The organism is Flavobacterium sp. GW823-FHT06G12 (assembly GCF_058794775.1).
The window spans coordinates 576,716-634,386 of the sequence record NZ_JBXAHE010000004.1 but is presented as its reverse complement, the minus strand read 5'-3'; the positions used below and the strand labels follow the sequence as shown (position 1 = coordinate 634,386).

Sequence of the window (57,671 nt, the reverse complement as noted above, 5' to 3'; positions counted from 1 at the left end):
TATCTTTTTTTTCTACTTTCCATTTTTTAAATCTATCTCTAATATTTAAAAAATTTGTAGTTATTGCTAAAATCGCTGCAACTCCTGTAATAATAGTTGTACCAAAAAAAATCTTTAATATCTCTGTATCCATCGTAAAGTATTTTAATATCAAATATATAAGATTTATTCAAAATGATATCACTGAAATCCAAATCCTAAAACATTTCCAAAAAATTCTATAACACATTTTCTTGATTCGTGAAGTAATTTTAAGTATCAATTTAAAATATCAGAATCATGCAAAATAAAATACTAAGATTGTTAATGGTATTTGTAATACTGTTTTCATTTACAAGCTGTGAAGTTATTGGAGACATTTTTAAAGCCGGAATGGGATTCGGGATTTTTATCGTAATTTTTATTGTTGCGATTATTATCTGGATTTTCGCAAAAATGTTCGGAAGCAAATAGTTATCAATAAACAATAAAAAAATCCCAAATTCCAATTTAAAACTTGGCGTTTGGGATTTTTTTATGGATGTGAAACTTTGTCAAAGTTTAAAACTTTGACAAAGTTGTAAAGTCAAAGATTGGAATTTGGAATTTCAATTATTGGGATTTACAAATTATTGGAATTTCAAAAATTAAAGATTGTACATCTTTTTTCTTTGTTCTTGAATTTTTTCATCATCAAGATATTCGTCAAATGTCATGTAACGGTCGATAACTCCGTTTGGTGTCAATTCTACGATTCTGTTACCAACAGTTTGCGCGAACTCGTGGTCATGCGTTGTGAAGATTACAGAACCTTTAAAGTTTTTCAATGAGTTATTGAAAGCGGTGATAGACTCCAAATCTAAGTGGTTTGTTGGCTCATCTAGCATTAAAACGTTAGCACGCTCCATCATCATTCTAGACAACATACAACGTACTTTTTCTCCTCCAGATAAAACTCTAGACGTTTTAAGAGCTTCTTCTCCAGAGAAAATCATTTTTCCTAAGAAACCTCTAATAAATACCTCATCACGCTCTTCTTCTGTTTTTGCGTACTGACGTAACCAGTCAACTAAAGTTAAATCATTTTCGAAATATTTATGGTTTTCAGCTGGTAAATACGCTTGGTTTGTTGTAATTCCCCAGTCAAAACTTCCAGCATCTGCTTTTTGTTCGTTGTTTAAGATTTCGTAGAAAGCAGTTGTTGCACGTGAATCTTTAGAGAAAAGAACGATTTTATCGCCTTTTGCCATATTCAGATTAATATCTTTGAATAAAACTTCTCCGTCTACAGAAGCCGCTAAGTTTTCTACATTTAAAATCTGATCTCCTGCTTCACGATCCTGATCGAAGATAATCGCAGGGTAACGACGGCTAGATGGTTTAATTTCTGAAATATTTAATTTCGAAATCATTTTTTTACGAGAAGTTGCTTGTTTCGATTTCGCAACGTTTGCACTAAAACGACGAATAAATTCTTCCAACTCTTGTTTCTTCTCTTCTGCTTTTTTGTTTTGCTGTGCACGTTGTTTTGCCGCTAATTGGCTAGACTCGTACCAGAACGTATAGTTTCCTGAGTAGTGATTGATTTTTCCGAAATCAATATCAGAAATATGTGTACAAACCGCATCTAAAAAGTGACGGTCGTGAGATACAACAATTACAGTGTTTTCATAGTTTGCCAAGAAGTTTTCTAACCAAGCGATTGTTTCGAAATCCAAATCGTTGGTAGGCTCATCCATAATAAGCAAGTCAGGATTTCCGAAAAGTGCTTGCGCCAAAAGCACACGAACTTTCATTTTTCCTTCCATATCAGCCATTAAAGTATAATGATCTGCTTCTGTGATTCCTAAGTTAGACAACATCGCTGCAGCATCTGAATCGGCATTCCATCCGTTCATTTCTTCAAACTGAACTTGTAACTCCCCTATTCTGTCTGCATTAGCATCATTATAATCCAAATAAAGTTCATCCATTTCTTTTTTAACAGCGTACAGAACTTTATTTCCCATTAAAACGGTTTCCAAAACAGTATGCTCGTCGAACATGTTGTGGTTCTGGTTTAAAACCGACATACGTTTTCCTGGCTCTAAATGAATGTGCCCTGAAGTTGGATCAATGTCGCCCGAAATCACTTTTAAGAAAGTAGATTTTCCTGCACCATTTGCTCCAATAACGCCGTAAATATTTCCGTGAGTAAAAGTAGTATTTACTTCGTCGAATAAAATCCTTTTACCAAACTGAACTGATAAATTATTGACTGTTAACATGAATGTCTTTTTAATTAATTTGGTGCAAAAGTAGTGAAAAAGGTTCTAAGTTGCAAAGATGCTAAGGTCCTAAGGTTTTTTATGCTGATGTGGGTTTCTCGCAGAGGCGCAAAGGCGTAGAGTTTTTTTTACCAAATTGATTACTACGTAATCTTGTCATTTCGAGGGACGAGAAATCTTCGCAAGAAACTCCACTTCTATAATCGCCAATCTTTGTCGAGTTACTTGTGGAGATTTCTCCTTCGTCGAAATGACAAAAATGGGGTTACTTTATCGATTAACTAGTGTGATTTCTCCTTTCAGTCGAAATGACAAAAAAAGGGGGACTTCGCGAGATTAATTTAGCTAAAGCTTACTTTCTTTCGCCAAAGCCACTTCAAGACTCTCAAAATTAGGAAGCACTTTAGAAATCATTCCTTCTTTGTTTAGAATAAAATGTGTTGGAAATGAATTCAATTGCAACGATTCATTCATATAGACTTTCATGTCTGGAATAACGGAATAAGACAATGGTTTTCTGGCTAAAAATGTTTTTAATTGTTCTGCTGAATCTTCGGCTAAACTCATAAAAACTATGTCCTTTCGGTCTTTGTATTCTTCAACTAATTTATTGACTTGCGGAAATTCTCTAATGCATGGCGTGCAGTGAATGTACCAGCATTTAATCACAATGATTTTTCCTTTCATGGATTCGTTGGTTACCAGATTTCCGTCTAAATCTTTGAATGAGAATTGCGGAAAAGCGGTTCCTTCCATTTTGTAGTTTTTAAAAGCATCAAAACCAATCTGGTTAATTGTCGCTTTTATACTTGTATCGGTTTTGGGCTGAATTTTGAAAAGCTTATAGACATATATATTCGCTTCAGATTTTAATCTAATTGGAATGTAGTTTTCGTTTGCTAATTTATCTAGAAAAGCCTCTTTTGAGATTTCTTTTGATGTTACATCCAAAGCTGTAAAATCTCTAGAAAGCATGATGTTTTTACTTTGATAAGCAGACCAATCTGTATATGCTTTTTGAATTTGAAGTGGATCAACTTCTGGATTTCCGAATTTAGTTTGAGCTGTACTTATTGTAAAAATAAAAAGTAGTGTAATTAAGCTAATGAATTTCTGCATGGATTCTGAAACAATTGTATTTGATTTCAAAAATAGTGAAAGTTTTTTAACCGCAATCCCGATAGCTATCGGGAGCGAAGGTTTACGCAAGGTTCGCAGAAGGTTTCTCGCAGATTTTGCAGATTTATTCTCATTTTTTTTCATTCTGAGACAAATTTGTGTCATCCTAAAGATAATTGTTCTTTAAATTTACCCAAATTATAAGATTATGATTCCAGATAAATTCTCAGCCGAAGTTGAAACAAGATTAAATGATTTCTTTACAGATAAAATTGATTGTAAGGAAATGGCAAAAATGATACGAGAAGTAAATAATGCACTTTCACTTTGTGTTATGAAAGATTGCGAAACCATCAAATTTGGAGTAAAGAATATTGATGATAGTTTTTATTGGCTTAACAAACTCGCAGAAGTTTTAGATCCTTATTTGGAGTCTTAAAAAACAAATAGAAATTGCTTTAAACAAAAAAACTGGCAGTAAGCACTGTCAGTTTTTTATATTTATTAAAAGAGATTTTCAAAAATTTAATTGTTTAAGACTGGTAAAAACGAAATATCCATAAGATACTTTTTCGGATCGTTTGGATTAATCAAAACCATAATTTCATCTGTTTTTATAAATTCAGTTGGGTCAAACCAAATATTTTCGCTTTCAAAAACATACATTTTACTTGTTTGCGTATCGAACCATTGACTTGATATTTGATAAGGACATCTTCCGTTTATTTCGAAACTGTAATTTATATGTACTTCAGTAAATTTTGTAACAATGCGTTTTCCATTATCAAGGAGATATAGTTTATTGTTTTGTTTTTTTATTCCATATAAAATAATAAAAAAGCCAACTAAAAAGAATGCAGTTCCTAAAATCCCCATTATCAATACCCCAAGCCAAAGAGATTCAAAACTATTAATATCTGCTTTATTTGGTTTTGAAGGATCGTATATTACTTCGACATTTTCGCCTACACTATAACTTGGTGGGTTACTGCTTACTGTTGAAGTTATTTCTATTTTACTTCCTTCTCTAGTAATAAAAGACACAAGAGGGGTATACATTATTGAATTATCTGATCTACTTCTAACCAATTCAGTAACGGTTCCTTGAGCAGTTTCGGCTCTTTCTAAAAAAGCCTTTTTATCAAAATAAAGATAGATCGCTCCAACCAATAAAGCTAAACCAATAGCTGTAAAAACATATTTAATGATTGATATAACTTTCATTCTTCTTCTCTTTAAAATTTGTGCGAAATTAATTTCACTTCATGCAATTATTAACCTCAATAAGTTTTTTTTCTACTCGAATAAGCCATTTTTAAGTTGTTTTTTTTACATAAAAAAACCTGGCAACAAAAATTGCCAGGTTCATAATGCGCTACATGAGGCAAAAACCAAATAACAAATTACCTCACTTTGCAGCATTTAAGAAATAAAAATTAGGTTAAAAAATAAATAACCAAACTCAATTTTAACCGTCCCAATTTTCTTATTTCTAAATTTTCAATTCTTTTATTTTAGTTTAAAAAGTTCATTACTTTCAATGACTTTTTGTGTCCAGATTTGTCTGTTACGATCACAACAAAAATTTGTTTACTAGCAAAACTTGGGCTGTTAAGCAGTACTTCTTTGTTGTTTTGAATATTTCTATGACTTGTAACATTCTGTCCTATTGTGTTGAATACATCGACCTGAGCAATATCTCCTGTGTCATTAGCAACAGACAAAGTATTGTTTCTGAAATAGGCCACAGTCGTATTGCTTTCAGCAGTTATATCTTCTACAGCCAATGTTTTTGCTGTGGCTTGTGATGCAAAATAAGCTGCGTACGCTTTAGACAATTCAGATGAATTACCGCAAGAAGAGGCATCCCAGTTTACAGACCAAGTCATTAATCCTCTTAAAGAAGGATATGGTCCGCCTGGCTGCATAGTGTATGTTCTTCCAGAAAAATTGGTTCCATTTCTTAAATAATCCATAGCATTGATTCCTTCTGTCGGAGTTAGATATCCGCTACCTGCTGCACTTGGACAAGCTGGCAATGCAATAAGAACTTTTGAGGCTGGCAAGCCATCAAAGTGCATTCCTGTTGAAGCAATGTTGTACCCTTTTATGATCATATCAGTCAACGCAGTAACCATGTTTGCTTTTTTGGCTGTACCATAATATTGACCGTCTAATCCATTTTCTCCTCCTGTATTATACAATTGTACCGCTAACAAATCCAATTCGTTACGCAAGTTTTGAATAATTGGCAAGAACGAACCAAAAGTATCTGTATAAGTAGTATATCCTCCTTGTACATATTGTGTTTCTGGAGCTGCAGTCAATAAGAATCCAGGACCGTAGTATGCTTTTAATTCTTTGAAAGCATCTACTACGTTTTTCAATCTCGGATAAGCAGAAATACCCGCGTAAGAAATATCTCTTAAACCTCCTGCGCTAAAATTCATAGATCCGCCTTCAAAATCAATATCAACTCCATCAAATTGATATTCGTCGATAATTGCTTTTAAACCATTAACAAAAATATTTTTCTGCGTTACATTTTCTAAAACAACATGACCATTTTGACCTCCAATAGAAACAATAACAGGAACTCCGCTATCTCTTAAAGTTTTGATATCATTTTTCAATAATTGCTTATCGAAAACACCATTGGTCAAATATCGAGCGTCATTTGTAGTTAGTATTGGCGTGTAACCATCACGATTAACTGTTTCTACGAAAGAATAATCAACTACGTTAAATTTACTTCCCTTTATTTGAGAGAAATACAAAAATGGAGCTGAAGTATTTTCCCAAGAATGCGCGTATCCTAAAATAATTTTAGATGGAAGCGGAATAAATCTATTACCACTTACTGTAGCAATTTTAATAGTATTATTTAATGTAGTTACGGCAGCTTTATTATCGGTTGCTTTAACTACAATTGGATAATCCTGATAAGCAGTTGGCGTAAAATTATACGTATAAGTATTATTTGTACCTGCTGTCATGTTAAATGTCCCGCCGTTTATGGTAATAGTAACACCAGAAATTGTTCCGTCACTATCAACAGCCGTAACTGAAATTGGCACAGCTTGGAAAGAACTTTGGTATACCGTAGTATTTGATGGTGAATTCCAAGTGATTACAGGCAATGCATTTGGACAATTTGCGCCTGAACAAGTTAATGTAAAACTATATGTTTTTGAATCTGTTGTTCCGTTTGACGCCGTAGCCGTCACAGTTAAGGTATGAGAAGCTCCAAACTGATTTGCTACTGGTGTCCAACTCGCTGTATAAGTTCCAGAAGAATTTGTAGCACTTATGCTTTGTCCGTCCAAACTAAATACCACAGAAGAAATTGTAGTAGCATCTGCAGCGCTTAATCCAACAGTCGCAACAAAATTAATTGCTGATCCTAAATTTATAGCAATTGCCGAAGCTGTTGGTGCTGTAATAGCAACAACTGGCTTAGTTACAACTGTTGTTTGGGTATTGAAATTGTAAATTGTTGGCGTTGTTGGAACAGCAAAATTTGCCAAGTTATTTGGGTAATACGCTACTTCCCCATTTTGCCATGAATTTAATTTCAAGCTTAAAATTTGTGTATAACCTGCTACAACTGAATTATCGAAAGCATAATTTCCTGATGCATCTGTTGTTGCCAGAACGCTTTTCCAGTTGTGTGTGTTATCTGTCCAAGGTAAAACGATTTCAACTTGTGCGTTCGCAACTGGAGTTGAACCATTTTTCACAGTTCCGCTAATTAAGTTCGTCGCTGCTGCTAATGCTGCTTTTGCCGTTGAACTTGTATTAAAGTTGTATGTTGTTGGGCTTGCAGGAACTGCAAAGTTTGCTAAATTATTTGGGTAATAATTAACCTCTCCGTTTGACCAAGTATTTAGTTTTAAACTTGTAATGGTTGTATAACCGTCTACAACAGCATTATCAAAACTGTATTTTCCTTGTGCATCTGTTGTTGCCAGAACACTTTTCCACGGATGTGCATTATCTGTCCATGGCAAAACAATCTCTACTTTTGCACCCGCAACAGGAGTTGTTCCATTTTTAACAGTTCCGCTAATTTTACTGGTGCTTGTTGCGGCATCTTGAGTAAAATTCAACGTTTTATTAGCATTCAAATTAGAATAAACTGTAGATGCTGGCGTAAATGTCTGTCCAGTCAAAGCTGCTGTTACCGTATAATTTCCACCAGAAGCCAAAGTCAATGAATACGCTCCGCTAGAATTAGTTGTTGCAGAAACATTTCCTGCTGTAGAAGCTGCTGTAATTGTTACGCCAGAAACTGGAGCTGATCCGTTAAGAACTGTTCCGCTTACAGTATAAGTTACCACTGCTGCACCTTGTGTAAAATTCAACGTTTTATTAGCGTCAATTGCATTATAAACTGTTGAAGCTGGCGCATAAGAGAAACCTGTTTTTGTAGCTGTAACTGTAAAATTTAATCCTGCTGTTAAACCTGCAACACTGTAAGCTCCACTTGCATTTGAAACTGCTGTTAAAGTTGTGCTTCCAGAAACTGCAGAAACGGTTACGCCCGAAACTGGATTTGTTCCATCTAGAACTGTTCCGCTTACGGTGTAAGTTGGCTGACTTCCGTTAATCACAACTCCTGTCTGATTTACCGTTACATTGTTTAATGATACTGGAACAAATGTATAACTCGCTTTTACCGCTGTAAGAGAATAGTTTTGTCCTGAAGTTAAATTATTGAATGCAAAATTTCCATTGGCAGAAACTACTGTCTGAATAACTGCATTGCTTGCATTTCGTAATTCTACTGTAACATTAGTAACCAAAGTCGATCCGTTTTTTACAGAACCAGAAATACTAACTGTTCCTGGCACAACACTTCCAAAAGAAGTATCAACTTGGTTTAATAATGCGTTTGGAATTGAACCTCTTGTATCTTGAGATAATTCCCAGATCATACCTCCAGCTAAGTTTTTCGATTTTATATACTGCACTTTTAAGTCCATTGACTGTTTATCTTCATAAGAAATAAACTCTTTTCTAGTAGCATTATATAAATAAGGAACTTTAGTAGTATTATCAAAATAACGAACCCATCCTGCCGAAGCTGCAGATGGCGTTACCATCATCGTGTTTGGATCTAAATAGGCATGCGAATTGGTAACTGGATTCCCAACTAAATCGCAAATTTCGATACTTCCAGATTTTTCACAAGCTCCAGAACCATCCCATGTTCCTGTTGGGTTTTGCGGATTTGTACATCCAGGAACTACGTATCTTGGTGCTGAAACAAACAATCCGTTTGTTGAATTTGCAGCAACGTTATCGAATTTTTTTCCGTAGAAAGGCAATCCCATGATTAATTTATTCGCAGGAAAACCAATTACATTTAAATATTGATTCGTTAATTCGTCTAATGATTCCGATTGCGTTGCACCATACAACGGATCATTTGGATTTCCGCTTGCATATAAAGGCGCATTGTAACAGGTTTTATCATACCAGTTTCCACCAAAATCGTATCCGAAATAGGTGATATAATCGCAATAAGTCGAAATGTCTTCTGTCATTCCGTATTGTGCTCTGTTATTTGGTCCTAAATACTGTTTAGAAACATTTCTAACGTTGTTTCCAGCAGCAATAGTAATTAGTTTATTTGGCATTGCCTGACGCATAGCTTTTAATAAAAGCACTAAATTTTTATTATCATCAGGACTATATTTTTGAGGAGGAACAGGCGAACCGTTTACTATTTCTGTACCATCAGTTCCGCCCGAAAGAGGATATTCCCAGTCGATGTCGAAACCGTCAATAAATGGATATGTAGTAATGAAGTTTGCCATATCTGCTGCTAAAGCCGCTCTTGCTACAGGACTTGCAGCAATTGGAGAAAGATCTTGTCCTTTTGTCCAGCCTCCAACAGAAATTAAAACTTTTAAATGCGGATACTTTTCTTTCAATTTCATTAAATCGTAAAAGTTTCCTTTAACTGGCGCATCCCAAGGAATTCCGCCTTCCATATGCTCAAAATCCGCATAGGTGTCTAAACATTTTAATTTTGTATTCTCCGGATGGGCAGGATCGTAAGTTGTCCCATAAAAAGAATAATTTAAGTGCGTCAATTTACTTCCATCAATTTTCGGAACATTAAAATCCCGAGCATAAATAGACCATTGCGCATAATACCCCACTACTTTTTTTCCGTGAGCCGGTTGGGCCAACACTAGTAAGGGAAACAGTAACAAAAAGAGCAATCTGTAATAATGTTTCATAGTTAATAAATATTAGTTAATAGAAAATAAATAATTGGGCCACAGAAGCTTAAATTCTTCTGGGTTTCGCTCAACAGCAGATTGGAACCCCGCGGTCGATTGGAAATAAACTCAAATTACATTCTATAGATAAATATTACTATTTCTGATTCATTCATAATCATTAGTAAATAGCAGTGATTGATATTTATTTATAATTTTAAAAATTAATATTAAATACAAATGATAAATTTGGGACTAATCATCAATCTATACTTTTTTGTCATGTTTTATTGTATTCTTATTCTTCTATTTGGTTTTAAAGGTTAATAATTAATTTCACGGCTTATATTTTGTTATTTAATTAAGTTAAGTGTTGATTATTTCTGAAATCTTGGCTATAACTATCTCTACCGAGGAACTTCAGCAGAGATAATTAAAAGCCTAATTAATGTAACTCTAATAACACTAACTCAACCAAAATTCATATTAGTTTTTTCAAACTTTCATAAACTGACAATTCCACGTCAGCATGATCTTTTGTATTACATTGATCTATTAAACTTTTTAAATCTGCTGATTTTAAAGTCGATTTGTTGTCTAATACAAGTAATAATTCCTGCGATGCATCACTTAATTTTTTAGACAATGGTAAAATTGGCTGTACTAATGGAGCATTTGCACTTAATGCTGTAAGGTCATTATGCACTGCAATCCATTTAGTAAAAAATGCAGTAACTTTTGCTTTATTATCTGCCGATTTATTTGCTAAATATTGATTTACCGCTACATCAAATGCAAGAGCATCTTTTGCATCTGGTCCGCAAGCATCTGCAAACAAAGTAAAAGGAGAATACATCTGGTACTCTGTTCCTCCTTTGTTACGAGTATATCCTTTTAAAGGTTCGCTTACTTTAGAAAACTCTTCAAGCGGTTGAATACTTTGATTGTTGGCAATATTTCTTAAAATAACATCTTTGTTACGGATATGAGTAATTCCTAATTCTTCTAATCTGAAAGAAACCGTTTCTAAACGTTTACGCATATTTTCTACATCTACTACGTCTTCTGCAGACCAAAGTCTTTCTGCAATAGCCGCAGTTCTTGGCCATAATCTAGAATCTATAGTTGTTGGTGTAGCCAATTCTGTCCACATTGTCGCTTCTCCACCAAGAATTCTTGCTTTTTCGTCACTCGTTAAATTCGCTCCTTTTGGCATCGGATCATTTAAATAATGGCTTGCAATTGGGTACATCAAATCGATATAATATCCGTTAGACAAAACGGTTTTGTATCCTTTTTTAACAGCTTCTACCAAAGATTTACCTGCTGGCATTCCTTCGTTTGGCCCTCTCCATGAGTGAACGATCGCTTCTTTAGATAAATCTTTTGTCAAAATTTCTTCCCAACCCATCAATTGCTTTCCATGCTTCTTTAACATCGGAGCCAATTGCATCGTAAAATAAGTTTGTAATTCGTGATTGTTCTTTAAATTATGTTTTTTCATGAATTCTTGAATTTTCGGGTTTTCATCCCAATCTTTTCCTTCGTTTTCATCTCCTCCAATATGGAAATAGGCACCTGGAAACAATGGGCAAACCTCATCAAAAACTTCACTTAATAGTTGATACGTTTTAGGATTTGAAGGATCTAATGTTGGTGAAAAAATACCAGCATTTCTTTCAATTCCATAGGTAGCGATTGCTGTACCTTGAATATTTTTTTCGGATGTTCCTCCTGTCAACTTGATTACTTTACTGCCAATTTCTGGATAAGCCGTTAAAATTGCAGATCCGTGACCTGGAACATCTATTTCGGGAACAATTAAAATACCGCGCTCATCGGCATATTTTACGATATTTTTAATTTCCTCTTGTGTATAATACATTCCATCCGAAGCTAATTGAGTAAACTTTGGATGTTTTTTCATTTCAATTCTCCATCCTTGATCATCAACCAAATGCCAATGAAAAACATTCATTTTCATTGCTGCCAATGCGTCAATATTTCTTTTAATAACATCAACAGGCTGAAAATGTCTTGAAGCATCAATCATTAAACCTCTCCAGGTAAATCTTGGAAAATCTGAAATTTTTGAAACTGGAAAATAAAACGATTTTGAATTGTTTTGAAGAAGTTGCAACAATGTCTCCAAGCCATGCAAAGCTCCCAAATCACTGGTTGCATTAATTATAATTTTGTTTGAAGTAATATCTAAATGATAACTCTCATCTTCATACAAACCAATTTTTCCGCTTTTACTACAATTAATTTGTAATTCTGCATTTGGAACTTCATTTAATTTGGTAATAAAACCTTGTTCAAAAAATATACCTGTTCTACCATCTAAACGGCGCAAAAAACGAGTTACTCCTCCAAAAATTCTAGCATTTGGATTACCAGTAATATTTACTTTAAAATTCTTACTTAAATTAAAATTACCTTCATTAATTACAACATTCTGAGGCCAAGGCATAAGATTCAGTTGCTCTTTCTGGACTTGAGCACCTGCCGATATACCTGCAAATAATAGTACAAATAAATATTTCATTTTTCTTTTTTTTGGTCGGATAGTTTCTTAGTCCATATCCTAATTTATATAAAAAGACAAAATCCAGAATGACTTCTGCATACCTCACTTTTACAAGTAATCATCTGAATTTTGTCATTTGATTCATTTTATAGAATCATAAAAACTTTAATAATCAAAACGCTTAAAGGCTTCTATTGCTTCATATTCAGCTAAACCTAGTTCGTCGTATAAAATTGCTGTGTTTTTGTTTCGATCTTCTGCCCTAACCCAGAATTCACGAGAATCATTTCCTTGAAACATTACTCTGTCTTTTTGAGACTGGTGATGTAAAATGGCATGACGTTTTAACAATACTTCTGAAGGACTTAACGGAACGGCCATATCAATTTCATGAATGTCCCATTCGTGCCAAGCTCCTCTGTAAAGCCACAACCAGCAATCATTCATGTACGGTTCTGGTTTAAGCTCTTTTAATGCAGCAAAAATGGCATTTAAACAAACCTCATGAGTTCCGTGCGGATCTGCAAGATCTCCAGCAGCAAAAACCTGATGTGGTTTTATTCTAGCAATAATGTCTTTTACGATAGCAATATCTTCTGGTCCTAACGGATTCTTTTTAACCTGTCCTGTTTCGTAAAAAGGAAGATCCAAAAAGTGCGTATTCTCATCTTTCAATCCGATATATCTTGTTGCTCCGTAAGATTCTCTTCTTCTTATAAGTCCTTTTAATTTTCGAACTTCCAAAGAATCGATTTGATTTTCAGATTTGTTATTTAAAAACTCGATAACCGATTTGAAATTGATATCAGCTTGACCTTCTCCGATAAAATCACTGGCAACTTCTGCAAATTTTAAAGCTTCATCATCTGAAACTGCAATATTTCCTGAAGTTTGGTAGACCACATGAACATCGTGTCCTTGCTTGATTAATTTTGAAAATGTTCCTCCCATAGAAATCACATCATCGTCTGGGTGCGGGCTAAAAAGAATAATCCTCTTTTTTGCCGGATTTGCCCTTTCTGGACGAAATGAATCATCTGTGTTTGGTTTTCCACCTGGCCATCCGGTAATAGTGTGCTGTAAAATATTAAACATATTAATGTTCATATCATAAGCAGAACCTTCTTGAGCCAATAGGTCAGACATTCCGTTATTGTTGTAATCACGGTCTGTCAGTTTTAAAATAGATTGTTTTGTTTTCTGACAAAGCCAGACAATTGCTTTACTTTTTAATTCGGGAGTCCAAAGACATTCACCAACTAACCACGGTGTTTTGAAACGGGTTAATTCTGATGCTGCCGACTGATCTAAAACAAAAGTTGCATTTGGATGGTTTTGTAAAAACGTAGCTGGAACCTCTGAACTGATATCTCCTTGAATAGTTCTTTTGATAATATCTGCTTTGTTTTGTCCCCAAGCCATCAAAACAATACGTTTTGATCTCATAATGGTCGAAACTCCCATTGTTATGGCGCGTTTCGGCACATTATCTATACCATTAAAAGCAGATGAAGCATCGACTCTTGTGATATGATCTAAGGTAATAATTCTTGTTCCTGAATTGATGTGCGAACCAGGCTCGTTAAATCCAACATGACCCGTTCTACCAATTCCAAGCAATTGAAAATCAAGACCACCCGCATTTTTAATATTCATTTCATAATCAATACAGTATTGATTGATTTCCTCAATTGCTACTGTACCATCAGGAATATTAATGTTTTCAGGTTTGATATCAATATGTTTAAAAAGATGCTCGTGCATGAAATAATGATAGCTCTGATTATTTTCTTTCGTCATTGGATAATATTCATCCAAATTAAAAGTGATTACATTGCTAAAACTTAGTCCTTCTTCTTTGTGCATTCTCACTAGTTCCTCATAAACTTTAATAGGAGAAGAACCTGTTGCCAGACCTAAAACACAAGATTTATTTTTTTCCTGCTTAGATCTAATTAGCTGCGCAATTTCCTGCGCTACAATTACAGAAGCTTCAATAGAACTTTTGAAAATTTCGTTATGAATTTTCTCAAAACGAGTTTCTTCAAATTTTCCCGCGCTTTTATAACTGATATCAGGTTTTATTTCTAAAGCACTTTTCATTTCTTTTCTTTTTTGTAGTAATTACCATCATGGTTTTAAGATATGGTATAGACAGCTTTCGCCATCTATACCACACTACTAACCAAACTTAATATCCCATTTTTTTTAGAAGTTCACTCCAGTATCCCACCAAAGTCTTGTTGCACCGTTATCTGGTCCACCTAACTTAGCAATACCAGTTGCAACTCCATCTTTGTTTCCAGCAATTTCAGATGCCACAAAATTTACTCTTCTAACACCTAACTGAGAGCTAATAACTCCGTTACTTGTGTTATTTGTGATTGGGAATAATTTTGGATATCCAGTTCTTCTCCACTCAGTCCAAGCTTCTTGTCCGTCAGGGAAACCAGCAATCCATTTTTGAGTAATAATTTTTTGAAGTTTAACTTCATTAGAAGCACCAGCTTCCCAAGCTACAGTCACATTATTAACAGCAGCCGCATTATTTGTTGCATCAAGCGGGTCAACATAAGCTTTTGGCAATGCTGTACTAGTTTTGTATGTTGATGAAGAAACTCCAAACTGCTCGAAAGAAGCTGTGATTCCCGCCTCATATAAAGATTGAACATCACTTCCCATATTCCATCCTCTCAAAGCTCCTTCTGCTCTTAAGAAGAAAACCTCAGCAGTAGATAAGAAAACAGTTTCTTTTACATTTATAGCTTCTCCAACTTTAGAAAAATCTTTACGAGCTGCTTTTGTAGCTCCATCTGGAGCAACTGGTAAAACAATTCCTGTTCTAATTCCTTTATATTCTCCTGGATATTTAACTGAAACAGCGAAATATTTTGATAGTCTTGGATCATTATATCCTACTAAGATAGATTCCATATCTGCAGACATATTGATATCTTCATAACTATTACTATTTCCATATACAGGATTTGTAAAGTCACTTAAGAAAATAAAACTATCGTCTTTAGTAAGCATTACACCATATTTCTGAGAAATAGATTTTTCAGCTTGTTCTTTGGCTACTGCTGGAGCTTTAACCGCCAATCGCATTGCTAATCTTAAACGAAGAGAATTCGCAAATTTTACCCATTTAGAATAGCTTCCTCCATATTTAGAAAAATCAGCTTTAGTAATAATTGAACTTTCACCAGAATCTGCTGCTTTACTTAAAGTTACAATCGCCTCATCAAGATCTGCAAACATCTGCGTGTACACTTGCTCTTGTGAATCGTATTCTTTAACTGAAGATTCAGAACTATATTTTGAATACACAATTGGTCCATAAATATCAGTTATTCTATGCATCGCCTCAACTTTTAGTATTTGAGACATTGCATATATTTCTGGATATAATCCTTTTGTTTTGGTCTCATGCTCTATTTTTAGAGCATTTGCCATTACGTTTGTGTAGGCATCATCCCATGCTCTACCGTTCCAACCATTTACAAGATTGTAAGTCATGTTGTTATTATTACTTCCAAATGGGTTTGGAGTAGCCATATAACCTGACCATACATCACCTTGCAAGTTTTGCTGGATTTGGTATCCCCACAATGGATCTTGTTCAAAAATAAAATTGAACATTACTTTTGAATAACCCGTGATATTATTAAAATCCTGTGCTAATTGTTCAGCAGTAGAACCTTGAGGATCAGAGTTAATCTCGTCAAAGTTATCAGTACAGCTCATAGCAGCTAATAAGCCTAAGCAGAGAATCGACTTTTGTATATATTTTCTTTTCATGATGTTTTTTTATTAAAATGTAACGTTTAAATTAAGACCGATACTTCTAGTTGTTGGCAATCCGAAAATGTCAACACCTTGTAAACCTTGACCTGTACTTAAAGCAACATTTGGATCAAACGGTGCGTCTTTGTAGAAAAAGAATAAGTTTCTAGCAATTAAAGAAATACTTGCATTTTGAATGAATGGAACTGCTTTAGGGTTAAATGTATATCCTACAGAAAGTTCTCTTAAACTAACGTTTGTTGCTTTGTAAACATATTCAGCTAAAGCTCCACTTCTACCACCAACTGTTCCGTAGTAATCTTCTGCAGAAATTTTATTAACTGGAGTAACTCCATCTGCTGCAATTGCATTAACTGTAACACCACCAGCATTTTTAGCATCTCCAAAAGCTTTAGAAACTCCATAAGAATCATTTAAAGCTTGAGTCATACTCATTACACTTCCTCCAAATCTTCCATCAACTAAAACATTTGCAAAGAAAGATCCGAATTTGAAAGTGTTAGACCAACCTAACATGAAATCAGGATTAGCATTACCTACTTCTTTAAAGTTCTGATCAACTTGTGGTTTACCTTGATCGTCTAGAAGAAGTCTTCCTTGAGCATCTCTAACTAAAGTGTAAGCTTCAATAACTCCAAATGGTCTTCCTTCTACTAATGAGAATCTATATGCATTAGATCCTGGATCTGTCAATATTACACGTCCTCCTAATTCTTCTGGAAGTTCTTTAACTGTATTTTTATTATGAGAATAGTTTACTGTAGTATCCCAAGAAAATTTATCTCCTTGAATAATTTTACCATTTAACACAATCTCGATACCTTGGTTAGCAATACTTGCAGCATTAAATGCATAGTTAGTATATCCGTAAGGGTTTGTAGAAGGCGCTGGAACTTCAACATATTGGTTTTTAGTTTCTGAATTATAGTAAGAGAATTCAAAACCTAATCTATTGTTAAACAGTCTCCATTCAGTACCAATTTCGTACTCTGATTTTAATTCTGGTTTTAATGTTTCTCCTGGTCTTGGTCCAACTCTTGGCGCAATAAACTGCCCTCCAAGGATTGTATATCTAGGAGAAGTTACGAAAGCGTTAATGTCGTTACCAACTTGTGCATAAGATCCTCTCACTTTACCAAAATTAATCCACTCTGGCATTGTAGCCATTTCACTAATGATTCCTGTTAAACCAACAGATGGATAGAAGTAAGAACCATTTCCTGTGTTAACTAATGTAGACGACCAGTCATTTCTACCTGTTAAATCTAAATACAACATACCTTTATATCCAAGTGATGCAGATGCAAATACAGATTGTACTTCTCTGTTAGAACCTGAAACTTGTTGATTTGCTTTATTGTTAACGAAGTTTCCTAAAGTAAACCAGTTTGTGTTAACTAATCCACCATTATTTGTTCCTGAGTTTAAGATTGTTTGTTGGTTAGCCATAGTATTGTTTATACTTGTACCAAGAACAGCATTAAAAGAGAAATCTTCACTAAAATCTGTATTTACTCTTGCAATTAAATCTCCATAACGCTGAGTACTTAATGTACCAATGTTGATATAAGTTCCTGTTGGAGCCGCAATAATTTCAGAAGTAGTTGCGTAGATTTTTTTATCAAAAATGCTTTCGATTCTATTATAGCTATATCTTGCTGTAATATTTAACCAGTTATTCGCTTTATAATCTAAGGCTAAAGATCCGTTAAAGAAGTTGTTTTTATCTTCAGATTTAGCTCTGTTGATTAACCAATACGGGTTTTGAATATATTCATTAATTACTGGGAAGTTTTGAACATTTAAGTTTCTAACTGGATCAAAAACTTCAAAATTGTTTTTATAGTAATTAAAGTCATTTCCATTTCCTCTTGGCATTAAATAAACACCTGTTAATGGGTTGAAGTTAAGTCCACTTAGCGGTCTGTTGTCAATAGTTTGAGTAGTATATTTTCCATCTGCAGAAACAGTTAATTTATCATTAAAGAATTTTCCTGTTTGACGGATACCAAAGTTATTTTTCTTCAAACCGTTTCCTGGCATAATTCCAGAAGAAGAAGTGTTAGCATAAGTAATGCTAGTTGTAGCAGTTGGTGAACCAGTTGTAAATCCGAAAGAAGTAATTTGAGTTACACCTGTGTCAAAAAAATCTTTTACGTGATCTTTTGTGTTTTCTTTTGCTCCAGTACTATTGTACTCTGTTTGGAATTTTGGCAAGTAAGCTGCATTTTCGAATGTAGTTACAGATGAAGCTGTAAAATTACCTTTTCCTTCTTTTACTTTTTTAGAAGAAAGCAAAATTACACCATTTGCTCCTTGAGAACCATATAATACAGAAGCTGCAGCACCTTTTAATACTGTCATACTTTCATAATCATCAGGATTTACAAGAGAGATTACATCACCACCATCACGGTTACCACCATTTGTATCTCCAAAAGTACCATTTGGTTGGCTTGAAGATCCATTATACATCGGAATACCATCAATTACATATAATGGCTGGCTATTCATAATAGATGAGTTACCACGAATTACTACTTTTGTAGAACCACCAGTACCACCAGCACTTTTAGTAACAGCAACACCAGCAACTTTACCTGCAATAGTATTGATAACGTTTGCATCTTTTACTCGAACTAATTCTTCTCCTTTTAATTCTTGAGTAGCATAAGTCAATGATTTTTTAGACTTCTTAAGACCTAAAGAAGTTACAACAACTTCATTCAAAGCATTTGATGCAGCTGCAACCATCTTCACATTAATTGTAGAAGCATCTCCTACAGCTATTGTCTGAGTTTCTAGCCCTACATAAGTAAAAACTAAACTTTGACCTTTTTGAACTTCGATAGTGTACAATCCGTCAAAATCGGTAGTTGTTCCCTTTTGACCTCCTTGTACAGCAACAGAAGCCCCTGGTAATGGCATCCCATCAGAATCTGTAATCACACCCTTGACACTTTTTACTTGAGCAAGCGAAACTTGCGCCGTAAAAACAATCATAAAGATTAAGAAAATTTTTTTCATGTTTATTTTATTTTGTTAGTTATGATGTAAAATTATTCTTAAGGCATTGTTAAAAAAAATAAATTAAACCAACAGCAACAAAATTTAAACGAACGACATAAATTATTCAATAATACGCTTTACGAAAACGTTCTAATACAAAAAATAAGCACCAATATCCTTTTTTTTGGAAATTTTTTGCAAAAAAATTGCCATTTACCAGTTAATTGTTTAAAGTTGCACATTATTTAAATACTGTTAAGAAAAACTAAAATTCTCAACTTAGAATCAATTGAAAGAAATACGAAAAGTTAAATTTGATATCAAACTGCAAAATCATGTCTGGTTTTGGGGAGTTTATTTTACTTTAAACTTTTTAAGATGGGGCGCTTACTTTAATGATTACCCTTATGCATTCAAATCAAACTTAATTGAATTCTCTTTGGTTATTCCTTTAGTTTATTTGAATTTATTTGTTTTGGTTCCAAGATATGTACTCAAACAAAAGTATATTATGTATACTTTTTTACTTCTGTTGAGTCTATTTGTGATATATCTTCTAAAAACAGCTCTAACCTACTATATCATATCAGAAAATATATGGCCTGAAGCTAATAGAGAATATCACCCTTTTGAGATCAATCACATTGTTGCTGTTTGTATCGGAGAATTGTATGTTTTAGCAATGGCATCATCAATTTATCTTACCTTGACTTGGCTAAGAGAGCGAGAAAGAAACAGATCTTTACGAGAAAACCAATTTAAGATTAAACTTAAATATCTTGAAAACCAGATTCAGCCCCATTTTTTCTTCAACACGCTAAACAATTTGTATGCTTTATCGTTAGAATCATCAAAGAAAGTTCCTGATGTAATTATAAAGCTTTCTAATTTGATGGAGTATGTTTTATATGATGTTAAAGGAACCAAATTTGTTCCATTAATAAAAGAAATCGACTATATCCAGAACTATATTGAAATAGAAAAACTTCGTTTTGAAAATGTAGAAGTCACTATAAATCTAGAATCTAATATTGACGATGTTGTTGTACCGCCATTAATTTTCATTTCTTTGGTCGAAAATGCTTTTAAACATGGAGGTCTAAACAACAAAAATTTAAAAATAAAGATCAATTGTAAAGTTACAGACAATAAAATACTCGATTTTGAAATCTTAAATAATTTTGTAATTTCACAAAATCATAATCCGAAAAGAGGAATTGGTTTGGTTAATACGAAAAAAAGACTGAAACTAATTTACAGAAGCAATTTCCGCCTTAAACAACAAACCAAACTAAATTTCTACATAATCCGATTACAAATACCTACATATAATGAAGATTAAATGCGTGTTAATTGATGATGAGCCTTTAGCTATCAAGGTCCTGCAAAATTATTTTACCAATTTTACAGATTTTGAAGTTATAGCAACATTCAATAACTCTTTAGAGGCACTCGATTTTATTAACAGTACACCTGTTGATGCTGTCTTTTTAGATATTAACATGCCTATGATGACCGGTTTTGAGCTTATTAGTCTTATCGAAAACAAAACCAAAGTCATCATTACAACCGCTTTTAGAGAATTTGCTGCTGAAAGTTATGATTTGGATGTATTAGATTATTTGGTAAAACCTATTCCGTTACCAAGATTCATAAAATGCATCAATAAAATTACCACCGAATACAATCTCAAAAACAATATTAAAGTCGAAACTTCAAAAGGAGATTCTCATATTTTTATTAAAGTCGATAAAAAAATGATGAAAATTAATATTGAGGAAATTTTGTTTGTTGAAGGAATGAAGGAATATATAAAAGTAGTCACGCCAGATAAGACATATATTACCCATAAATCTCTTACATCATTATCAGAAGAATTACCCGCAGATCGCTTCCTTAGAATTCATAAATCTTATGTAATTGCACTAAATAAGGTAAAATCTATAGAAGGAAACCGCGTTCAAATACAATCTTACAACATTCCAATAGGCAGAAACTACAGTAAAGAAGTTAAAAATAAGATATTGGAATAAATATAATTACGAATTACATTTTCTAAGTAGGTTAAAATTAACACTTTGTTGAAAAAACATAGCCGTTGGTTTAAATTTAACATTATTTATACCTTTTTATTTTTTTTTGATAATCCTAACAAATATATTTACGGTCTTCAAAAAACAATAAAATAAAAAATTAACCTTATTATTATGAGTTCAGAAAATGTTCAAACCAAATGGGGGCAATTTATCTCTTTGATAATCGTCTTCTTCTTTTGGGGTTTTGTTGGTTCTGCTAACGACATCCTGATTCCAGTATTCAAAAAAGTATTTACGCTATCGCAAGTACAATCTCAATTAGTAGCTTGGGCTTTCTATGCTGCTTATTTTGTTGGATCAATTATATTCTTTATCGTTTCTTTAAAAGTAGATATTTTACAAAAATATGGCTACAAAAGAACATTATCTGCAGGATTAATTTTATCAGCTGTAGGTTCATTCTTATTCATTCCAGCTGCTACAATCGAGAGCTTCCCTTTCTTTTTAACAGCTTTATTTACAGTAGGTTTAGGCTTTTCTATTCAACAAATTGTTGCCAATCCTTTGGCGATTAAAATGGGAAGTCCGGAAACTGGAGCACACCGTTTAACTCTTGCAGGTGGAATCAACTCTTTTGGAACAACAATTGGAGCAATCTTATTAGGTATCGCTTTATTCGGAATGGGAGATAACAAAAAAACGGCTCTTTCACTAGAAGATATTAAATTGCCTTTCATCATCTTAGGTCTTGCATTTATTGCTGTTGCAGTATTTATGAATTTCTCAAAAATTGAAGATCCTGTAAAAGAAGAAGAAGCTATAATTAAAGACAAACACAGTAAATTTAACATTCTTGACTATCCGCAATTATACTTGGGTATGTTAGGAATTTTTATTTATGTAGGAACTGAAGTAACAATCATCAGTAATTTACCTGCGTTATTACACACTCACGAATTCGGAAACATCTTAGAAGACGCTGTTGCACCGTTTATTGCGCTTTACTGGGGTAGTTTAATGATCGGTCGTTGGAATGGTGGAGCAAACGTGTTCAATACTTCAAACTTGGTAAATACTGCACTTAAATTTATCGTTCCTGCTGCTGCATTTGGAGTAATTATTGGCGCAAACATCTTTGCTGCTCACGACGTTTCTTCATTTTACATCTACCCATTTTGGATTTTGCTGTTTATCGCTGTAAGTTTTGTTGGTGGTAAAAATGCAGGAAAAACATTAATGCTTTTCGGAATTTCAGGATTAACTATGATGGTATTAGGTTTAGTTTGGCCAAACCCAGAAATTGCTAAATTCTTCTTTATCTCTGGCGGATTATTCTTATCAATTATGTGGCCTTCAATCTTCGATTTAGCTATTGCAGGATTAGGAAAAAATACAGGAAAAGCATCTTCTTTCTTAATCATGATGATTCTTGGTGGTGGAGTAATTCCATTAGTGCAAGGAAGTATCTGTGATTTAGACGCAACAAATCCAGGTGGAATTTTCGGCATCACTTACACTCACTTCTCTTACATTGTACCTCTTATCGGTTTTGCATATTTAGGATTCTACGGTTTCTACTGTCCTAAAATCTTAAAAAGACAAGGTATCAGTCACATAGAAAGTGCTGGCGGCGGACACTAAAAATTAAAAAACTCCAATATAAAAATCCAAATTCCAATTTTAAAACTGGAATTTGGATTTTTTTTATTCAAAGAAGAAATAACTTAAAGCCTTAGCATCTCAGAATCTTAGCAACTTTTATTTAGCATTGATAATATTGCTCAAGTTTTTCTTAAAAACAGCCTTATTTTGCGCTGTTAAAGAATAAACGACATCTTTATCCGCGTGAACTATTACTTTGTCTATATCGGCATTTAAAAGCGCTTGAGGATCTTTTATTTTTAAAGTGCAAGCTCCATCAAAAAAGCCATCATCTTCTATCGTTTTTCTGGCCTCTATTTTGGTGCCATCACTTAAAACTGCAGAAATCGTCATTTCACTATTTAATGTTTTCGAGTAAAATCCATCCATTACAAGCAAAAGACGATAGCTGTTTTTTAGTTCTGGCCCTTTAAATTCATGCCTCGTAATATTATAACGAAGACCTTTAGCTAGAGTTTGAAATTTTACAGAACAATCCAGCTCATAAGTAGCAACATCTCCCGCTTCATTTACTGAAGTAATAACTTTAGCGGCCTGTGCGTTTACAGAAAAACTCGCCACAAAAAACGACAACATAAATAAGACAACTTTCATATTTAACTATTTAAGATTCAATATAAAAGTAAAAAAAATCGCCTTTTATCATTAGAAAAAAGGCGATTTTAATTTTGTAAATATCTAAGGATTATTTATTTCCTTTTTCAAAGTCAGCTACAAACTGAGCTAAACCAATATCTGTCAATGGGTGTTTCAACAAACCGTAAATTGCAGAAAGTGGTCCAGTCATAACATCAGCACCAATTTTAGCACAGTTTACGATGTGCATTGTGTGACGTACAGAAGCCGCTAAAATTTGAGTTTCGTAACCGTAGTTATCATAAACTTCTCTAATTTCTTGAATCAAATTCAATCCATCCGTAGAAATATCATCTAAACGCCCAACGAATGGAGAAACAAAAGTTGCTCCAGCTTTTGCAGCCAAAAGTGCTTGTCCTACAGAGAAAACAAGAGTAACGTTAGTTTTAATTCCTTTATCAGAAAAATATTTTGCTGCCATAACACCTTCCTTAGTCATAGGAAGTTTTACAACAATCTGCTCATGTAATTCAGCTAACTCCTCACCTTCTTTAACCATACCTTCAAAGTCAAGAGCGTTAACTTCTGCACTTACATCACCATCAACAAGATTGCAAATGTCAACATAATGCTTAAGGATGTTGTTTTTTCCAGTAATTCCTTCTTTTGCCATTAATGACGGATTAGTTGTTACACCATCCAAAACACCTAAAGCTTGTGCTTCTTTAATTTGAGCTAAATTAGCTGTGTCTATAAAAAATTTCATAATTTGTTTAATTAAAAATGGTTTGTTCGTATTTATAAATTTCTTTTCAAATAAATTCTTTTAAAGAAATCTAGCTGCAAAATTACAAAATCAATACCAATAAAGATTTTAAAATTAAAACCATTTTAAAATTATATGTTAAAAATAAGTGTATATTTTACATTTTTCTATAGCTTATAATGATTCATAAGCATTTTCTCATACATTTTATCTGGAAGCGCACGTTTTAAAACAATCGAAAACTTCTGCATAAAAGCGCCTACTTTGTAATGAACGTTAGGTTTTTTAGTTTGAATGATTTTATAAACCGCTTCTGCCATTTCATTTGGATTGCTTCCTGCATCAACATGATCATTCATTGTCGCCAAAACATCTCCATATACTTTTTCGTAAGCCGAATCTTTAATTACTGGCGCGTGATAACGTCCTGCTGCAATATTGGTTGCAAAATCTCCTGGTGCAACATTTGTAATTTCGATACCAAAAGCTTTCACTTCCATTCTTAAAGCCTCTGTAATTAACTCTAAAGCTCCTTTCGACGCAGAATACACACTTCTGTACGGAAGCCCCATATAACCGGCTATCGACGTAATATTAATAATAAGTCCAGAGTTTTGTTTGCGCATTTGTGGCAATGCCACTTTCATAACTTCAATTGGCCCAAAAAAGTTAGTTTCAAAATTATTTCTAATTTCTTCTGTCGGAATTTCTTCTAAAGGTCCTGTAATTCCAACTCCAGCATTATTAATTACAATATCTAATCTCCCAGAAGTTGCAATAATTTTAGCTACCGCAGTTTTAATAGAGTCCGAATTTCGAACATCTAAAGCAACCAAAGGAAAAACTGAATTTAAAACTTTCTCAGGGTTTCTGCTTGTTCCGTACACAACAAAACCTTTCTGATGTAAAAATTCACCAATAGATTTTCCAATTCCTGATGATCCTCCGGTAATTAAAACGACTTTGCTCATTTTTTTTAGTTATAAGTTATAAATTATGAGTTATGAGTTTTGGAAAATGGTTTTATTTGAACAGTATACTTAATGCTCAAAATTTAACTTTCAACCAATGACATCTAACTTCAGATAAGGTCAAAAATAAAAAAATCCTCCTGAAAGGAAGATTGCAAACTAATTAAATTCTAAAAAAATGGCAAGCGACCTACATCGCACCGCTCAACCACGTACCCTTGCTATGTTCCCATCCTGGGGGAGTCTGCAGGAGCTGGTCGTGTAGGACTTGCCGGTGCAAATATACAACCTTTTTATATTTTTGCAAGACCTTTGCAGCAATAAAAATATCGTCGTATATTGCCTTATTCAAATTTTAAACTATGAAAAAATATAACTTCCTAGCTGTCATTTTATTAGGAATCACATTAATTGGATGTGGAGAAAAAAATAAAGGTGAAAATTCTTTATTTACCATCGATGATTCTGCTTTTCCAGCTCATCTTACCCAAAAAGAAGCGCTTAATATTGGAATTTTAAACCCAAAATCGAAAGAAATTGACAGCATTGCCTACTTCGTAAACGACAAAAGAGTTGGAGGTACAAAAGGTACTGAAAATTTTAGATTTGAATTAATAGATCAAAAATTAGGTTATCAATACCTAAAAGCTAAGGTCTATTTTGGTGGAGATTCTTCTGATGCCACTAAAAGAATTGAAGTAGTTTCAGACATTGAGCCTAAATTATTAAAATATAAAATTGTAAATACTTTTCCTCATGACACTACAGCTTTCACAGAAGGTTTAGAGTTTCATGATGGAAGGCTTTTTGAGAGTACAGGACAAAAAGGTGATTCTTACTTTAGAGAGGTAGATTACAAAACAGGAAAAGTAATCAAACAAGTTGATCTTCCGAAAGAATATTTTGGAGAAGGAATTACTTTCTTTGGCGGCAAAATATACCAGCTGACTTGGCAGGAAAAAACAGGTTACATCTATGACGCTAAGACTTTTAAATTAGAAAAAACATTTAAATACGATAAAGATATAGAAGGTTGGGGAATGACGCACGATGACAAATACATCTATCATTCTGACGGAACCGAGAAAATCTGGAAAATGGATCCTGCAACTCAAAAATTAATTGATTATATCAATGTATATTCTGGAAGTTCAAAAATTAAAGCGATTAACGAACTTGAATTAATTGACGGTAAATTTTACGCAAATGTTTGGCAGAAAGATGCAATTGCAGTTGTAAATCCAGAATCTGGAGCAGTTGAAAAAATCCTAAATCTTTCAGATTTGCGTAAATCATTAAAAGCTAAAAATGCCGAAGTTTTAAATGGTATTGCATACAATCCTGCAACTAAAACTATTTTCGTTACTGGTAAATATTGGGATAAAATGTTCGAAATAACAGTTTCTGAATAATCTTTAGAGAAAAACAATTTTACGAATTTCACAAGTTTTCACATATTAATCCGTGAAAATTTGTGAAATTTGTGTTTTATAACAATTCTTACTAATGATCACTTTAATCAAAAATATACAAGAGTTACTACAAGTTCGCGAAACTTCTATTGCTAAAGTTTCGGGTTCTCAAATGGCAGAACTACCAACAATTAAAAATGCTTTTTTAGTTTTAAAAGACAATTTAATTGAAGACTTCGGTTCAATGGATAATCTCCCAAAAATAAATGCTGACAAAACAATTGATGCAACAGGAAAAGTTGTTCTTCCGTCTTGGTGCGACAGCCACACTCATATTGTTTATGCAGGAAACCGCGAACAGGAATTTGTAGATCGCATCAACGGGCTTTCTTATGAAGAAATCGCCAATCGCGGCGGCGGAATTCTTAATTCGGCTAAGAAACTAAATGATTCTTCTGAAGAAGAAATTTATGAACAATCTAAAATCCGTTTAGAAGAAGTAATGCATTTAGGAACTGGTGCCGTAGAAATAAAATCTGGCTACGGATTGACAGTTGATGGAGAATTAAAAATGCTTCGTGTAATTCAAAAACTAGCAGAAAATTATCCCATTGCAATTAAAGCGACATTTCTAGGTGCACATGCTTTTCCTTTACATTACAAAGATGATAAAGCGGGTTATCTGGACGAGATTATTAACGAAATGCTACCAGAAATTTCCAAAAATAAACTTGCAGATTATGTCGATGTTTTCTGCGAAAGCGGCTATTTTTCTGTTGAAGAAACCGAAAAAATAATGGAAGCAGGTTTAGCTTTTGGTTTAAAACCAAAAATACATGTCAACCAATTTAATTCTATTGGCGGAATCCAAGCTGGAGTTAAATTTAACGCCCTTTCTGTGGATCATCTTGAAGTGATGAATCCAGAAGATATTCAAGCACTAAAAGATACAGAAACAATGCCTGTAGCTTTACCTTCTTGCTCTTATTTTTTAAGCATTCCGTACACACCAGCGCGCGAAATGATAAAAGCTGGACTTCCTTTAGCATTGGCAACAGATTTTAATCCTGGTTCTACTCCATCAGGAAATATGAATTTTGTTGTTGCAACAGCTTGCATCAAAATGAAAATGACACCAGAAGAAGCTATTAATGCAGCTACAATAAACGGCGCTTACGCAATGGGACTTTCAGAAACTCACGGAAGCATTACAAAAGGCAAGAAAGCCAATTTGATCGTAACAAAACCAATTTCTTCTTATTATCAGATTCCTTATGCATTTGGAAGCAATCTTATTGAATCTGTTTTTGTTGAGGGTCAAATTATATAACCCTTCTCTTTTAATTAAAATCTCAAGTTTTATTCCATAAAAAAAGGTCTGTGAAAATCACAGACCTTTAATATCTAAGTGGTATTTTTCCCTTCGGCAGAATTATCTTAAACTGAAACTAGTTTTAGAAACTAACTCATCATTATCAAAAACATTGATAAAATAAGTTCCTTTAGCAAAATCTTTTCCTGGTAAATCTTCACTAACTTGAACAGTTTTATTTTCATATTTTACTGTAGTTTTGAAGCTATAAGTTAATGTATTGTCTCCAAAGTTTTCTGTTTTCTTTTCGCCTAAAACATTGTTTTTAGCATCGATAACTTGAACATAATACGTTTTATCTCCAGATTTTGCAATTTGATTTTCAGCAATTGTAAAACTAACTTTCAACATATCAGCACGGCTTGCTTTATCTGTTTCGATTTGTTTCCCAGAGCTTTTCAATTTGTAAGCTGAAGTTTTTGTATTTAATACAGATAATTTAGAACCTTTTTCTACAGTTTTAGCTAATTCTTCGTTTTGACCAACTAATACTTCGTTATATTTTTTAGATTCTCCTAAAACTACAATAGTACTATCTCTTTGAGTAGTTAAAACACCATTTTGTTTTTTCAACTCATCATTTTCAGCAACTAAAGTTTTCATTTTGCTTTGCATTGCTTGAACTTGAGATCTGTATTTAGAAACATCTCCTTTAGATTTGTTCAAATCATCCATTAAAGCAACCACTTTGTCTCTCTCTTGAATTAATTCGTCAGACATAGAAGTGTTTTCAGCAATAGCAGCATCATAAGTCGCTTTTAACTCCTGTAAATCTTTCATTACAGATTCTTTTTCAGTCAAGGTTGTTGTAAGTTCAGTTTTAACCACCTCTGTATCAGAAGATAATTTAAAAATATACACTAAGCTACCGATCAGTAGGACTGCTAAAACCGCGATTACCGCCTTTAGACTTGAATTGTTGTTCTTTGGGTTTTCCATATTTAAATAATTTTCTTTAATAACAAATTTAAGAATTAATATAAGGTAATAACGTAAGTTTCTACAATTATATTATTTTTGGAAAATAAATTTTTTTCATGGAAAAATTAATCCCATTCACTATAAATGATTTAGCAAAAATCACAAATCACAGAAGTGGTGAAATAAAGTTCGGAGAAAAAATGATTGTCATTCCGCCAGGAATTGATAAGATTAATTTTATTAAAGAAAGTGAAGCTAAATATGTGCTTTTAGGAATTCCTGAAGATATTGGTGTTCGTGCCAATTACGGAAGACCTGGAGCTGCATCTGCATGGCAATGCGCTATAAAAAGCATTGCAAACATTCAGCACAATCGTTTTGCTAAAGGAAGCAATATTATTATTCTAGGACATATCAATGTTGCTGACGAAATGCGTGAGGTTGAAAACTTAGATTTTAACGACATTGACGACCGTTCCAAATTAAGCCAGCTAGTTGAAAAAATAGACAAAGAAGTTTCTCATATTATTTTTACTATAATTAAAGCCGGAAAAACACCAATCATTATTGGCGGAGGCCATAATAATGCTTACGGAAATATTAAAGGCGCTGCACTTGCAAAAGGAAAACCTGTAAATGCCATTAATTTTGATGCGCATTCTGATTTTAGAATTTTAGAAGGCCGTCACAGCGGAAATGGATTTTCATACGCTTACGAAGAAGGTTTTTTAAAGAAATATTTCATTTTTGGTCTGCACGAGAATTACACGTCAAAAAGTGTTTTAGATATTATTAAAAAATTGGAAGACCGCGTTCGTTACAATACTTACGACAGTGTCAACATTAGAAAAGAAAAAGACTTTAATCGTGAAATGATTACAGCTTTGGATTTTATTAAAAATGATGCTTTCGGAATTGAAATTGACTTAGATGCCATTCCGAATATCGCCAGTAGCGCCATGACAATCAGCGGATTTTCTGTTGAAGAATTAAGGCAATTTGTTTCTTTCTTTGGAGAACATAAAAATGCCACATATTTGCATATCTGTGAGGGTGCGCCAGATTTAGACAATTCTCCAAACAATAATTTAATTGGCAAATTAATTGGTTATTTGGTAACCGATTTTATCAAAGCTAACATAGAACCTGCTTGATTTTAAATATTCTATTTGATTATGCTATAAGGCCTCTTTGCCAAATAAAAGCAAATTCAAACAAACGATTGAACGAATAAACATATCTTTGCACAGCATTTTAGTAATTAAAACTAAAATACTAAATACCAAAGATATGTTATTCGAAGATCTATCACTTTCAAAAAGTATACAAAAAGCCGTATTTGAAGAAGGCTATTTAAATCCGACTCCTATTCAGGAAAAATCAATTCCTATTGTTTTAGAAGGTCGTGATTTAATTGGCTGTGCGCAGACAGGAACAGGAAAAACGGCAGCTTTTGCTATTCCAATTATACATCAACTACACCGAATTGTCGGTTCATCAAAAAAAGCAAAAGTAATTCGCGCCCTTGTAGTTACACCTACTCGCGAACTTGCTGTGCAAATTGGACAAAGTTTTGATACTTACGCAAAATATACCAACTTAACGCAACTGACTATTTTTGGAGGAGTTTCTCAGAATCCACAAGTTGATGCTTTAAAAAACGGAGTTGATATATTAATTGCTACTCCAGGACGTTTGCTTGACCTTCATAAACAAGGTTTTCTTGATTTAAATCATTTGCACACTTTAGTGTTAGACGAAGCCGATCAGATGTTAGATATGGGGTTTGTTAACGATGTCAAAAAAATCGTAAAACTAACTCCAAAAAACAGACAAACTTTACTTTTCTCTGCAACTATGCCAATTGCAATTCGCGAATTGGCAGAAATGTTTCTTCAAGATCCAGCACAAGTAGAAGTTTCTCCCGTTTCATCTACTGCAGAAAATGTAGAACAGCGTGTTTATTTTGTAGATAAAACAGAAAAAAGAAACTTGCTTTATACTTTAATCAAAGAAGAGAATTTATCTAATGTTCTTGTGTTTTCACGTACAAAACACGGTGCAGATAATGTTGTAAAAGCGCTTCGCAAAAAAGATATTCCCGCAGAAGCGATTCACGGAGACAAATCTCAAAATGCAAGACAAAGAGTTCTAGACGCTTTTAAAAATAAAGAAGTTGGAGTTCTAGTTGCAACAGATATTGCTGCAAGAGGAATTGATATCGAACAGCTTCCTTATGTAATCAATTTTGATTTGCCTAATATTCCTGAAACTTATGTTCACCGTATTGGCCGTACTGGTCGCGCTGGAAACGGCGGAATTGCGATTTCTTTTTGTGGAAAAGATGAACTTCCGTACTGGAAAGACATTCAGAAATTAATTAAGGTTGATGTAAAAACAATTGCAGATCATCCGTATCAATGGCATTCTGGAAGTCCAGAAGCTGGAGAAAAGCCTAAAAGCTCCAACAGAAGCGGTGGCGCTCATAAATCGAGAAAATCAAATAATGCTAAGAAAAATAAAAAACGCTGGTACTAAACAGCGTTTTTTTCGTTTATCAAGAAATTGATTATTTTGAATAATTTAACTGGCTCAAAAGGTTTAATTATAATATCGTTCATTCCAGACGAAATTGCTTCATCTGTAATTTCATCTTTATCAAAAGCTGTTAAAGCTACAATTGGGGTTTCTATTCCTTGAAGACGTATTCTTTTCGTAGTTTCAAATCCGTTCATTAAAGGCATATTGATATCCATTAAAATCAAATCAAAAGTTTCGTCTTCTAAAATTTTAAGCGCAGCAAAACCATCGTCAACAACTTTACAAGCATAATTATTTTTTTCAATAATCTTTTTGGTAACAAGCTGATTAATCAAATTGTCTTCAACGACTAAAATTTTATAAACTTCGCTCGAAGTTAAATCCACTTCAATCTCATCAATGATACTTTTTGTTTTAGCCAAATCGTGCTCAAAAGCAATTGTAAACGAAAATGAAGTTCCTTTTCCTAAATCACTATCCAAAGTAATACTGCTTCCAAAAAGACCTAAAAGCCTTTTAACAATACTAAGTCCTAAACCTGTACCTTGATAATCTTCATCTTTTCGGCCAACTTGAACAAACTTTTCAAAAATCTTGTTCTGATCTACAACCGCGATTCCAATTCCGTTGTCTTTTATCAAGAAATCCAAATAATGGAGCTTCCCTTCTACCTTATTTAGTTTTATGATAATTTCAACTTGCCCGTCTTTAGTAAATTTCAACGCATTGCTAACCAAGTTCATTAAAATCTGAGCCAGACGCAATTTATCTCCAATTAAATATTCTGGAATATGTGGATCAATATCGATAGAAATGCTATTATTATTTTTCTGCGAAAGAAAAGAAAGTGAATTCTTGATTACCGTAATTTCGTCAGAAATATTAAAGGTCAGGTTTTCCAGAACGATTTTGTTTTCTTCAATTTTATTGATCTGCAAAATATCATTTACAAGCGACAGCAAATATCTAGCAGAAAACTTTAGAGAACTTAAATGCTGACTTCTCGAAATTTCTTTATGCTCTTCTAGCAGCATATTTGTAATTCCGACAACTCCATAAAGCGGCGTTCTTAATTCGTGGCTTATCGTCGATATAAATTGAGTTTTAAGCAAAGAGGCTTCTTCTGCAATTTCTTTAGCTTTAAGAAGCTCTAAATTGTGTTTTTTCTTATATCTGATGTTCTTTACTAGAGTAACAATTAAAATTAGAAGAATTAGCGAAATCAAAATAAAAAGAATTACAATGATTTTTGATTTTCTTAAACTCTGAGATTGCTCTACTTTTTCTCCTTCAACTTTATCAATCTGCCTTTTATATTCATCCAACTCAAGACTTAAACCGGCTTGAGATGCTCTTTTAAGCTTTTTAACATCATACAAGTTATCCGAAAGATTATAATGATTAACCAGAGCGCCGTAAGCTTCTTTGTGTTTATTGATTTTATTTAAAAAATGAGAATATTCTAAATAAGCATGCGCCAGATCTGATTTTTCTTGACATTTTTTTCCTGCTTCAATAGCACTTAAAAAATAGGCATTGGCAGCCTTATCATCCTTTATATGACTAGAATAAATACCGTTCAGCATATCAACAATAACTTCTGTCGATCCGTCGTTGTACTTTAATTTAGTGCTGTTAACATATTTTAAAAAAAGATGTCCTTGATTGAAATTTCCAATATCAAAATAAGCCCAAGCAATATTGACATTAGTAAAATAAACTTCCTTTAAATCATTAATTTTCAAAGCAAAAGCGACCGCTTTCTTATAATTTCGAATCCCTTCATCGAATTGCTTCTTTTCAAAACAATACATATTCCCTAAATTATTATAGAGAAGGCATTTTATAGAATCATTATTGGTTTTGTTAGCGTAGTACAGACCTTTCTTATAGAAAAAAATAGCTTTATCAAACTCTGTTAATTCGTTATAATTGGCCGCAATAATATTATAGGAACGAGCAATAAGACAATAATCTTTTATTGCTGTTGCGGCGTTTAAGGCTGCTCTGGAATAAATGAGTGATTTTTCGAAATTAGCTTCCCTAAAATTCAAAAGCGCTTCTTTTACAGTCTTATCAATTTTAGGATCGAGATTACAATGAGATTGCGCAATTGCCGAATTGGCAAAGCAATTCAGAACCAAGAATAATAGTAAAAAAATCCGTTTTTGGGGCATTAATCGGCTAATTTGATCAAATATACACTTTAAAATAAAAAAAAGCTGCATTTCATAAAAAAATACAGCTTTTCAAATATTATTTCAATAACTAAGATAAAAAAATTAAAATCTCAGTTGTTTTTATTATTCTTTATTGTCTTCCCATTGTCCTACAACAGAAGTTGCCAATGCATTTCCTAATACATTTGTTGCGCTTCTAAACATATCGCAGAAGTGATCAATTGGAAGAATTAATGCAATTCCTTCAATCGGAATATCAAACATACCACATGTTGCAGCAACTACAACCAAACTTGCACGTGGCACACCTGCAATACCTTTACTAGTAAGCATTAAAACTAAAAGCATCGCCATTTGTGTTCCTAAATCTAAATGTACATTATAGAACTGAGCAATAAAGATACTTGCAAAAGTCATGTACATCATACTTCCGTCAAGGTTAAATGAATATCCAAGCGGCAACATAAAAGAAACAATTTTATCTTTTACCCCAAAAGCTTCTAACTCTTCTGTTAATTTAGGAAATACAGCTTCACTACTTGTTGTACCAAAAGCGATTGCCAAAGGTCCTGTAATACGTCTTAACAATTCTGTCATTCTACCTTTAAGGAAAATATATCCTATTAAGATTAAAATTATCCAAAGCGTACTGATACCAATTAAAAATGAACCGAAAAACTTAAAGTAAGTAATAACCAATTCTTCAGCATCTCGAATCGCGAACACGCCTGCAATGGCTCCAAAAACTCCAATTGGAGCAAACTTCATTACATAGTTTACCATTTTCAAAACGATATGCGACAGTTTATCAAAAGCACCAATGATTGGTTTTACAGTTTCTCCTAAAGAAGCTGCTGCCAATCCGAAGAAAATAGAAAAAACTACAATCTGAAGGATTTCATTAGTTGCCATTGCTTCAACAATACTTTTTGGCACAATATGCTCAACAAAATTGTCAAAAGATAGATTTTGTGTTTTACCAGTAACTTCAGAAGCTGCTGCCATATCAACGTGTTCTAGTTTTAAACCAACACCTGGCTGCAAAACATTTACGTAAAACAATCCGATCAAAAGAGAAATAAATGAAGCTGTAAAAAACCACCCAATAGCTTTTCCTCCAATTCTTCCAACGGTTTTAATATCTCCTAATTTTGCAATTCCTACTACCAAAGTGGTAAAAACTAATGGAGAAATAATCATTTGCACCAAACGAATAAAGATCGTTGCTAGCATTTTGATTTTGCCACTAAATAACTGTGCCGCTTCTGGCGAAATAGTGTTGTGCAATATAATGCCTAAAACGGCTCCTAGAACCATCGCAATTATAATTTGCCCTGTTAATCCCGAAAGAAATGATTGTTTTTTAGTTTCTGTAACTTCTTGCATTAAATTATTTTTTAATTATTAAAATATAAGACCCTCACTGTCTTACCTTTTATTAATATGTTTTGTTGATTAAATAAAAATCTGCCAAAACAATTGCTGCCATCGCTTCTACGATTGGCACTGCGCGAGGCACTACACACGGATCATGACGTCCTTTTCCTGTCATTGGTGTAATGTTACCTTTATTATCTAAAGAATCTTGAGTCTGCATAATAGTTGCAACTGGCTTGAATGCTACTCTGAAATAAATATCCATTCCGTTGCTTATACCGCCTTGAATTCCGCCTGATAGATTTGTTTTTGTAGTTCCGTCAGGATTGTATAAATCGTTATGTTCACTTCCTTTCATTTCAGAACCAGAGAAACCGCTTCCGTATTCAAAACCTTTTACTGCATTAATAGAAAGCATTGCTTTTCCTAATTCTGCATGAAGCTTATCAAATACAGGTTCTCCTAAACCAACAGGAACATTTTGAATTACACAAGTTACAACACCTCCGACAGTGTCTCCTTGTTTACGGATATCACGAATATATTCTTCCATAATCGCTGCAGATTTTTCATCTGGACAACGAACAGGGTTGCTTTCAATTTTAGAAAAATCCAATTCCTGATAAGGTGTATCTAAATGAATTGGCCCAACAGAAGAAACATAAGCATTGATTTTAATTTCAGGCAACATTTGTTTTGCAATTGCACCTGCCACTACTCTACTTGCTGTTTCTCTTGCAGAACTTCTTCCGCCACCACGATAATCACGTAAACCGTATTTCTGATCATAAACATAATCAGCATGGCTTGGTCTATAATTATCTTTTATATGAGAGTAATCGTCTGATTTTTGATTGGTATTTGGAATAATGAAACCAATTGGAGTTCCAGTTGTTTTTCCTTCAAATATTCCTGATAAGAATTGAACGCTGTCTGGTTCTTTTCTTTGTGTAACAATTGCTGACTGACCTGGTTTTCTTCTAGCCATATCTACTTCAATTGCTTCAAAATCTAATTGTATTCCTGGAGGGCATCCATCAATAATTCCGCCTAAAGCTTCACCATGAGATTCCCCAAATGTAGTTACTTTATATAGTGTGCCGAAGCTGTTTCCTGCCATTGTGTTTTGTTTTGAGCAAATGTAAGTTTTATGAATTAAATTAAAAAATTTAAAACTGGTATTATTAACGAAACATTAAATGGGATAAAAATCACAATTTGGTAAAATTACCCACTTTTTGATAACCTTTTAATAAAATCAATCTTCACAAATTTTTATTCATTTGTAAAACTTCAAATCAAGAAAAATTGAAAAAAAGAAATGTCGAATTGGTCATCCTTTCTGATGTCCATTTAGGAACTTACGGAAGTCACGCCAAAGAATTAAACAACTATCTTTCAAGCATTAAACCCAAAACTTTAGTCTTAAATGGCGATATAATTGATGCTTGGCAGTTTCGTAAATCGTATTTTCCAAAAGCGCATTTACGAGTTATTCAGCGCATAATCGGAATGGCTTCTAAAGGAACAAAAGTTTACTATATTACTGGAAATCACGATGAGATACTTAGAAAATTCAGTGATATGAATATGGGAAATTTTGCTCTTGTTGATAAATTAGTTTTAGAATTAGATGATAAAAAAGCTTGGATTTTCCACGGAGATGTCTTTGACGCTTCTGTTCAGCATTCAAAATGGATTGCAAAGTTGGGCGGATTAGGTTATGATTATTTAATTTTAATGAATCGATTTGCTAACTGGTGTCTGGCAAAACTAGGACGCGAGCCTTATTCTTTTTCGAAAAAAATAAAAGCAAGCGTTAAAAAAGCAGTGAAATTTATTTCTGATTTTGAAACCACTGCAACAGATCTAGCCATTGAAAAAAACTACGATTATGTAATTTGCGGACATATTCATGAACCAAAAATCATAACCAAAGAAAACAAACATGGTTCTACTTTATACCTGAATTCTGGCGACTGGGTAGAAAATTTAACTGCGTTGGAATACCATAAAAAACGCTGGAAACTGTTTTCTTATAAAGCTAGTAATTTTGCTGAAGAAGAAAATCTTTTAGAAATGGAAGATCTTCTCACTTCTCAGCTAATTTCTTCGATAATACTAAAATAGGGCTCTCAGAAACAGTTTTTTAAGAATTTTAACGCTTCAAATTTCTAAAAATGTAAATTATATAACAATTTTCAAAAATATTATACGTTCTCTATCTGACTGTAATAATACATTTGAAAAAAATTAATTAACCATTTTTATGAAAAAGATACTTTTATCTGCCATTATGCTTCTTGGTTTAGCATTTACGGCTCAATCACAAGAAATTTCGAAAAACGCATTAGGATTACGTCTTGGGGACAATAACGGATTTGGAGGAGAAATATCGTACCAATTAGGATTAAACCAAAAGAACAGACTTGAGTTCGATTTAGGTTGGAGAAATAGTAGAGACGTCGACGCTGTAAAAGGAGTGGCACTTTACCAATGGGTTTGGAACATTGACGGAGGCTTTAACTGGTACGCTGGTGTCGGTGGAGGTTTAGCTTCTTGGAATTACGATTACTACAATAACAACTACAAATATAAAGATAGCGGAACTTACGTTTTTGCTGCTGGAGATATCGGTATCGAATATAGATTTAAAGAAGTGCCGATTACTTTGTCTTTAGACGCAAGACCTGAAATTGGTTCTGGATATTATGATGATGATAATTTTGGATTTGACGTTGGTTTAGGCGTTAAATTCAGATTCTAATTAAAATAAAAAATAATTGTAAGAAGAAACCTGTCGCTTTTAAACGACAGGTTTTTTTTATGTTTTTAAAAGAATTTTTTAAAAAAAAAGCTTCGACTCCGCTCAGCCTTACAAACTTTGAAATCGCTTTCTAAAAACAATCAATGTCAGGCTGAGCGGAGTCGAAGCTAAGTTTAATTTAATTTTATTTAATAATAATTTCTTTCTTAGAATGAATTTTCACCACTGTATAAGGATATGAAATAACCTGCATCGTCATTGCATCTTTTGCTGGACTATTTTCTTTTACCGTAATAATGATATTCTTATCTGTTTCTTCTACTTTCTCAACATCAATAGAATAACCGCTTGTATTTTTTTCACCCATATTCAAAATTACATAGTTGTAATCTTGAACATCTGGATCTTTCATCTTATGAGCCAAATTTGGATCATTTTCAAGCATTTTGATTTCATTGGGCTCAGTCAAAATTTCGAAGAATTTAATATTTCCACCGCCGTCCGATTGTTTTGTCAAAACTTCATACAATGCTGCATTTGAACTTTCCACTTTTTTTACTCCACACGAAATCAAAACAAAAATCGCTAAAACAGAAATTACTTTTTTCATTTTATCCTTTTAAATTAGTGCTTTTCATACTTGTAATCATCAATTGCTTTCTGATATAAAGCCTCATATTTAGGCAGAATATTTTTGATGTCAAATTTTCTTGCTACTTCAAGAGCATTTGCTTTAAATTGACTCAAGACCGCATCGTCTTTTAAAATTTTTAACGCGTTTTCGGCCATTTCTTCAACATTTCCAACATTGCTTAAATACCCCGAAAAACCATCAAAATTAACCTCAGGCAAACCTCCAGAATTACTAGAAATCACAGGAACACCGCATGCCATCGCTTCCAATGCTGCCAAACCAAAACTTTCAGTTTCTGAAGGCAGTAAAAACAAATCAGTCATGCATAAGATTTTATCAATTTCGTGGCTATTTCCAAAGAAAATCACTTTATCTAAAATCCCCAATTCTTGACATAGAATTTCAGCTTTTTCTTTTTCAGGTCCATCACCAACCATCATTAATTTAGCCGGAATTTCTTTCTGAATATTATAGAAAATCTTAATAATATCTGGAATTCGTTTAACCTTTCTAAAATTACTAATGTGGGTAATAATACGTTCATTCTCATTTGCCATTACATAACGATGACAAGGTGCACTTGGGTCTTTTTTAACTTTATCTAATTCGATAAAATTCGGAATCACTTTGATTTTATTCTTGATTTTAAATAATTTCAGAGTATCATCTTTCAAACTCTGAGAAACCGAAGTCACATAATCTGATTTATTGATGCTAAACGTTACCGCTGGTTTATAAAATGGATGATTTCCAACAAGTGTAATATCTGTTCCGTGAAGCGTTGTAATCATCGGAAGATTAATTCCTTCGTTTTTCAGCATTTGTTTTGCCATATACCCCGCATAAGCATGAGGAATAGCATAATGCACATGCAAAAGTTCTATTTTGTACAACTTAACCATATCGACCAATTTGCTCGATAACGCTAATTCATAAGGCTGATAATGAAACAATGGATATTCCGGAACATTTACTTCGTGGTAATGAACATTCGGATTTAAAAGTGCCAATCTAACTGGCTGACTGTATGTGATAAAATGTATTTCGTGTCCTCTTCTGGCTAACTCGAGACCTAACTCGGTGGCTACTACACCACTACCTCCAAAAGTAGGATAACAAACTATTGCTATTTTCATGGATAAAATTTAATTCTACGAAAATACTCAAAAATAGCGTTTAATTAACCGTTTAAATTGTTAGATTTTTGACAAAATTAGATTAACTCTGGTTGATAAATATTTTTTAGAAGCAGAACAATATCGGTCAAAACAACATTAGTCCCGCTGTCCGCTAAATTCCCGATCAACAAAAACTACGGCTGAAAAAGCCTTGTTTTTCTAAATCGGGAGATACCGCTCCCATCGGGGCTAGATTAGACGTTTTTGCTTTCATAAGAACCTTTCTTGCCTACTTGCCAAAGTTTAAAACCAAGATTGTAAGAAACATTAGTATTACACAAAATAACCACAATCATTGTCATTTCGACTAAGGAGAAATCTCAACAAGTAGCTCCGCAACGAAAAACCAATCTTTGTCGAGCTTCTAACGGAGATTTCTCCTTCGTCGAAATGACAAAAATGCGCAAACCGACTTTATAATTCATCCCTTACAAAAGTTCTTTAAGCAACGAAACCCGACAGGTTTTAAAAACCTGTCGGGTCTAATTCACAAACAGCATTACCCAACTTTGACAAAGTTCGTTACACAACTAAAGCTAACAGGTTTTAAACTTGAAACCATAAAAAAAAGGCACAAAATCTAAATTTCATGCCTTTTAAATATATTTTAAACACTCTTAAAAAAACCTGCTGTGCCAACTATCAGCTGCAGGAACTTCCCAAGACTCATTGAATTCCTCTATATTGTTTACCAAGTTATTGAAAACAATTGTATTCTCAGAAACTGATTTATCTTTTACCATTTTCTTGAAATCAATTAATGGTTTATGTGCAATATGTTCGCCTAGTTTAAAAGTAACATTCATTTTGTCCAATAAATCAACATTGTACTTTTTCTCTAAACTTTGAATAAATTCAACAGAACTATCTATAGAACAACCTGTAGCAGCTTGTACATCTTGATTTACTGCCAATATTATAAATCGGTTATATTTCAATAAAAACGAAGCTTCTAGACTTGTGCCGTGTGCAGCCCATTGTTCTACAAAAGCTTTTAAATCTGTTTCGATTTCAGAAAACTCTTCCTCAGAAAATTTTCTGTTCGATTGGTAAATCCAGACTCTAGATTCACCTGGTAAATTTTCAAAAGGTATATACATTTTAATTTTTGTTTTATTTTGTTTCAGGTTTCAAGTTAAAAACTTAGAATCTTAGAACCTTAACCTCTTTTTTTTATAAATCCTGTGCATTCGCTATTAATTCAGCGATATCCAAAACTTTAACCTGCCCTTCCTTTTCTTGATGTTTAATTCCGTCCGTCAACATCGTATTGCAGAATGGACAACCCGCTGCAATGATATCTGGTTTTACTTCTAATGCATCTTCCGTACGAAGAACGTTTACTTCTTTGTTTCCAGGTTCTGCATCTTTAAACATTTGTGCTCCTCCTGCTCCACAGCATAAACCGTTTGCTTTAGAACGTTTCATTTCGACTAATTCAACGTCTAATTTCTGAATTAAATCTCTAGGCGCCTCATACACTTTATTGGCTCTTCCTAAATAACAAGGGTCATGGAAAGTGATTTTCTTCCCTTTAAACTGTCCACCTTCAACAGTCAACCGTCCATCATCAATTAATGATTTCAAAAATTCTGTATGATGAATAACTTCGTAGTTTCCTCCTAATTCAGGATATTCATTTTTTAACGTATTAAAACAGTGCGGACAAGCCGTAACAATCTTTTTAGCTTCATAAGCATTCAAAACCTCGATATTCATCATGGCCTGCATTTGAAACAAAAATTCATTTCCAGCTCTTTTTGCAGGATCTCCAGTACAACTCTCTTCTGTACCTAAAACTGCAAAAGAAACATTAGTACGGTTTAAAATACGTACAAACGCTTTAGTAATTTTTTTTGCTCTATCATCAAAACTTCCTGCGCAACCTACCCAAAACAAAACCTCTGGTTGTTTTCCTTCGGCAAGCATTTCTGCCATTGTTGGTACTACTAAATTTTCTGACATTTCTCTCACTTTTGTTTAATCGGTTAATCGTGAAATTGTTTAATTGCTAAAAGCAGCATGACAATTCTATAAAAACCGAAATATTATTTTAAAATCGATCAAACGGTTAAACAACTAACCGATTAAACAATAAATCTTAATTCTCGTTTTTCCAATTTAAACGGTCTTGCTGGCTATATTGCCATGGTGCACCGTTATTTTCAATGTTAGTCATCATTGCGTTTAATGACATTGGAGCAGCACTTTGTTCCATAACCAAGTAACGACGCATATCCATAATAATAGATAACGGACTAATATTTACAGGGCATTCTTCAACGCAAGCATTACAAGAGGTACAAGCCCATAATTCTTCTGGAGTAATATAATCGTTTAGAAGTGATTTATTATCTGGAACAAACACACCTTTATTGGCATCGATATTTTTACCAACTTCTGTTAAACGATCTCTTGTATCCATCATAATTTTACGTGGAGACAATTTTTTACCCGTTTGATTTGCTGGACAAGACGAAGTACAACGTCCGCATTCTGTACATGTATAAGCATTTAATAACTGAACCCAGTTTAAATCCTGAACATCGCTTGCACCAAATTTACTCGGAGCCGCGTTTTCATCAACCGGAGCTGCCGCAAACGGATCAGCATTTGGATCCATCATTAATTTCACCTCTTTTGTCACAGAAGCTAAATTATCAAATTGCCCTTCTGGTTTTAAGTTTGCAAAATACGTATTCGGGAAAGCCAAAAGAATATGCAAGTGTTTTGAAAAGTATAAATAGTTCATAAAAACTAAAATACCAACAATATGCAACCACCAAAAAACTTCAAACAATAACCCAACAACTTCGTTAGATGTACCATTAAAAATTGGAGCAATAAACTGGCTTATTGGGTAACTTCCTGCTTTATGAAAATGAGAATATCCACCTGGAACATTCTGCAAATGCAAATCTGAGGCATTCATCAATAAAAACAGAATCATTAAAACTGTCTCAAAATACAGAATGTAATTGGCATCACTTTTCGGAAATCCGTTCAAGTCTGAATTAATAAAACGCTTTAAGCGAATTACATTTCTTCTAATCCAAAACGTTACTACAGCAATAATTACAAGTATTGCCAAAATTTCAAATGAAGCAATTAAAACGTCATAAACCACGCCTAAATAGGGTGCAAAAACTCTATGAGTTCCAAAAAGTCCATCAATAATGATTTCAAGTAATTCAATATTGATAATTATAAAACCTACATATACAAAGATATGCAGTATTCCAGCAACAGGGCGTCTCACCATTTTTGATTGCCCAAGAGCAATCAAGGCCATGTTTTTCCAACGAGCTTTAGGATTATCTTTTCGATCTACATCGACTCCCAAATTAATATTTCGGATGATTTTTTTTACGCTCGCTGCAAAAAAACCGAAACCTACTATAAGAAGTACTGCGAATAAAATATTATCTAAATAACTCATTTATACTTATTTTTTATCAGTTGAGTTTGTTTCTTCTGTTGGTGCTACGTATGGTTTGTTTTTCTTTCCAAAAAGAGAAACGTTTACGTAACGGGTTGGATAAAGACGAAGGTCTTGCAATAACAATTCTAGTTCTTTTGAAGTTTTAGTCAGGTTATTATACAATGCCTCATCGTTAAGTATTTTTCCTGCTGTCCCTTTTCCAGAATTCAAATTACTCATTAAAACATCAACTTTAGCTAAAGTTTGGTTCAAGTTACGAACTGTTTTACCCAAATCTGCCTTGTTTAATGAATCTGAAATCTTATTGAAGTTGCCAGACATTTTATTGAAGTTTGTAACCATTCCATTTATCTGGCCTTTATTAGTATCTAAGATATTGTTAAGACTACCAGATGCTTTATGAAATTGTTGCATTGTCTGACTCAACTCAGCAATTGTTTTCTTTAGATTTTCCTGAGTATTCTTGTCTAAAGTATTGTTTAATCCTGTAACCAAATTATCAATATTCAAAAGCATTTTATCAAGCTTTTGCTGAATTGGCTCTATTTTTCCTCCTAATGATTCTGTCAATCCCAATTCAACGGTAGAAGTTAATTTCTGTCCGTCTTCAGCTAATTCTTTGTCAGCAAAATTTGGAATAATTTTAATTTGTTTTCCTGCAATTAAACTTGGAGAATAAATTGCTGCTGTACTGCTTTTAGAAATTGGAAAATCTGTTTTAAGCTGAAGTTCAACCAATAATTTACCAGTTACTTCATCAATTGTAATTTTACTTACTTTACCAATTGCAAGTCCATTAAGTGTTACTGGAGCTGATGGTGCTAAGTCTTCAACATTATCATATTCAGCGTATAATACGGTATAATTAGTAAAAAGATCTCTGCCTTTTAAAAAACTATATCCCCAGATAAATAATAAAATAGATACGATGACTAAAATAGCCGTTTTAATTTCTCTTGTTAGTTTCAAAATTCTAAGTGTTTGTACAAAATTAATATAAATATTCGAACTTGAGCTTATTATTTAATCGCGTCCTGAATACTGATTTTTTCACCATCTTTAGTTGCTACTAAAAATGCAGCGCCATATCCTTTACTTTTAGCTTCTTGCAGATATTTTTGGGCTGTCTCGTAACTTGAAGTTTCTTCGTAGAAATATTTATAAATATTGTTTTCATATACCATCGTTACATTTTTCAATCCTTTAAAATTTTTAGGCTCTAAAGGTGTTTTTTTGATGCTAGCAATAAGTTGTACTTTAAAAAAAGTCCCTTTTGGACTATTCTTTGCTACTGCAACTGGTGCACTTGTTTTAGGTTTTGCAGGAGTAGTGTCTCTTATGGGCCGACTCTCAGTAGCTTCCGCTCCTGTCCCAAAATATTCGCGTTTGTAACTTAAGATTGCTTCTGCAATTGCTTTCGCAATATCATCTTGACCTTCTTCAGAATTCAAAATATTTCCTTCCGTTGGGTTCGACACAAAGCCAGTTTCAACCAAAACTCTTGGCATATATGCTTTGTGAAGTACCATAAAAGGCGCTTGTTTCACTCCTCCATGACGAAGTTTTTTTCCTAATTTTTCGAAATTTTCCTCTATTTTGGTGGCAAGCGTTATACTATTATCTAAGTATTCTTCTTGCATTAAAGTCATACCAATCATAGATTCTGGAGAATTAGGATCGTAACCTTCATATTTACGTTTATAATCTTTCTCTAATGTAATTACAGAGTTCTCTTTTTTCGCAGCTTCAAGATTTGATGCTACTTTACTTAAACCCATTACATAGGTTTCTGTTCCGTCGGCTGCTGTATTTTTGTTTGCATTACAGTGAATAGACACAAAAATATTCGAATTTGCTCTGTTGGCAATATTAGCTCTCTCTACCAAATCTATAAAAACATCTGTTTTTCGAGTATAAATTACATTAACATTAGGATTTAGCTCTAAAATCTTTCCTACCTTCAAAACAATAGCTAAAGCAATATTTTTTTCAATTCGTCCACTGTAAACAGCTCCAAAGTCATGATCTCCATGTCCGGCATCAAGTGTCACCTTAAACACATTTGACTGACTATGAGCACAAAAGGACGATATTATTAGAAATAAAGTAAATATTACCTTAAATTTGTTAATTCTATTCATAAATCTAAAAGTTAATTTTAATAAAATGCAGCTGTTATAATTTTTAGAATTGATTATTTTTGCCAAAAAATTATATGTAAGTTTGACATGTCAAAAAACAAGCCATAATTTTACAAAAATAGCATTTAAACCTTTGCACACAAACTTATTTAATATCGTTTTAATATCATTTTTCCTAACTATAGGTTGTGGTAATTTATACTCGCAAGAAATAAAAAACAAAAAAAAGCCTTTACCTGCTGTAAAACAAACAGATAAAGAAAATCCTGCAATTACAGATACCATAAAACTAGATACGGTTAAACCAAAAAAGACTTTTTTGGATGGAAAAGTAAGATACAAAGCAAAAGACTATGCTAAAATTGATCAGAAAAAAAAGCTGATCACTTTATATAATGAAGCAGAATTATACTATAAAGATGTCGAATTAAAATCGGGTATAATTGTTCTTAATTACGAAAAAGATGAAGTTTATGCAGGAAGAATTAAGGATTCTGCAGGAGTACTAACACAATTTCCGAACTTCAAACAAGGATCAAGTGAGGTACAGCCAGATTCGATCCGTTTTAATTTTAAAACTAAAAAAGCTTTAATTTATAACTCAAGAACAAAACAAGGAGAATTAAATATTAAAGCTTCTGTTACCAAAAAAGAGAATGATTCTGTATACTTCTTAAAAGGAGCAATTATTACAACTGCTCAAGATATCGATAATCCTGAGTATTATTTCAAAACCAGCAGAATTAAATTTGTACCAGGCAAAAAAATTGTTGCCGGTTTAACCCAAATGGTAATTGCTGATGTTCCTACACCACTTGCATTACCTTATGGTTTTTTCCCTTTAAGCAAAGAAAAAAGCGTCTCTGGTATTATTATTCCGAGTTATAACGATTCTAACACACGTGGATTTTCATTGCAGAATGGAGGTTACTACTTTGCGTTAAGCGACAATTACGACTTAACTGTACTTGGAGATTATTACACCAACGGAAGTTACGCCATGCGTTTTGAATCTGCATATGCTACTCGATATAAGTACCGAGGAAATGTCAATATCCGTTTTGAGAATTTAATTAGCAGTGAGCGCGGGTATCCTGATTATTCAAAACAAAGTATCTATAATATACAATGGTCGCATTCTAAAGACACAAAATCAAATCCAAATTCTACTTTTTCTGCTTCTGTCAACATGGGCAGTAGTAAGTATTTCAAACAGTCGATCAATCAAGCAAATATTGGATCAAACTTAAATAACACATTAAGTTCATCTATTTCATATAATAAAACTTTTAACACCATTCCTGGCTCACGTATTTCGTTATCTGCAACACATAGCCAGAACACACAAACAGAAGACATTATTATGACTCTTCCATCCTTACAAGGAAGTATCGATCGTGTTTATCCTTTTGTTGGAAAAGATGGTGTAAAGAAGGGATTAATCAAAAACATCAACTTACAATATAATGTAAGCGGTAAAAACTACTTTAAAACAAAAGATTCTTTGTTTTTTAAACCACAGATGTTTGACGATACGCAATTAGGATTACAACAGACTATTCCGTTGAGTACAAACTTTAAGATTTTTAAATATTTTAGTGCTGGAGCGTCTACAACCTATCAAGAAACATGGGTTAACAAAACAATCCAAAAAGAGTACGATCCTACTGCAGGACAAACAGTTAATAAATCTATAAACGGTTTTGACTCTTATAGAACTTATAATTTCAGCACCAATTTAGGAACAACTATCTACGGAACTTTTAACTTCGGAGACGACAAAAGAATTCAGTCAATTAGACACGTAATGCGTCCAAGTATAACTTATGCTTATACGCCAAGTTTTGAAAGATACTACGACACTTATGGAGTCGATGCTTCTGGAAGAATTACTTCTGAATATACAAGATTTGAAAACGGATTATTTGGAGCGCCTGGAAAAGACAACTCTAATATTGTTGGTTTTGCCTTAAGTAATACTTTTGAAGCCAAAGTAAGAGACCGAGACAGCACAAAAACAGAGCCTAAAAAAATAATGTTGTTAAACAACTTAAACTTTAGCACAAGTTACAATTTTAATGCTGATGGCAAATCTACTTTTGGCTGGCAACCTGTATTGGTAAGTGGTGGAACACAGTTTTTTGACAATAAAATGAATATGAACTTTGGAGCCACATTAGACCCATATGCAATTGATAATGGAGGTAACAAAATTGACAAATTCAATATTGACAATGGAGGAAGTTTATTTAGAATGACTAGTGCAAACGTAACTGTAAACTACTCATTCTCTAATAAAGGAACCGGAAAAGAGAAAGAAAAGAATACCCAAAGTCAGCGGAACGGAGGACGAAGCGATGACTTGTTTGGTACAAATACCGACTTAAATGACAGCCGTAACAGCCAGTTTGCTAACGAGCCTGAAAAAGATGATGTAATTACAGAATTCTTCAATTCTAAAGTCCCTTGGGACATGACACTTGCCTATTCGTTAACGTATTCAAACGTAAAGCGAGAAAGCACTATTTCTGGTAATTCGATTATGATTTCTGTCAATACCGATCTTACTCCTAAATGGAAAGCCGGTGTTTCTACAGGTTATGACTTTGTACAAAAAGGAGTTACCTTTACACAATTCCGTTTTGAAAGAGATTTATTAAGTTGGAGAATGGCCTTTAACTGGCAACCATTAGGAACAAATTCTAACTGGAACTTCTTCATCGGAATTAAATCTGGTATGCTTAGCGATATCAAATGGAACAAACGTAGCGTTTCTAACAGATAAACTACTTTCGAATCAAAATAAATTTCATTATGAAAAAAATCATTTTTACCGAGAAAGCTCCGGCTCCAATCGGACCGTATAATCAAGCCGTATTGTCTGGAAACACACTTTATGCCTCTGGACAAATTGCAATCAATCCTGAGTCAGGAGAATTGATTACAGACAATATTAACGACGAGACCGACCAAGTGATGAAAAACATTGCTGCTATTCTTGAAGCAGCAAATATGACTTTTGAGAACGTTGTAAAGTCAACAATCTTCATTATGGACATGAACAACTTTGGAGCAATAAATACCGTTTACGGATCTTATTTTAACGAAAAAACCGCTCCAGCTCGTGAAACGGTTCAAGTGGCATGTTTACCAAAAAATGTTAATGTAGAAATTTCTATAATTGCTGTGCAATAGCATCTAATAATAATTGTGCCGTTGCTTCATTGGTTGCCAGCGGCACATTATGCACATCGCAAACGCGAATTAGCATGTTAATATCTGCTTCATGCGGATGACTTGACAAGGGATCTTTAAAAAAGAAAACCATCTGCGTAATTCCTTCCGCAACTCTTCCTGCAATTTGCGCATCGCCTCCAAGAGGTCCAGAAAGCATTCTCTGAGTTTTAAATCCAGCAGCTTCTGCTTTTCCTCCAGTAGTACCAGTACCAATAAGCCTTATTTTTTCATTGTGCAAAACAGCTTCATTTTTGATTAAGAAATCAATTAAATCTGCTTTTTTTCCATCATGAGCAATAATGGCAATTTCCATAAAACCAGAACTATTGATTAGCGACATGGTAAGCAATTAATCCATCAATAGGTCTTCTTAAAACATTCCCTAATTGAAGTTCATATTTATTAAATGTCTCTTGCAATTCATCTTTCAAATAAAATGCAATAGAACCAACAAAATGTACTGGAACTTCTTTGCAGTTATCGAATTGTTTGATGTAATTTTTAACAAAAGACTTCATTCCTTTGAAAATGATTTTTCTGCAGAACTCAGTATCTTTATGCTTAATTAAGAATTTAGCATAAGTAGCTAAATAAGCATTAGGATTTGGCTCTTTATATAATTTGTTTTTAATAAAATCTGGATCAACGTCGTACTCTTTTTCAAGTTCAACAGCCAATTCTTTAGGCATTTTATTAAAATAGTATTTTCTAATTAATTCTTTTCCAAAAACGTTACCGCTACAATCATCCATTACGATGTAACCTAATGATTGTACTTTTTGATGCAACACTTTTCCATCAAAGTAACTGCAATTAGAACCCGTTCCTAAGATCGAAACTATAGCTTCTTGTCCTTTTGGAGTTGTTGCATAAACTGCCGCATAAGTATCTTCTTGAACGTCTACAATTGCGTTAGAAAAATACTCTTGGAAAATTCTTTTTAACCACTCTTTCATTCTATCAGTACCACATCCAGCACCATAAAAGAATAAATGTGTAGCATTTTTTTTGTTTTGTAAGATATCAAAACGGTCATTTAATCTTTCAATGATTTCTGGCTCGTCTAGAATTTCAGGATTTAATCCTAAAGTTTGTGTTGTGAATAATACTTTTCCATTATCATCTATCGCAATCCAATCGGCTTTAGTAGATCCACTATCAACTATTAATTTCATTTGTTTAGTTTTTGGAATTAGGTTTTCTATTCTTAATTTAAAAGTGTATTTTTTACATTAATTATAGAGGTAACAAAATAAGAAAATCCCGTTATTATAAGTAACGGGATTTTGCAAAAATATATATTATTATTTTAAACCTGCAATATGTACAGATAAATCAATTAATTTGCTTGAGTATCCGTACTCATTGTCATACCAAGATACTAATTTGAAGAAAGTTGAGTTTAAACCAATTCCTGCACCAGCATCAACGATTGAAGTTCTTTTATCTGAAATAAAGTCTTGAGAAACAACTGCATCTTCAGTATATCCTAAGATACCTTTCATTTCGTTTTCTGAAGCTTTTTTCAATACAGCTAAGATTTCTTCGTAAGTTGTTTCTTTAGCAACTTTTACAGTTAAATCTACTACAGAAACGTCAGCAGTAGGAACACGGAAAGACATTCCAGTTAATTTTCCATTCAAAGATGGGATAACTTTTCCAACCGCTTTTGCAGCACCTGTTGAAGAAGGAATGATGTTGATTGCAGCAGCACGTCCACCTCTCCAGTCTTTTCTAGAAGGTCCGTCAGCTGTCATTTGAGTTGAAGTAGTTGCGTGAACAGTAGTCATTAAACCTTCAACGATTTCGAAATTATCGTGGATAACTTTAGCTAAAGGAGCTAAACAGTTTGTAGTACAAGAAGCGTTAGAAACAACTAAATCAGAAGCTTTTGCAGTTTCGTGGTTAACTCCCATTACAAACATTGGAGCATCAGCAGAAGGAGCAGAAATGATAACTTTCTTAGCACCACCTTTTAAGTGCTCACTTGCAGTTTCGATAGTCGTGAAGATACCAGTACATTCAGCTACTACATCTACATCAACTTCGTTCCATTTTAAATCAGCAGGATTTCTTTCTGCAGTGATACGGATGTTTCTTCCGTTTACATATAATTTTCCTTCTTTAACTTCTACAGTTCCATTGAAACGACCGTGAACTGAATCATATTTTAATAAATAAGCTAAGTGATCTACGTCTAACAAGTCATTGATTGCAACAACTTCTACATTATCTCTATTGAAAGACTCTCTAAAAACGATTCTTCCGATACGTCCAAATCCGTTTATTCCTAATTTTACTTTTGACATTTTACTAAATTTTTGCTTTTGTTTTTATTACACTAATTCAAAGTCTAATTTCCTCACAATAAACTTCTCTTTCTTTTTTAAACTTTATATTGGTTATGTCGACATGATGTCAGACACTCTTAACAATTCTCTATCAATTTCTGATTTACCTTTAATAGCTTGCTCAAGTGGTGTTAAGATTACTTTATCTTCACGAAGTCCAACCATATAGTTCGATTTTCCTTCAATTAAAGATTCTACAGCTTTAACTCCTAAACGGCTTGCTAAAACACGGTCAAAACAAGATGGAGAACCACCACGTTGCATGTGTCCTAACACCGAAACACGCACATCGTATTCTGGCAAATTAGCTTCAACATAATCTTTTAATTCGAATACGTTTTTACCAATTTTATCTCCTTCAGCAATTACAACAATACTAGATGATTTTCCTGACGCTTTACTTTTTTGAAGCGAATCTAAAAGACGATCTAAACCTAGATCTTCTTCAGGAATAAGAATTTCTTCTGCTCCTGCACCAATACCTGCATTAAGAGCAATATGACCTGCATCTCTACCCATAACCTCTACAAAGAAAAGACGGTTATGAGAACTTGCAGTGTCTCTAATTTTATCAATACAGTCTACAACAGTATTTAAAGCAGTATCATACCCTAAAGTAAAACTTGTACCATAAATATCATTATCGATTGTACCTGGAATTCCCATAACTGGGAAATCAAATTCTGAATTAAAAATTAATCCTCCAGTAAAACTACCATCACCACCAATAACAACCAAAGCATCAACACCTGCCTTAACAAGGTTATCGTGTGCTTTTTTTCTACCTTCAGGGGTTCTAAACTCAACTGAACGAGCCGATTTCAAGATCGTTCCACCTTTGTTTACAATATTATTTACGCTACGTGGTCCCATCTCCTTGAAGTCTCCTTCAATCATTCCTTGATACCCTCTATAAATTCCGATGCATTCTATATTATGGTATGCGCAAGTTCGAACAACTGATCGTATTGCAGCATTCATTCCAGGTGAATCTCCTCCTGAGGTAAGAACACCTACTTTTTTTATTGTTTTTGGCATTATTTAAGTATTAAAGTGTAAAATTAGCAAACATTCAGCACTTTTCGGGTTACGATTATCATAAATTAATAAAATCTGTTAAATTCAAACGTTTTCGTTAATAAGTTTTTTCTAGGAAAAAATTTCATTAAAAATAATAAAACGCTATTTTTTTAATTAAATCGTCAAAATTAACAATACCCTGATGAAGTGTTATAAAAATCAGAATTTCCCGCTCACATGGAAAATTTTATTAGAGTGCCTAAATTTAGCACAAAAAAAACCATTATGAGAATAATGGTTTTATAAATGCCGATTTTTAACAAAGTGTTAATAATCGTTATCTGGAATCAATCCTTGATTATTAGTTGGTGCCTGCTGTTCTTTTTTCTTCTTTTCTTCTTCTTTCTTTCTTTTCTCCTCATCTTCTTTTGCTTTCTTCTTATTCTTTTCCGAATCTTTTTTACTTGTAAAATTCATGTAATCCGGATTTAGATAAGAATCCTGCATTTGATCGGCAGAAGAACCTTTTACCGCTTTTTCTATTTTATGGCTTTTAAATAACTTATTTACAAGCTCGCTAAAGGTATCAAAATCTACTTCATAAGAAATACCGACTCCTTGTGTATAACCAATTCCTTGTCCTATGTAATTAATATCATTTTCCTTATTGAATAAACGGAGATTCATTGTCCCATCTTCATTTACACGATATAAAATCTCAATATCTCCAACAATTGCAGATTCGTTTACACCACCAACAGGAACTCCCAATTTACCATTAATCGTAATTCGTTCATTTACCTGAGACGATATATTGGCCACAAACTGACCATCAACCTCCTGCCCTGTCCTTCTATCTGCAGCGATATAGTTTAAGTCAATATTTACTTTATCATTATCTGATTTGATAATGCCTCCTAATAAACTTGAAGCCGTTTCTGTTAATGTTCCAGAGAAATCTCCCTGACTAAATCCGTCAGTACTCATAAACGAACCTGTCGACAACAGATAGAGTGCCTGCGTCTGGCGAATATCTTTGTCATCAAGCTTATATTGTATTTCCGATTTTAAAACGTTACTCACAGAAGGGAATTGAATATCAAAATTTGGTTCTGGACTCGCCAAATCTCCTCTCAATCCGATAACGACCTCTACAGGAACTTTTTTATTAAATGAAGAAGTATTATCTAAAAGTACTGCCGGATTGGCTTGGGTTTTGTAAACTGCTTCCAAATTTAACTGAGCACGCATCGGGTTTCCTTCCCAAATAATCGAACCACCTTTTTTTACTGTAAACTTTTTATCGATAAGTCCGCCATATTTAAAGTTATAAGTTCCTTCATATGCCTGGAAATCCCCCCACATATTGAATTTACCCAATGTATTAATTTTAAACAAAAGCGATCCGTATCCTTTTCCTTTCATACCATGACCCGAATTTCGATCTAGAATAACTTCTACTTCGGCATCTGGTGTAATATCAAAATCAAATTCTAGCTCAAGCCCGTTATAATCTCTTGTTTTCTCAACAATTCCATTAGCTAGATTGTACTTCTCTTTTGGCGTTACAAAATGAATCCAGCTACTTTCTCCAACACTTTGCGTGTTATTGATTGGAATCTTAACTTCAGTACCTTTTTCAGATTTTGCATCTACTTTAATAAAAAGAGCTTCAACAGGACCTTTTATACTAGCAGATCCATTTATAAAGGCCGTTCCAAAATATGCAGCATCTTCACTGTCTTTTGTATCTAATGCAACTAATCGTTTAGAAGTAACATTTAAATCTAATTTCCAATCACCAAAATTATTATGCTCGATACTTCCATTCAATAAACCTTTTGTTCCATATTTAGTATCAGTCAACTGATTATTTCTAAACAAGAATTTTTCGTTAGTTAAATCAATTACAGTTCGATCACTGAGTTCATAATCCGTATTTAGATACGGAATTGTCATTCCTGCTTTCTCAACATACAAACGTCCATTGATTTCAGGTTTTTTCAAATTTCCAATAACAGCCGCGTTTCCAGAAACAGAACCTCTAACATTAGAGATAACATCACCTCCTATAGTTCCTAATGTAGCCAAATTGAAACCTTCCAGCTTCAAGCTCATATCCATGATAGTTTCTTTATTCTCAATAGCAAAAGTTCCGTTGGCTCGAAACGATTCGGTAAAGCCATTTTGGATCGATGAATTAACTGTGAATTTCTTAAAATTTTCGTCTCCCGAAATATCAAAATTAAGCGTACCCAATTCCGTCTTATTCATCACAAGATGGTCAATTTTAATGGATGCCGTGGGCTGATAAACATTTTTATTCTGCTTATAGTTCACATTTCCATTCAAGTTACCATCAAATACAAATTTGGAATTTACTGGCGTAATTTTATTAATATCAACATCTTCAAAAGTGAGGACCAAATCTTTATAATCGGTGCCTTTTATAACTCCGTTTAGATCAATTTTTTGGTTTTCGTGAGATAAAACAATATTATCAAATGAGAAATTTTTAAAGTACTGATCAACTATAATCTGATTATCTTTTTCAGCATTTTCGTTTAAGTACCACAGATAGTCTTTAAACTTCATTTCAGATTTCTTGATTCCGATAATATTATTTTTATTCTTATCAATGGTATGGTACAAATCTAGATTAAAGTAATCCTCACCTTCATTTCCTCCTTTAAACTCCGAACGCACATAAAGAGTATCATTTGCGGTAACATTAATCAAATTAAAATCTCGTATTTTATAATAAGGTGTTTTTATACTGTCTAACTCAACATAAGCATTATAAAGCGGATTCTTATTGTCAATATTAATACGGATGTTATCAAATGTATTTTTATCAGCCGTGATTTTTTTAGATCTGAAACGGAATTTAAACTCTTGTAAATCAGAATCTATTTTCCCTCTAACAACTGTAGACGAATCTATATTAATTTCTGGATAAAGCATTTCGACCACTTTATCATAAACACGGAAATTGAAATTTAAAAACTGTCCTTTTTTAACTTTGTAAGGTTTATAATTGGTATACAAACTACCAACTGAATTCATGACCAATTTATTCAATTGATCAAATCTAAATTTACCCACAATTTTTCCGTCGACAACATCATTTGAACTGATGGTAATCGTTCTCAAACGATCAGCATCAAAACTTGAATTCAGATTTACTTGATCAAAAACATAAGTCGATTTTGGATTTTGATATTCTGCATCATTAATAAAAATATCACCTTGCAGATTTTCAATAGAATTTCCAGATAGCTGAACGACAACATCGCCTTTAAAATGAGAAATCGAATCGCCAACAAATTTAAGTTTTCGCAAATCTGAATTTTCGACATTGATATGAAAATCATAACGATTTTCTTTTTTGCTCAAATCTAGCAAACCATCAAAACTTAAATTCAAGTTAGGATCATTAATAGCAATTTGCCCTTTATAATAAGGAAGCTTAAAATTTCCGTTTACTACTATATTATTATAGGTGTATTTATTGTAATCTAATTTCGAAATGTCTCCTTTTATAACAGTATTCAAATATTTTTCAGTAAAACCAACCCCATCCACATCTAGATTCAAAGTAGTTCTGCCAATATCTTTTCGGCTTAAAACAGCACCAACATCAAAGTTTGTCAAGATGATATTTCCAGAATAGGAAGCTTTATCAATAAAATCCATATTATTCATATGAAGATCGACTTGTCCATTTCCAAGATCGGTTGCCATTTTAAAATCTGTTTCTAAGGCTGTAGTCGAAACTTTTGCTTTTCCAACAATATTAAACTTACCGATTTTTTTCATTTCTTTCGGAAGCCTTTTTCCTAAAACCTCAGGAAGCAACACCACGAGATCATCATAGCTAGAAAGCAACTTGTCAAATTTTCCATCCATAGAAAACTTCTGGTCTTTACTGCCTAAAAGATTTCTAAAATTGATTGTTCCGTTAATTTTTGATCCATTTGTATCACTTAATCTTAACCTTGTTAGAAGCATGTTATTAAGCGGACCGTCTAGTTTTGTTTTTAGCTTAAAATGCTGGTTTTTGCCTAAACCATCGTAAAAATGACGAATATCGTTTGTTGCAATAGAAGAAGAATCTATCAACACATCAAATCGAACTTTATCTGTAAAATCCAGAAAATCTGAAGGCTTGTAATTTAGAATTGCCACACCGTAAATGGAAGATCTTTTGGTTTTAATAGCCAGATTTTCGACTATAATCTGTTTTTTGGTATAACTAAATTTCCCTGCAAAATTAGAAACATACAAACCACGGTGATCCATAAACGAAAATCGGTGAATGTTTGTATTTACATCTGGCCCATACAATTTAAACTCGCTGATATAAGCGTTTAATTTTGTAAAATCTAGAAACTTTGGAGTCGTTTTATTTTCATCAATAACAGAAAATCTTCCTTTTTCTATATAACCATTTTTAGCCGTCAGCAAAAAATGCTTTGTTGATTTTTTCTTAGGTGTATCTTCAACTTCAAAAGCTTGTATAAACTTATTGATATTGTTCTCGTCTTCGCCTTTATAAGTTTTCAGATTAAAAATCAAGCCTGTCAAACGTAAATCTCCAAAAATCAAATCTCCATCTAACAGTCTGCTGAAACTCGCAATATCGGTAGTAATAATATCCGAATAAATCATCGTTTTTTTATGATGATCTAAAATCGTTACTTTCTTCAATTTTACTCCGCCAAAAATGTTGATTGCCGTTTTTTCGACATTAATATTAACCTTGTAATCTTCGTTTAATCGGTTGGTAACGTAATTGGCAATCTGAGTCTGAACGACAGGAAGAGATAGTATGATAGCAAGCGCTAACAAAAGTAAAATCAACCCAATTAGGGTTCGTGATATTATTTTCTTTACTTTTTTGATAGCTTCTTTAATTTTAGTTTCTTTTAAATTTATTTTGAACAGACAAAGAACGGCTGTTTTTGATAAAAATTCTTTAATTTTGGGGCACTGCTTAAATCAAAGAAATTTAATAATTTGATTTGTCAAATATAATTCAAAATTTGTGCCTTTATATGCAAAATCCAGAGGTTTTTATTCTAGCCATCGAAAGTTCATGCGATGATACTGCTGCCGCGGTTTTACATAACGACAAAGTATTGTCAAATGTTGTAGCCAATCAATTAATTCACAACCAATATGGAGGCGTAGTTCCAGAATTGGCTTCACGCGCGCATCAGCAGAATATTGTTCCAGTGATAGATGCCGCACTTCGCAAAGCAAATGTACAAAAAGAACAGCTAAGCGCAATCGCATTTACGCAAGGGCCAGGATTGATGGGCTCTCTATTGGTGGGAACTTCTTTCAGTAAATCATTATCGTTAGCCTTAAACGTGCCTCTAATTGCTGTAAATCACATGCACGCTCATATTCTAGCTCATTTTATTGATGAAGAAGGCTATGACAAACCAGAATTTCCATTTTTAGCCTTAACAATCAGTGGTGGACATACTCAAATTGTAAAAGTGAATAGTTTTTTTGATATGGAAATCATTGGAGAAACTACAGATGATGCTGTTGGTGAAGCATTCGATAAAAGCGCAAAAATTCTTGGACTTCCTTATCCTGGTGGGCCTTTGATTGATAAATATGCGAAAGAAGGAAATCCGAAAGCCTTTCCTTTCACAAAACCTAAAGTTCCGGGATTAGATTTTAGTTTCTCAGGATTGAAAACAGCCATTTTGTATTTCATTCAAAAAAACAAACAGCAGAATCCAAATTTTATTGAAGAAAATCTAAATGATATTTGCGCTTCTATTCAGCACACCATTATCGAAATTTTGATGGATAAAATAAAATTGGCTGTAAAAGAAACTGGAATTACTCAAATTGCTATTGGCGGAGGAGTTTCGGCAAATTCTGGAATCAGAGCAACTTTAAAAGAAACTGAAAGCAAATACGGTTGGAAAACTTTTATTCCAAAATTTGAATATACAACAGATAATGCTGCAATGATTGGAATTGTAGGATACCAAAAATACTTATCTAATCGTTTTGAAACTTCTGCTGTAGTTTCAAAAGCAAGAATCGAATTTTAATCATGCAGTTATTTTTTAATCCGAATATAGACGAAACAACCGAAAGTTTTTCTTTTGATAAAG

At 33.3% G+C, this 57,671-nt stretch carries 43 protein-coding genes and 1 other RNA gene (2 of these 44 running past the window's edge); 15 read left to right on the top strand and 29 right to left on the bottom strand.

Annotated features, from left to right (window positions below; genetic code table 11):
- Nucleotides 1–133: the start of a hypothetical protein gene (locus AC1Q5Z_RS18355; RefSeq protein WP_492446279.1), read on the bottom strand. Its footprint begins 674 nt before the window's first position; the window shows 133 of its 807 coding nt (coding positions 1–133); the start codon lies at nucleotides 131–133; the stop codon falls past the left edge of the window.
- Nucleotides 134–279: 146 nt separating this feature from the next.
- Between AC1Q5Z_RS18355 and AC1Q5Z_RS18350 the strand changes: the two genes are divergently transcribed.
- On the top strand, nucleotides 280–453 hold the full coding sequence (locus AC1Q5Z_RS18350) for a hypothetical protein (RefSeq protein WP_198856286.1): 174 nt from the start codon (nucleotides 280–282) through the stop codon (nucleotides 451–453).
- Nucleotides 454–626: 173 nt separating this feature from the next.
- Here AC1Q5Z_RS18350 and AC1Q5Z_RS18345 read toward each other — a convergent pair whose 3' ends face one another.
- Nucleotides 627–2,246, bottom strand: a complete 1,620-nt coding sequence (locus tag AC1Q5Z_RS18345; RefSeq protein WP_492446277.1) for an ABC-F family ATP-binding cassette domain-containing protein — start codon at nucleotides 2,244–2,246, stop codon at nucleotides 627–629.
- A gap of 345 nt (nucleotides 2,247–2,591) precedes the next feature.
- The gene (locus AC1Q5Z_RS18340; protein ID WP_492446275.1) at nucleotides 2,592–3,509 is read right to left on the bottom strand and encodes a TlpA family protein disulfide reductase; all 918 of its coding nucleotides are present in this window, start codon (nucleotides 3,507–3,509) and stop codon (nucleotides 2,592–2,594) included.
- Between the two features lie 64 nt (nucleotides 3,510–3,573).
- Between AC1Q5Z_RS18340 and AC1Q5Z_RS18335 the strand changes: the two genes are divergently transcribed.
- Nucleotides 3,574–3,804: a hypothetical protein gene (locus tag AC1Q5Z_RS18335; protein WP_492446273.1), complete on the top strand. Its 231-nt coding sequence runs from the start codon at nucleotides 3,574–3,576 to the stop codon at nucleotides 3,802–3,804.
- 86 nt (nucleotides 3,805–3,890) lie between these two features.
- Here the strand turns inward: AC1Q5Z_RS18335 and AC1Q5Z_RS18330 are convergent, their stop codons facing one another.
- The 6 genes from AC1Q5Z_RS18330 to AC1Q5Z_RS18305 form a co-directional block, all read right to left on the bottom strand.
- Nucleotides 3,891–4,589: a DUF3592 domain-containing protein gene (locus AC1Q5Z_RS18330; RefSeq protein ID WP_492446271.1), complete on the bottom strand. Its 699-nt coding sequence runs from the start codon at nucleotides 4,587–4,589 to the stop codon at nucleotides 3,891–3,893.
- Nucleotides 4,590–4,879: 290 nt separating this feature from the next.
- A complete protein-coding gene (chiA, locus tag AC1Q5Z_RS18325; RefSeq protein ID WP_492446269.1) occupies nucleotides 4,880–9,616 on the bottom strand; it encodes a T9SS-translocated chitinase ChiA in 4,737 nt (1,578 codons plus the stop codon).
- Between the two features lie 463 nt (nucleotides 9,617–10,079).
- Nucleotides 10,080–12,146 carry a beta-N-acetylhexosaminidase gene (locus tag AC1Q5Z_RS18320; RefSeq protein ID WP_343584575.1) on the bottom strand — a complete coding sequence of 689 codons (2,067 nt, stop codon included), beginning with the start codon at nucleotides 12,144–12,146 and terminating at the stop codon, nucleotides 10,080–10,082.
- Nucleotides 12,147–12,293: 147 nt separating this feature from the next.
- Nucleotides 12,294–14,231 (bottom strand): glucosamine-6-phosphate deaminase, encoded by a 1,938-nt coding sequence (gene nagB, locus AC1Q5Z_RS18315; protein ID WP_198856291.1) that lies wholly within the window; start codon nucleotides 14,229–14,231, stop codon nucleotides 12,294–12,296.
- A gap of 105 nt (nucleotides 14,232–14,336) precedes the next feature.
- Nucleotides 14,337–15,929: a RagB/SusD family nutrient uptake outer membrane protein gene (locus AC1Q5Z_RS18310; protein ID WP_492446267.1), complete on the bottom strand. Its 1,593-nt coding sequence runs from the start codon at nucleotides 15,927–15,929 to the stop codon at nucleotides 14,337–14,339.
- 12 nt (nucleotides 15,930–15,941) lie between these two features.
- Nucleotides 15,942–18,962 (bottom strand): SusC/RagA family TonB-linked outer membrane protein, encoded by a 3,021-nt coding sequence (locus AC1Q5Z_RS18305; RefSeq protein ID WP_492446265.1) that lies wholly within the window; start codon nucleotides 18,960–18,962, stop codon nucleotides 15,942–15,944.
- 271 nt (nucleotides 18,963–19,233) lie between these two features.
- On the opposite strand from AC1Q5Z_RS18305, the gene AC1Q5Z_RS18300 reads away from it, so the two are divergent.
- From AC1Q5Z_RS18300 to AC1Q5Z_RS18290, 3 genes are all read left to right on the top strand, one after another.
- The gene (locus AC1Q5Z_RS18300; RefSeq protein ID WP_198856294.1) at nucleotides 19,234–20,286 is read left to right on the top strand and encodes a sensor histidine kinase; all 1,053 of its coding nucleotides are present in this window, start codon (nucleotides 19,234–19,236) and stop codon (nucleotides 20,284–20,286) included.
- On the top strand, nucleotides 20,276–20,977 hold the full coding sequence (locus tag AC1Q5Z_RS18295; protein ID WP_198856295.1) for a LytR/AlgR family response regulator transcription factor: 702 nt from the start codon (nucleotides 20,276–20,278) through the stop codon (nucleotides 20,975–20,977). Before AC1Q5Z_RS18300 ends, AC1Q5Z_RS18295 begins: the two co-directional genes overlap by 11 nt.
- Nucleotides 20,978–21,151: 174 nt before the next feature.
- Nucleotides 21,152–22,621, top strand: coding sequence for an MFS transporter (locus AC1Q5Z_RS18290; RefSeq protein WP_198856296.1), 1,470 nt, complete (start codon nucleotides 21,152–21,154; stop codon nucleotides 22,619–22,621).
- Between the two features lie 117 nt (nucleotides 22,622–22,738).
- On the opposite strand, the gene AC1Q5Z_RS18285 is transcribed toward AC1Q5Z_RS18290, so the two are convergent.
- The 4 genes from AC1Q5Z_RS18285 to ffs all read right to left on the bottom strand — a co-directional run bounded on the left by AC1Q5Z_RS18285 (nucleotide 22,739) and on the right by ffs (nucleotide 25,229).
- Nucleotides 22,739–23,236, bottom strand: a complete 498-nt coding sequence (locus AC1Q5Z_RS18285; RefSeq protein ID WP_278020995.1) for a hypothetical protein — start codon at nucleotides 23,234–23,236, stop codon at nucleotides 22,739–22,741.
- Nucleotides 23,237–23,327: 91 nt separating this feature from the next.
- Entirely contained in the window at nucleotides 23,328–23,984 is a 657-nt protein-coding gene (fsa, locus tag AC1Q5Z_RS18280) for a fructose-6-phosphate aldolase (RefSeq protein WP_198856298.1), read from the bottom strand.
- Nucleotides 23,985–24,151: 167 nt separating this feature from the next.
- Entirely contained in the window at nucleotides 24,152–24,955 is an 804-nt protein-coding gene (locus AC1Q5Z_RS18275) for an SDR family oxidoreductase (RefSeq protein ID WP_343589023.1), read from the bottom strand.
- Nucleotides 24,956–25,131: 176 nt separating this feature from the next.
- Nucleotides 25,132–25,229: signal recognition particle sRNA small type (gene ffs, locus AC1Q5Z_RS18270), an RNA gene on the bottom strand.
- Nucleotides 25,230–25,317: 88 nt separating this feature from the next.
- Here ffs and AC1Q5Z_RS18265 point away from each other — a divergent pair.
- Together AC1Q5Z_RS18265 and hutI are read left to right on the top strand one after the other, a co-directional pair.
- Nucleotides 25,318–26,367 (top strand): glutaminyl-peptide cyclotransferase, encoded by a 1,050-nt coding sequence (locus AC1Q5Z_RS18265; protein WP_198856300.1) that lies wholly within the window; start codon nucleotides 25,318–25,320, stop codon nucleotides 26,365–26,367.
- Between the two features lie 94 nt (nucleotides 26,368–26,461).
- Nucleotides 26,462–27,697: an imidazolonepropionase gene (hutI, locus tag AC1Q5Z_RS18260; RefSeq protein WP_492446261.1), complete on the top strand. Its 1,236-nt coding sequence runs from the start codon at nucleotides 26,462–26,464 to the stop codon at nucleotides 27,695–27,697.
- A 102-nt stretch (nucleotides 27,698–27,799) separates the two neighbouring features.
- Here hutI and AC1Q5Z_RS18255 read toward each other — a convergent pair whose 3' ends face one another.
- Nucleotides 27,800–28,678, bottom strand: a complete 879-nt coding sequence (locus tag AC1Q5Z_RS18255) for a DUF8428 domain-containing protein (RefSeq protein ID WP_198856302.1) — start codon at nucleotides 28,676–28,678, stop codon at nucleotides 27,800–27,802.
- Between the two features lie 98 nt (nucleotides 28,679–28,776).
- Here AC1Q5Z_RS18255 and AC1Q5Z_RS18250 point away from each other — a divergent pair, with 98 nt between their 5' ends.
- A complete protein-coding gene (locus AC1Q5Z_RS18250) occupies nucleotides 28,777–29,814 on the top strand; it encodes a formimidoylglutamase (protein WP_343589026.1) in 1,038 nt (345 codons plus the stop codon).
- Nucleotides 29,815–29,950: 136 nt separating this feature from the next.
- The gene (locus AC1Q5Z_RS18245) at nucleotides 29,951–31,198 is read left to right on the top strand and encodes a DEAD/DEAH box helicase (protein ID WP_198856304.1); all 1,248 of its coding nucleotides are present in this window, start codon (nucleotides 29,951–29,953) and stop codon (nucleotides 31,196–31,198) included.
- On the opposite strand, the gene AC1Q5Z_RS18240 is transcribed toward AC1Q5Z_RS18245, so the two are convergent.
- The 3 genes from AC1Q5Z_RS18240 to aroC form a co-directional block, all read right to left on the bottom strand.
- Nucleotides 31,195–33,378, bottom strand: a complete 2,184-nt coding sequence (locus AC1Q5Z_RS18240) for a response regulator (protein WP_198856305.1) — start codon at nucleotides 33,376–33,378, stop codon at nucleotides 31,195–31,197. The genes AC1Q5Z_RS18245 and AC1Q5Z_RS18240 overlap by 4 nt on opposite strands.
- Before the next feature lie 126 nt (nucleotides 33,379–33,504).
- Nucleotides 33,505–34,767: a dicarboxylate/amino acid:cation symporter gene (locus AC1Q5Z_RS18235; protein WP_343589027.1), complete on the bottom strand. Its 1,263-nt coding sequence runs from the start codon at nucleotides 34,765–34,767 to the stop codon at nucleotides 33,505–33,507.
- Nucleotides 34,768–34,819: 52 nt separating this feature from the next.
- A complete protein-coding gene (gene aroC, locus AC1Q5Z_RS18230) occupies nucleotides 34,820–35,878 on the bottom strand; it encodes a chorismate synthase (protein WP_111285244.1) in 1,059 nt (352 codons plus the stop codon).
- Nucleotides 35,879–36,066: 188 nt separating this feature from the next.
- On the opposite strand from aroC, the gene AC1Q5Z_RS18225 reads away from it, so the two are divergent.
- Nucleotides 36,067–36,888, top strand: coding sequence for a UDP-2,3-diacylglucosamine diphosphatase (locus tag AC1Q5Z_RS18225; RefSeq protein ID WP_343589028.1), 822 nt, complete (start codon nucleotides 36,067–36,069; stop codon nucleotides 36,886–36,888).
- Between the two features lie 139 nt (nucleotides 36,889–37,027).
- A complete protein-coding gene (locus AC1Q5Z_RS18220; RefSeq protein ID WP_198856308.1) occupies nucleotides 37,028–37,525 on the top strand; it encodes a hypothetical protein in 498 nt (165 codons plus the stop codon).
- A 184-nt stretch (nucleotides 37,526–37,709) separates the two neighbouring features.
- Here AC1Q5Z_RS18220 and AC1Q5Z_RS18215 read toward each other — a convergent pair whose 3' ends face one another.
- The 7 genes from AC1Q5Z_RS18215 to AC1Q5Z_RS18185 all read right to left on the bottom strand — a co-directional run bounded on the left by AC1Q5Z_RS18215 (nucleotide 37,710) and on the right by AC1Q5Z_RS18185 (nucleotide 44,920).
- Nucleotides 37,710–38,135, bottom strand: a complete 426-nt coding sequence (locus tag AC1Q5Z_RS18215; RefSeq protein ID WP_278020989.1) for a protease complex subunit PrcB family protein — start codon at nucleotides 38,133–38,135, stop codon at nucleotides 37,710–37,712.
- 14 nt (nucleotides 38,136–38,149) lie between these two features.
- On the bottom strand, nucleotides 38,150–39,295 hold the full coding sequence (gene bshA, locus AC1Q5Z_RS18210) for an N-acetyl-alpha-D-glucosaminyl L-malate synthase BshA (RefSeq protein WP_198856310.1): 1,146 nt from the start codon (nucleotides 39,293–39,295) through the stop codon (nucleotides 38,150–38,152).
- A 659-nt stretch (nucleotides 39,296–39,954) separates the two neighbouring features.
- On the bottom strand, nucleotides 39,955–40,437 hold the full coding sequence (locus tag AC1Q5Z_RS18205) for a hypothetical protein (protein WP_057116491.1): 483 nt from the start codon (nucleotides 40,435–40,437) through the stop codon (nucleotides 39,955–39,957).
- Nucleotides 40,438–40,510: 73 nt separating this feature from the next.
- Nucleotides 40,511–41,302, bottom strand: a complete 792-nt coding sequence (locus AC1Q5Z_RS18200; RefSeq protein ID WP_095930505.1) for a (Fe-S)-binding protein — start codon at nucleotides 41,300–41,302, stop codon at nucleotides 40,511–40,513.
- Nucleotides 41,303–41,438: 136 nt separating this feature from the next.
- Nucleotides 41,439–42,776, bottom strand: coding sequence for a 4Fe-4S dicluster domain-containing protein (locus AC1Q5Z_RS18195; RefSeq protein ID WP_198856313.1), 1,338 nt, complete (start codon nucleotides 42,774–42,776; stop codon nucleotides 41,439–41,441).
- Nucleotides 42,777–42,782: 6 nt separating this feature from the next.
- Entirely contained in the window at nucleotides 42,783–43,748 is a 966-nt protein-coding gene (locus AC1Q5Z_RS18190; protein ID WP_278020988.1) for an MlaD family protein, read from the bottom strand.
- A gap of 50 nt (nucleotides 43,749–43,798) precedes the next feature.
- Nucleotides 43,799–44,920: an N-acetylmuramoyl-L-alanine amidase family protein gene (locus AC1Q5Z_RS18185; RefSeq protein ID WP_343589031.1), complete on the bottom strand. Its 1,122-nt coding sequence runs from the start codon at nucleotides 44,918–44,920 to the stop codon at nucleotides 43,799–43,801.
- Between the two features lie 82 nt (nucleotides 44,921–45,002).
- On the opposite strand from AC1Q5Z_RS18185, the gene AC1Q5Z_RS18180 reads away from it, so the two are divergent.
- Nucleotides 45,003–47,705, top strand: coding sequence for a putative LPS assembly protein LptD (locus AC1Q5Z_RS18180; RefSeq protein ID WP_492446257.1), 2,703 nt, complete (start codon nucleotides 45,003–45,005; stop codon nucleotides 47,703–47,705).
- 29 nt (nucleotides 47,706–47,734) lie between these two features.
- Entirely contained in the window at nucleotides 47,735–48,115 is a 381-nt protein-coding gene (locus tag AC1Q5Z_RS18175) for a RidA family protein (RefSeq protein WP_198856317.1), read from the top strand.
- Here the strand turns inward: AC1Q5Z_RS18175 and AC1Q5Z_RS18170 are convergent.
- The 5 genes from AC1Q5Z_RS18170 to AC1Q5Z_RS18150 form a co-directional block, all read right to left on the bottom strand.
- Nucleotides 48,096–48,470, bottom strand: coding sequence for a methylglyoxal synthase (locus AC1Q5Z_RS18170; RefSeq protein ID WP_044048067.1), 375 nt, complete (start codon nucleotides 48,468–48,470; stop codon nucleotides 48,096–48,098). The genes AC1Q5Z_RS18175 and AC1Q5Z_RS18170 overlap by 20 nt on opposite strands.
- A 10-nt stretch (nucleotides 48,471–48,480) precedes the next feature.
- Nucleotides 48,481–49,332 carry an N-acetylglucosamine kinase gene (locus AC1Q5Z_RS18165; RefSeq protein ID WP_198856318.1) on the bottom strand — a complete coding sequence of 284 codons (852 nt, stop codon included), beginning with the start codon at nucleotides 49,330–49,332 and terminating at the stop codon, nucleotides 48,481–48,483.
- 129 nt (nucleotides 49,333–49,461) lie between these two features.
- Complete coding sequence (gap, locus tag AC1Q5Z_RS18160) at nucleotides 49,462–50,466, bottom strand: type I glyceraldehyde-3-phosphate dehydrogenase (protein WP_012026555.1); 1,005 nt, start codon at nucleotides 50,464–50,466, stop codon at nucleotides 49,462–49,464.
- 93 nt (nucleotides 50,467–50,559) lie between these two features.
- On the bottom strand, nucleotides 50,560–51,546 hold the full coding sequence (pfkA, locus tag AC1Q5Z_RS18155) for a 6-phosphofructokinase (RefSeq protein WP_198856319.1): 987 nt from the start codon (nucleotides 51,544–51,546) through the stop codon (nucleotides 50,560–50,562).
- Nucleotides 51,547–51,855: 309 nt separating this feature from the next.
- Complete coding sequence (locus AC1Q5Z_RS18150) at nucleotides 51,856–56,391, bottom strand: translocation/assembly module TamB domain-containing protein (protein WP_345159666.1); 4,536 nt, start codon at nucleotides 56,389–56,391, stop codon at nucleotides 51,856–51,858.
- A gap of 194 nt (nucleotides 56,392–56,585) precedes the next feature.
- Here AC1Q5Z_RS18150 and tsaD point away from each other — a divergent pair, with 194 nt between their 5' ends.
- A complete protein-coding gene (tsaD, locus tag AC1Q5Z_RS18145) occupies nucleotides 56,586–57,608 on the top strand; it encodes a tRNA (adenosine(37)-N6)-threonylcarbamoyltransferase complex transferase subunit TsaD (protein WP_198856321.1) in 1,023 nt (340 codons plus the stop codon).
- Nucleotides 57,609–57,610: 2 nt separating this feature from the next.
- Nucleotides 57,611–57,671, top strand: partial view of a 16S rRNA (uracil(1498)-N(3))-methyltransferase gene (locus AC1Q5Z_RS18140; RefSeq protein WP_343589033.1) — the 5' end (the start) only. The gene runs 653 nt beyond the window's last position; only the first 61 of its 714 coding nucleotides appear in the window; the start codon lies at nucleotides 57,611–57,613; its stop codon lies off the right edge, out of view.

Coding starts and splice junctions, on each gene's coding strand:
- chiA (WP_492446269.1), bottom strand. CDS start 9,616: ATGAAACATTATTACAGATTGCTCTTTTTGTTACTGTTTCCCTTACTA.
- AC1Q5Z_RS18350 (WP_198856286.1), top strand. CDS start 280: ATGCAAAATAAAATACTAAGATTGTTAATGGTATTTGTAATACTGTTT.
- AC1Q5Z_RS18285 (WP_278020995.1), bottom strand. CDS start 23,236: ATGAAAGTTGTCTTATTTATGTTGTCGTTTTTTGTGGCGAGTTTTTCT.
- AC1Q5Z_RS18295 (WP_198856295.1), top strand. CDS start 20,276: ATGAAGATTAAATGCGTGTTAATTGATGATGAGCCTTTAGCTATCAAG.
- AC1Q5Z_RS18255 (WP_198856302.1), bottom strand. CDS start 28,678: ATGGAAAACCCAAAGAACAACAATTCAAGTCTAAAGGCGGTAATCGCG.
- tsaD (WP_198856321.1), top strand. CDS start 56,586: ATGCAAAATCCAGAGGTTTTTATTCTAGCCATCGAAAGTTCATGCGAT.
- AC1Q5Z_RS18235 (WP_343589027.1), bottom strand. CDS start 34,767: ATGCAAGAAGTTACAGAAACTAAAAAACAATCATTTCTTTCGGGATTA.
- AC1Q5Z_RS18195 (WP_198856313.1), bottom strand. CDS start 42,776: ATGAGTTATTTAGATAATATTTTATTCGCAGTACTTCTTATAGTAGGT.
- AC1Q5Z_RS18275 (WP_343589023.1), bottom strand. CDS start 24,955: ATGAGCAAAGTCGTTTTAATTACCGGAGGATCATCAGGAATTGGAAAA.
- pfkA (WP_198856319.1), bottom strand. CDS start 51,546: ATGCCAAAAACAATAAAAAAAGTAGGTGTTCTTACCTCAGGAGGAGAT.
- AC1Q5Z_RS18305 (WP_492446265.1), bottom strand. CDS start 18,962: ATGAAAAAAATTTTCTTAATCTTTATGATTGTTTTTACGGCGCAAGTT.
- AC1Q5Z_RS18340 (WP_492446275.1), bottom strand. CDS start 3,509: ATGAAAAAAAATGAGAATAAATCTGCAAAATCTGCGAGAAACCTTCTG.
- AC1Q5Z_RS18220 (WP_198856308.1), top strand. CDS start 37,028: ATGAAAAAGATACTTTTATCTGCCATTATGCTTCTTGGTTTAGCATTT.
- gap (WP_012026555.1), bottom strand. CDS start 50,466: ATGTCAAAAGTAAAATTAGGAATAAACGGATTTGGACGTATCGGAAGA.
- AC1Q5Z_RS18205 (WP_057116491.1), bottom strand. CDS start 40,437: ATGTATATACCTTTTGAAAATTTACCAGGTGAATCTAGAGTCTGGATT.
- bshA (WP_198856310.1), bottom strand. CDS start 39,295: ATGAAAATAGCAATAGTTTGTTATCCTACTTTTGGAGGTAGTGGTGTA.
- AC1Q5Z_RS18310 (WP_492446267.1), bottom strand. CDS start 15,929: ATGAAAAGAAAATATATACAAAAGTCGATTCTCTGCTTAGGCTTATTA.
- AC1Q5Z_RS18320 (WP_343584575.1), bottom strand. CDS start 12,146: ATGAAATATTTATTTGTACTATTATTTGCAGGTATATCGGCAGGTGCT.
- AC1Q5Z_RS18250 (WP_343589026.1), top strand. CDS start 28,777: ATGGAAAAATTAATCCCATTCACTATAAATGATTTAGCAAAAATCACA.
- nagB (WP_198856291.1), bottom strand. CDS start 14,231: ATGAAAAGTGCTTTAGAAATAAAACCTGATATCAGTTATAAAAGCGCG.
- AC1Q5Z_RS18170 (WP_044048067.1), bottom strand. CDS start 48,470: ATGGAAATTGCCATTATTGCTCATGATGGAAAAAAAGCAGATTTAATT.
- AC1Q5Z_RS18175 (WP_198856317.1), top strand. CDS start 47,735: ATGAAAAAAATCATTTTTACCGAGAAAGCTCCGGCTCCAATCGGACCG.
- hutI (WP_492446261.1), top strand. CDS start 26,462: ATGATCACTTTAATCAAAAATATACAAGAGTTACTACAAGTTCGCGAA.
- AC1Q5Z_RS18345 (WP_492446277.1), bottom strand. CDS start 2,246: ATGTTAACAGTCAATAATTTATCAGTTCAGTTTGGTAAAAGGATTTTA.
- AC1Q5Z_RS18240 (WP_198856305.1), bottom strand. CDS start 33,378: ATGCCCCAAAAACGGATTTTTTTACTATTATTCTTGGTTCTGAATTGC.
- AC1Q5Z_RS18265 (WP_198856300.1), top strand. CDS start 25,318: ATGAAAAAATATAACTTCCTAGCTGTCATTTTATTAGGAATCACATTA.
- aroC (WP_111285244.1), bottom strand. CDS start 35,878: ATGGCAGGAAACAGCTTCGGCACACTATATAAAGTAACTACATTTGGG.
- AC1Q5Z_RS18290 (WP_198856296.1), top strand. CDS start 21,152: ATGAGTTCAGAAAATGTTCAAACCAAATGGGGGCAATTTATCTCTTTG.
- AC1Q5Z_RS18165 (WP_198856318.1), bottom strand. CDS start 49,332: ATGAAATTAATAGTTGATAGTGGATCTACTAAAGCCGATTGGATTGCG.
- AC1Q5Z_RS18245 (WP_198856304.1), top strand. CDS start 29,951: ATGTTATTCGAAGATCTATCACTTTCAAAAAGTATACAAAAAGCCGTA.
- fsa (WP_198856298.1), bottom strand. CDS start 23,984: ATGAAATTTTTTATAGACACAGCTAATTTAGCTCAAATTAAAGAAGCA.
- AC1Q5Z_RS18215 (WP_278020989.1), bottom strand. CDS start 38,135: ATGAAAAAAGTAATTTCTGTTTTAGCGATTTTTGTTTTGATTTCGTGT.
- AC1Q5Z_RS18330 (WP_492446271.1), bottom strand. CDS start 4,589: ATGAAAGTTATATCAATCATTAAATATGTTTTTACAGCTATTGGTTTA.
- AC1Q5Z_RS18185 (WP_343589031.1), bottom strand. CDS start 44,920: ATGAATAGAATTAACAAATTTAAGGTAATATTTACTTTATTTCTAATA.
- AC1Q5Z_RS18200 (WP_095930505.1), bottom strand. CDS start 41,302: ATGTCAGAAAATTTAGTAGTACCAACAATGGCAGAAATGCTTGCCGAA.
- AC1Q5Z_RS18335 (WP_492446273.1), top strand. CDS start 3,574: ATGATTCCAGATAAATTCTCAGCCGAAGTTGAAACAAGATTAAATGAT.